The organism is Mycobacterium sp. IDUB_19, from assembly GCF_055419445.1.
Genome location: NZ_JBVAXR010000031.1, coordinates 1 through 57,671, shown reverse-complemented (window position 1 = coordinate 57,671; position 57,671 = coordinate 1). Strand labels below are relative to the sequence as shown.

The following is a 57,671-nucleotide window of genomic DNA, read 5'->3' as shown; positions in this document are numbered from 1 at the left end:
TCGGGTTCGACACCCAGTACCTGGCCGGCATGCAGATACACCGCCGGGTCGGGTTTGCTAGTCGGCACCGGAAGAGAATCCTCCGCGCTGAAGGTCACGGCCGCCGATATCAGCGAGTCGAGGCCGGTGGCAGCGAAGCAGGCATGCAGACGCTTGCTGGCGCTGGAGCTGACCGCCGCGAGTGCGTACTGCGTCGCGAGCTCTCGCAATGGTTCCAGCACTTGCGGATCGGGTGTCAGGCTGACTGCCAGATGAGCGGTGACCTGCTCGCGTTCCTGGAGCACCCATTTCTCAAGTTCGTCGGCGGACAACGCGTTGCCGCTCGCCACGTCACTGTCCGAAGCGACGCGAGCTTCGGCGCGGCCTTGGGCCAACGTCTCATCGAGCGGCACTGCGCACTGCACGGCCAGGTCGAGGGCCGTGGTACGGAAGTTTTTCCCGACGGCCCGCTTACGCAACTCCTCGGAGCTGAGCGGAGACCGCACGTCGAACCTGGCCAGGAAACGATTGGTCACCTCGGTCGATGCGTCGAACGCCGGCCTCTCCGACCCAAACAGGTTGTCATCGGCGTCACAGAGCAGGGTAGTGATCGGCGCCGGGTCGAAGGTGCGCACAAAGGTCAGCCCGCTGTTCATCGCGACACCAACTCTCGCTCGTCGTTGCGCATCGCATTACGCAGCGTGGGCACCACACCGCGCTCGTCGATATCGGCAATCATGTCGCCCAGGCGCTCCGCAAAACCGGGAACCGTGCGTACCTCGGCGAACATCTCATGCCCCAGCAGCGGATCGGGGTTGTCGCTTGCCATGTTGGCCAACCTAACCACCGGTATCGCCTGCGAGTCTTCAAGGCGGAGCTTGCGTCCCTTGAGGTCGTGGCCGCGCATATAACGGGCCCATCCGGCAACAGCCAACATCAGCAGCGTGTGCGGCCTACCCTGCGCGATCGCCTCCTGCAGGGAGGGCAGCACAAACTGCGATATTTTGCTCGTTCCCCGTCGAGCCAGCCGGGACAATTGGTCACTCATTCGGGGGTTGCTGAGGCGATCCAGCAAGGTTCCGCGGTACTCGGGTGTGTTCATCCCGGGGACTGCGGGCAGTAGTGGCTGAATCTCGTCGCGCAGGAGCTGCTCGACGTAGTCGAAGATGACGTGGTCCTGCATCGCTTCGTCGGTGCGCTGGTAGCCCGCCAGTGTGGCCAAACACGCGAGCGCGATGTGGGTTCCGTTGAGCAGACGGGTCTTGATCAGCTTGTGGGCGCTGACATCGGCGACGAATTCGGCACCGACCTCGTCGAGCGGCGGTCGCCCATTGCTGAAGGAATCCTCGATCACCCATTGGCAATACGGTTCGGTCACTACCGGCCATTTGTCGGCGACGCCGAATGTCTGCTCGACGAATTTTCGCTCCGACTTCGAGGTTTGCGGGGTGATGCGATCGACCATGGTCGACGGGAACGCGACGTGCGTGTTGATCCAGCGGGCGAGCCCGGGGTCCTTCAAGGCGGCGAACGACACCAGCGCGGTTCTCGCCGGGTGGGTGTCGCCGGGAATGTTGTCGCAGCAGAGCACGGTGAACGGCGCGATGCCAGCGCGGCGACGCTGGTCGAGCGCCTCGGCCAGATATCCCCAGGCGGTTGCATAGCCATCGGACGCGACGAGGTCGGCGCGTACGTCGGGGTGGTCGGCGTCGAACTCGTCGGTGACCGGATTCAGGAAGTATCCGTTGCCGGTGATGGTCAGGCTGACGATGCGGGTGTGGGGATCTGTCAGGGCGGCGCGCACTGCTGCGCCATCATTCGGTGCGTAGTGAACGGAGCCGATCGAGCCGACTACCCGTGCGGTTTGGCGGTCGTGGCCGCGCTGTACGACGGTGTACAGCCCATCCTGTGCTGACAACAATTCTTTGACGTCGCGGGAACGCAGACTGACGCCGGTAACCCCCCACCGATTGGAAATGCCCGAGCGGGCAAGGTCGTCGAAGTACACCGCCTGATGTGCGCGGTGGAAGTTGCCGGCGCCGATGTGAACGACACCTCGCGCAAGGGCCGACCTGTCGTAGGTAGGGACGTCGACTCGTTGCGAATGCAGTCGCAGTGTCGCGTCGCTCAGGGGGACGCCGCTTTTTGGACGCCAGGGGGAAGGGATTGCGTCAAACATCGTGTTCCTGTGCCCGAGGTGATCGCCGATCCAAACGCGTCGTGGTTGATGTCACATGTAAATCGACGACGCGGGCCGATAATCGGTGGTCAAAGCTGTTAACAGTGTCGAAACGCGTAAGTTGGCTCTCATGGCACCGCGGGTGAAGCTGACCAACCCCGACAAGGTGCTCTACCCTGTGACCGGCACCACCAAGTCCGACATCTTCGACTATTACACCGGTATCGCGGAGGTGATGGTGCCGCACATCGCGGGGCGTGCGGCGACCCGTAAGCGTTGGCCGAATGGCGTTGAGCAGTCTTCGTTTTTCGAAAAGCAGTTGGCCTCCTCGGCTCCCGATTGGTTGCCCCGGGCCAGCGTGACGCATCGCTCCGGAACCACGACGTACCCGATCATCGACAGCGTCGACGGGCTGGCCTGGATCGCGCAGCAGGCAGCGCTGGAGGTGCACGTGCCGCAGTGGCGGTTCGTCGCGCAGTGGACCCGCAGCAAAGCCGAAGAACTCAAGCCCGGCCCGGCAACACGATTGGTGTTCGACTTGGATCCGGGCGAGGGCGTCACGATGGCGCAGCTGGCCGAGGTGGCCCGCGCGGTGCGCGACCTGATCACCGATATCGGGCTGACCACCTTCCCGCTCACCAGCGGCAGCAAGGGCCTGCACCTCTACGCGCCGCTGGATGAGCCGGTGAGCAGTAACGGCGCGACCGTGCTAGCGAAACGGATTGCGCAGCAACTGGAAAAGTCGATGCCCACGTTGGTCACCTCGACGATGACCAAGAGCCTGCGGGCCGGCAAGGTGTTCGTGGACTGGAGCCAGAACAGCGGATCGAAGACCACGATCGCGCCCTACTCGCTGCGCGGGCGGGAACATCCGACCGTCGCGGCGCCACGCACATGGGAGGAGCTAGACGACAAAAAGCTCCGCCAGCTGCGCTACGACGAGGTGCTGGCCCGCGTCGCCCGGGACGGCGACCTGCTGGCGCCGCTGGACGCCGACGCGCCCGTTGCGGATCGGCTGACCAAGTACCGCAGCATGCGCGACGCGGCGAAAACTCCAGAGCCGGTGCCCCATGCTAAACCTACTGCGGGCCAAGGTAATACGTTCGTCATCCAGGAACACCACGCCAGCCGGCTGCATTACGACTTCCGGCTGGAAAAAGACGGCGTGCTGGTGTCGTGGGCGGTGCCGAAAAACCTGCCCGAGACGACGTCGGTGAATCATCTCGCGGTGCACACCGAAGATCATCCACTCGAATACGGCACGTTCGAGGGCAGCATCCCCAAAGGGGAATACGGTGCCGGCAAGGTGGTCATCTGGGATTCCGGCACTTATGACGCCGAGAAGTTCCGCGACGATGAGGTCATCGTGAATCTGCACGGCAGCCGAATTTCCGGGCGCTACGCGCTGATTCAAACCAACGGTAACCAATGGCTGGCGCACCGGATGAAAGACCAGAAGGTCTTCGAGTTCGACGAGGTCGCTCCGATGCTCGCCACGCATGGTTCGGTGGCGGGCCTCAAGGCCGGCCAGTGGGCGTTCGAGGGGAAGTGGGATGGCTATCGGCTGCTGATCGAGGCGGATCGGGGCAGCGTGCGGGTGCGGTCCAGAAGCGGCCGTGACGTCACCAAGGAATACCCGCAATTGCGTTCGCTGGCAGAAGATCTCGCCGAACATCATGTGGTGCTCGACGGCGAGATCGTGGCGTTGGACAAGTCCGGCGTGCCAAGTTTCAGCGAGATGCAGAACCGCAACCGCGCCACGCGCGTCGAGTTCTGGGCATTCGACCTGGTCTACCTGGACGGCCGCTCGTTGCTGCGGGCGAAATACTCCGATCGCCGCAAGCTGCTGGAAACCCTGGGCAGCGCAAGCAGTCTCATCGTTCCCGAGCTGGTGCCCGGCGAGGACGGCGCGCAGGCCCTCGAGCATTCCCGTCAGCACGGCTGGGAGGGCGTGGTTGCCAAGAAACGCGACTCTACCTATCAGCCGGGCCGACGTTCGGCGTCCTGGGTCAAGGACAAGCATTGGAGCACACAGGAAGTCGTCATCGGTGGCTGGAAAGCCGGAGAAGGAGGGCGCACCAGCGGCATCGGCTCGCTGATGGTCGGCATTCCCGGAGACGCCGGGCTGCACTTCGTCGGCAGGGTCGGCACCGGCTTCACCGAACGCGACCTGGCCAACCTCAAAAAGACCCTGGCGCCGCTGCACACCGACGAATCTCCCTTCGATGCCAGGCTGCCGACGCGTGACGCCAAGGGCGTGACGTTCGTCGAGCCGGTTCTGGTCGGCGAGGTGCGCTACAGCGAGTGGACGCCGGATAGTCGCTTGCGCCAACCGAGTTGGCGTGGGCTACGGCCGGACAAGAAGCCAAGTGAGGTGGTGCGCGAATGAAGTGGGTGACATTTCAAGGTGCTGACGGCGAGCGGACCGGGATGCTCTCCGACGACGTGATCCACCCGATGCCGCCGGGTGTGACGCTGCTCGGGCTGCTCGAGCGTGGCGCCGAGGGGCTGCGCCAGGCAGGCGAGGAGGCAATCCGTTCCGGCCCGGTACGTCTGGATGACGTGACACTGATGGCGCCGATCCCGCGGCCACCGTCGATCCGGGATTCCCTGTGCTTCCTGGACCACATGCGCAATTGCCAGGCCACCGTGGGTGCCGGACGGGTACTCAGCGATACCTGGTACCGCATCCCTGCCTTCTATTTCGCTTGTCCGGCAACGGTTCTGGGGCCTTATGACGATGCGCCGATGGCGCCCGGAAGCGCTTGGCAGGACTTCGAATTGGAGATCGCCGCCGTGATCGGGACCCGTGGTAAAGACCTGACGGTCGAGCAGGCCGAACAGGCCATCATCGGCTACACGATCTTCAACGACTGGTCGGCGCGAGACCTGCAGCAGCTGGAAACCCAGTTGGCGATCGGGCAGGGCAAGGGCAAAGACAGCGGAGTCACGCTGGGTCCCTACCTGGTTACGCCCGATGAGCTCGAGCCGTATCGCCACCCCTCCTTTCCTGGCAAACTCGACCTGCAGGTCGCCGCACTGGTCAACGACAGGGAGATCGGGTCGGGTTCGACCGCCCAAATGGATTGGAGCTTCGGCGAAGTCATCTCCTACGTCTCGCGCGGTGTGCAGCTCATACCCGGCGACGTCATCGGATCCGGCACGGTGCCCACCTGCACGCTGGTCGAACACCTCAGCCTCGCGCGGATGGAGTCGTTTCCCGGCTGGCTGCGCGACGGCGACGTCGTGACGCTGCGGGTACAGGGCCTGGGGGAGACCCGGCAAACCGTTCGCGCGAGCAATCCGCCGCACCGGCTCGCGCCCCGGTCCAACCCGGAGGCCGCGCCCGCGCCGGACCGCGTCAACCGCGCGCCCGCACGAGTGCCTTACACCCGTGGGCTGCACGAGGTCGGCGACCGGGTGTGGGCGTGGACGCTGCCGGACGGGGGCTATGGCTGGAGCAACGCCGGACTGGTCGGCGGCGACGGCGCCTCGCTATTGGTCGACACGCTGTTCGACCTCGCGCTGACCCGCGAAATGCTCACCGCGATGCAGCCGATCACCGAGCGCGCGCCGATCACCGACGCGCTGATCACCCACTCCAACGGCGACCACACCCACGGCAACCAACTGCTCGACGCGTCGGTGCGCATCATCGCCGCGCAGGGCACGGCCGACGAGATCGAACACGGGATGGCACCCGAGATGCTGGCCATGGTGCAGACCGCCAATCTCGGCCCGGTCGCGACGCCCTACACGCGAGACCGGTTCGGGCACTTCGACTTCAGCGGCATCCGGGTGCGCAACGCCGACCAGACGTTCGACCGTGACCTGTCCATCGACGTCGGTGGCCGGCGGGTCGAGCTGCTGAACCTGGGTCCCGCGCACACCGCCGCCGACTCCGTGGTGCACGTGCCCGACGCCGGGGTGTTGTTCGGCGGCGATCTGCTGTTCATCGGCTGCACCCCAATCGTGTGGGCGGGCCCGATCGCCAACTGGGTAGCTGCCTGCGATGCGATGATCACGCTGGACGCACCGACGGTCGTACCCGGGCACGGTCCGATTACCGACCCGGACGGGATCCGTGCCGTCCGTGGCTATCTCGCGCACGTTGCCGAGCAAGCCAAGGCCGCCTATGACAAGGGACTGTCGTGGGCCGAGGCCGCCGACACCATCGACCTCGGCGAGTACGCCAGCTGGCTGGACGCCGAGCGGGTGGTAGTCAACGTCTATCAGCGCTATCGCGAACTCGATCCGGACACACCGGAATTGGAGACGATGGCGTTGCTGGTGATGCAGGCCGAGTGGTTGGCCAAACGCGGCTGAGCGCACTCTCGGCGGCGTCGGATGTGCTTCCAGGGCGGGAATTCTGCGCTTTGTCCGCCCTAGACGCACACTCGACGCCCTAGACGCACACTCAGCTAGAGCACGGCAGTCACAAAGCCGATGGTGGCGGCCGGACCCCAGCGATCGGTCGCCTGCAGTTCCGGCAGCCCGGCGGCGGTGAAAAGATCAGCGAGCCGGAACCCGAGCACGTCCCACCCGCGACCGCGCAGATGCGCGCCGACGTCCGTGTGTTCGCCGGGGTAGGTCAAATCGGCGATATCCAAATCCAATCCGTGCCGTCGCCAGCCTTCGGTCATCTTCTGCGCCTGTTCCTGCGACTCCTCGGAGGTTCCGGCGACCATTCCAAAGTCGGCCGCCAGGCGGCTGCCCTTGGCGCTGAGCGAAATGACATTGTCCAGCAGCCGAACCTCGGCCTCCGGCGGCAGGAACCCGATGAGCACGCCCTCGGCGAGCCAGGCCGTGGGCTGCGCGGGGTCGAACCCGGCGACCTGCAGTGCCGCCGGCCAATCCTCGCGGAGGTCGATGCCGACCGTGCGGTGCTCGGCGGTGGGTTTGGCGCCGATCTTCGACAGCGTCGAGGTCTTGAACTCGATCACTTCCGGCTGGTCGATCTCATACACCGTCGTCCCGTCCGGCCAGGCAAGCCGGTAGGCGCGGCTGTCCAGCCCCGCGGCGACGATGACGACCTGCCGGATGCCCGCATCGGTGACTTGGGCGAAGTAATCGTCGAAAAACCGGGCGCGGGCGGCGAACACGTCGGTCATCCGCGGGATGCCCAGCTCGGCGTCGGCGTCGTCGTCGAGTTCGCCCGCGGCCACGCGACTGAACAGGTCGATCCCGACGGCACGCACCAGCGGCTCGGCGAATGGGTCGTTGATGACCGGCTGCGGACGTTTGGTCGCGGCAGCCCGCGCGGCGGCGACCATGGTGGCGGTGGCCCCGACGCTGTTGGCCGGGTCCCAGGTGTCGCCCTCGCTTCGTGCCATGGTTTCTCCTTCGATGTCGAGTCGAAACCACGGTATGCCCGCTCGGTAAATATCCACGTCGCATACGGTTTTCGTATGCCTGCAGTGGAATTGGAATCTCTCGAGGACAACATCGCCTGTATCACCCTGAACCGGCCGGAGCGTCTCAACGCGATCGACGGGTCGTTGATCGACGGCGTGGACGCCGCCCTGGACGTGCTCAGCGGCGGTCAATACCGGGTCGCGATCATCACCGGCGCCGGCCGCGGATTCTGCGCCGGCGCCGATCTGAGCGGCACCGGCCAGGCCTGGACACAGCCGGCCAGCCCGGACACCCCGCCGTTCAAAATCAACTATGACGCTCAGGTCCGGCTGGCCAATCTCTACACCCGGATCTACGAACTGGACATCCCGGTGATCGCCGCGGTCAACGGCGTCGCCGTCGGAGGTGGGCTGGCGTTCACGCTGGTCAGCGATATCCGGGTGGCGTCCGACCAGGCCCGCTTCGGATCGGTCTTCATCAAGGCCGGCTTCTCGTCGATGGACATGGGCACCAGCTACCTGCTGCCGAAAATCGTCGGCGCCGGCGTAGCGCGCGAGCTCATGCTGACCGGCCGCATCATCGCCGCGGACGAGGCCTATCGCATCAAGCTGGTGCACGAGGTGGTCGCACCGGACGACCTGATGCCGGCGGCGCTCAAGCTGGCCCGCTCGATCGCCGAGAACAACGCTTACGGCGTGTGGCAGACCAAGATTGGACTCAACGCGGCGCTGGACGCGCCCAGTTTGCGGCATGCCATCGAGATCGAGAACCGCACTCAGATCCTCAGCGGTTTCACCAACAACCCGGTCGAGGCGGCCAAAGCGCACATGGAAAAGCGGGCTCCCAAGTGGGATCCGCTGTGACCGCCGCTAGACCTTCGCGATGACGTTCTCGGCAAACATCTCGAGGTTGCGGATCTTGCTTTCCAGCGGCTCGGTGTCGTTGCCCTTGATGTAGGGAATGCGGAAGCCGACGATGGCATCGGTGACGCCCTTGTCCTCCAGCCGCTTGATGCCATCGGCGGTGTAGGCGTCGGCCGAGATCACGTGGATCTGGAACGGGCCGGTCTTGCCCGCTTCTTCGCGGTATTGCTTGAGCTTGGCGATGAGTCCGTCGAGTTCCTCCGGGTCGCCGCCACCGTGCATCCAGCCGTCCAGGCGAGCCGCGCGGCGCAGTGCCGCGTCGGCGTGCCCGCCGATCAGGACCGGGATCGGCTCGGTCGGAGCCGGCGTCATCTTCGTCTTGGGGATGTCGTAGAACTCGCCGTGGAACTCGAAGTACTCGCCGCTGGTGAGTCCCTGGATGATCTCGATGCATTCGTCCATGCGCTTGCCGCGCTTGGCGAATGGGACGCCCAGCAGCTCGTAGTCCTCCGGCCACGGGCTGGTGCCGACCCCGAAGCCCACCCGGTTGTTGGTCAACGCGGCCAACGATCCGATCTGCTTGGCCACCAGCGCCGGCGGGCGGATGGGCAGCTTGAGGACGAAGAAGTTGAAGTGCAGCTTCGTCGTCACCGCGCCCAAAGCCCCTGTCAGCACGAAGGTTTCGATGAATTCCTTGCCGTCCAGGAACTCGCGATTGCCGTCCGGGGTGTACGGGTACTTCGAGTCGGACTCGAAGGGGTAGGCGATGCTGTCGGCGATCGTCATCGCGTGGTACCCGGCCGCCTCGGCAGCCTGGGCCAGCGGGATGTAGTACCGGTGGTCGGTCATCGCCTCTGCGTAGGTGAACCGCACGTCATCCGCCTTCCTGTGGGGGCCGTCACACGACACTAGAACGTGTTCTAGTTTGGCTTGCGGGCGGGTCCCCTCACAACTCTCGCCAGGGGGTGAAGCGGCCCGGTTACAGCTGGTTCTCGGGGCCGATAACGGCCCAGACCGTCTTGCCCGACGCGGTCGGGGTGCTGTCCCACGCGCGGGAGAGCGCGTCGACGATCGCCAAGCCGGACACGTCGATACCCTTGTCCGGCGACGGCAGCCGCACGGCGGGCGAGGTGCTCTCATCGGAGACCGCGATGGTCGCCGTTTCGCCGTCGGATTCGATCCGCATCTTCGGGACACTTCCGGTGTGTTCGAGCACGTTTTCCACGAACACATTGACGACCACGAGCGCGACCGGAATGAGCCCGGGTTGCTTCCATTCAGTTAGCCACTCGCGAACCAGCCGGCGTGATTCGCGCAGGCTGGTCAGGTTCGCGGGCAGCTCGGCATCGGCGCGCTGGATGGTCTGACGGGTGAGCTTGCCGAGCGCTTTCAAGGCCCCTTTTTCGGTCGAATAGACCGGCATGAAACGCGTGACTTCGCTGCGGGTGATCGCCTCACGGGTGGTGCGATGCGCGCTGACCAGCACAATCGGAACCTTGGTCTGGGTGCCGAGCTGCAAGTGGGCGCTGATGAAGGCCGACCATGCCGACTCGGCGGGCACCTTGAGTTCGCTGATGTTGACGATGACGGCCGTCGGCTTTTGCAGGGTTGCCTTGGAGATGCTGTCGCGCAGCGCCCCGGAGTTGCTGGCGTCAAGCACGCCGCCGACGGTCAGGACGGCGACCGAATCGTCGGTCCGGGTCGCAACGGCCAGCGAGCTCGGCGACTCAGCTACCGCACTCACGCTAGGCACTCCTTTCCGTCTAGGACATTATCCCTGCTTATGGCGCCCGACGATGTAGCGGTTTATGAACGCGTGTCCTAATTGCGGTTAGGGCACACGAATCCTAGCGCGGTCGGAAAGCACCTGAACGTCTCGATGCGGCATTCCATCTCCTGCTCCTCGAATTCCCACTCGGCAAGCCAAATAAGGAACCGCCCCCCGGCGGCAGAGACTTCTCACGTTAGTTGAGTGACATCGATGCCACCAGATCAGAGACTTCAGGATTGCGTCATCGCGTAGGGCGGAGCGCCCACGCCGGCGACCGCATGAGTGCCCCACGGCGTTTGCTCGACGATGCGGGCCGCTGCACTGTGTTCGCCCACGGTCAGCGTCGCCGTTCGAATCTGATTGAGCACGTCGTCCGGCAGGGGCTGGGCTGGGGAGCTAAAAAGCGTTCCCTGCCAGTGGTAACGGCCGTCGATCGGGTCGAGGCGACCGGCCAGTCGCACCCGCACCGGATGCGACGTACCGGCGATGGTCAGCGTCGCCATGCCGTCGTAGATCTCATTGCTGGAGGGAGCGTTCGATGACAGGTCGAACGCCGATGCCACCCGGAATGGTTGAGCCGGTTGGAAATGGGCACGCTCGTTGAATACCGCCTGACTGCTGCGCAGTACTTCGATGCGGGTGCTGCCGCTGCGTGTCATCAGCCCGAGGCATTCGACGGCATAGCGCGTTTGGGCATCGGCATCGGGCCCGGTGATCAAGAAGTAGTTGGGGAACCCGTGAAGCGCGACGCCCAGGAACGGCTCCGTGCCGTCGACCCAGGCCTGTTTGATGGACAATCCGCCGGCGCCGATCAACTCGGCGGCCTGATCGGGGATCGTGAACCCGGTGCCGTAGATGATCGCGTCGGCTTGGTGGTCGACCCCGTCGCTGGTGCGGATGCCCGACGGGGTGATGGCGCTGATCGCCGATGTCAAGAGCGCCGGCCGAGAAAGTCGGCGGCCCAGCGCCGCTCGAGCATGGCGGCCTAGCCAGCGCTTGACCCGGGTTTCCGGAAACGGCAACTCGGCGACGATCCGGCGCGGTGGATGCGCGAATACCGTGACCGAGGCCGCTACCGAAATCAGCTGCCCGAGGTAATGACCCGCGGCGGAATCGGTTCCGATGACCGCGATGTGTTTGCCGGCCGGATCGAAATCGGCGTGCCACTGCGCCGCGTGAAACGACGTGCCGCGAAAGTCGTTGCGCCCGGCCAGCTCCGGCGTCCACGCAGCGAGCACTTGGTGGGCCGCGATGACCGCCCGGCCGTGGAACGTCTCGCCCGCTGCGGTGCGCAATTCCCAGGTTTCGGTGTCGTCGTCAAACCGCGAGCTGATCACGGGTGATTTATCGAGAACGACGACATCGGTGATGCCCGCCGCCAGCAGTTCGGTTGCGGTGCCCCGGGCACCCGCGCCGATGACGATGACCTGGGGCGGGCTCACAGAAAGTTGGTGCGCTTCCAGCCGCGACGCGCGATCGGGCCCAGCAGGCCTATCTCGGTCAAAAACGCTGCGAGCGGGGCAAAGCCGGCCGTCTGGGTTTCGCGGCGGTGCGGGCTGCTGCGTGCCGTCGCCCGCGCCAGTTTGGGATCCAGGCCCGTCCGCGCGTAGGGGATCGGATTGCTGAACAGGTAACGGAAGAAGTACCCGCCGAGGCCGTTGATGTTGGCCATGAAGAATCTGTTGAGGCGCGGCATCTTCTGGGCCCGCTTGCGGGCGCCGTCGCGCGCGAACTGGATATGGCGAGCCTCTTCGGTGACGTGAATTCGCATGAGCCGCTGGATAATCGGCTGCAGTTCCGGGTCGTCCATCATCTGTCGTTGCAGCGAATCGAAAATCTCTTCACCGATCAGGGCGGCGATCCACAGCATCGAGCCGCGCTGGAACGCCAGCGGCAGGGTGTTGATGATCATCCGGTGCAACAGCCGCGGCCGTACCGGCTTGGCGCCGATGCGCTCGATGGCTTTGCCGAACATCACCATGTGCCGGGTTTCGTCGCCCAGCTCGGTCAGCTTGTAGTGCGTCGAGGAGCTCGTCGGGTCCTCGTGCAGGATCGTGCGCAACAACGACTGGTTGAGCATGTTCTCAAACCAGATTCCGGCCGACAACGTGTTGACCAATTCCTGGCGGGACAGCTCGATTTGTTGCTCGCGGGTCATCGCGTCCCACATCGGGGTGCCGTACAGCGAGACCAGCCGAGGCGGCAGATAGAACTTGTCCGGGTCCAGCGGGGCATCCCAGTCGATGTCGACGATCGGTTCGTAGGACTTTTTGACCGAGCCCTTCAGTAACCGCTCCGAAAACTCTTCACGACTCGGCCCGCCTGGCCGCACCGCTGACGTCATAGCGCCGCTCTTCTTCATCGCTTCGCTCTGCATCGTCTCGGCGCGGGTCATCGCTGGCGTCCCTTCATTGGGTGCTTCAGACGGTACCCATGGTACCGGGTACTTATGGTCCCGACTAGGTGTTCGAGGTTGCGATTCGGCAATCTGACGGGGAACAAGCAGCAGGAGGTACAGCGTGAGTCGGCATATCCACGTGATCGGCATCGGCGCGGGAGACCCCGACCACGTGACCATTCAGGCGATCGAGGCTCTTAACGACACCCAGGTGTTCTTCGTGATGGACAAGGGCGACGCCAAGAGCGACCTGGTGGCGCTGCGACGGGAGATCTGCGCGCGGTTCATCCGCGAGCCGGGCTATCGATTCGTGGAGTTGACCGATCCAAAGCGGTCGAGCCCCGGCGACCAGCAAGGCGATTACCGCGAAGCGGTCTTCGACTGGCATGCGGCGCGGACGCGGATCTGGGCGCGGGCCATCGAGACCGAGCTGGGACCCGACGGCGTCGGCGCCTTCCTGGCCTGGGGCGACCCATCGCTGTACGACAGCACGCTGCGGATCCTCGACGCGGTCGCCGCCAAGGTCGACTTCACGTTCGACGTCGTTCCGGGCATCACCGCGATCCAGGCGCTGACGGCTCGACACCGCATCCCGCTCAACGACGTCGGTGAGCCCGTGCTGATCACCACCGGTCGGCAGCTGCGCACGCACGGGTTGTCGGGCTCGGCGGTGGTGATGCTCGATGCCGACTGCAGTTTTCAGGCCTGCCCCGCCGACACCCGGATCTGGTGGGGCGCCTACCTGGGCACCGACGACGAACTGCTGGTGGCGGGCACTGTCGGCGACGTGGGGCCGCGTATCGTGGCGCTGCGCTCCGAGGCCCGCACCCGGCACGGATGGATCATGGATACCTATTTATTACGGGCGCCGTGAGCCTCGATGGACACTTCACAGTTGTGATCGGCAAACTGAATGTGTGCCCGAACTGCCCGAGATCGAAGCGCTGGTCGCCCACTTGCGGCGCCATGCCGTGGGTTCGACCATCGGCCGCGTCGATGTCGGGGCGCTGTCCGTCCTGAAAACCTTCGATCCGCCGATCACCGCCCTGCATGGGCAGACCGTTACCGCGGCCAACCGCTGGGGCAAGTACCTGGGGCTGCAGGCCGGGAATCTGCTGCTGATCGCCCACCTGTCGCGGGCGGGCTGGTTGCGCTGGTCGGACAAACTCGCCCCGGCGCCGCTGCGGCCGGGCAAGGGGCCCATCGCGCTGCGCGTGCACCTGGGTGTTCCCGGTAGTGCACCGGGCTTCGACCTCACCGAGGCCGGCACCCAGAAGCGGCTGGCGGTCTGGCTGGTCGACGACCCCGAGCAGGTGCCGGGCATCGCGGCGCTGGGCCCGGACGCCCTGGATCTGAGCGTCGACGACCTGGCCGGCCTGCTGGCCGGCAATACCGGGCGGATCAAGACCGTCATCACCGACCAGAAGGTGATTGCCGGGATCGGCAATGCCTACAGCGACGAAATCCTGCACGTCGCCAAGGTCTCGCCGTTCGCCACGGCCGGGAAGCTGACCAGCGAACAGCTCGCCACCCTGCACGACGCCATGATCTCGGTGCTGACCGACGCGGTGAACCGCTCCGTCGGCCAGGGTGCCGCGATGCTCAAAGGGGAGAAGCGCTCCGGACTGCGGGTGCACGCGCGCACCGGGCTGCCCTGCCCGGTGTGCGGGGACACCGTCCGGGAAGTGTCGTTCGCGGACAAGTCTTTTCAGTACTGCCCGACATGCCAGACCGGCGGCAAGGTGCTGGCCGATCGGCGCATGTCACGGCTGCTCAAGTAGCCGATCGTCGCCGAACTTGACACCTGTCGATATGCTGCCCGGGTGACTCGCCAAAAGATCCTCATCACCGGCGCCAGTTCCGGCCTCGGCGCCGGCATGGCGCGTTCCTTTGCCGCGAAAGGTCGCGACCTGGCGCTGTGCGCCCGGCGCACCGACCGCCTCGATGAGCTGAAAGCCGAGCTCTCGCAGCAGTATCCCGCGATCAAGATCGCGGTCGCCGCGCTGGACGTCAGGGACCACGAGCAGGTGCCGAAGGTGTTCGCGGAGCTGAGCGATGAGCTCGGCGGCATCGACCGCGTCATCGTCAACGCCGGCATCGGCAGCGGAGCCCGGCTGGGATCGGGCAAGCTGTGGGCGAACAAGAAGACCATCGAGACCAATCTGTTGGCCGCGCTGGTGCAGATCGAGACGGCCCTGGAGATGTTCACCAAGAGCGGCTCGGGGCACCTGGTGCTGATCTCATCGGTGCTCGGGAACACCGGAGTCCCCGGCGTCAAAGCCGCTTACTGCGCAAGCAAGGCGGGGCTCAGCTCGCTGGGCGAGTCGCTACGCGCCGAGTACGCCAAAGGCCCGATCAAGGTCTCGGTGATCGAGCCGGGCTATATCGAGTCGGAGATGACCGCCAAATCGGCGAGCACAATGCTGATGGTGGACAACGAAACTGGCGTCAAGGCGCTGGTCGACGCCATCGAGCGCGAGCCCGGCCGGGCGGTGGTGCCGCGCTGGCCGTGGGCGCCACTGGCGCAGCTGATGCGGGTGCTGCCGCCGCCACTGACCAAGCGCTTCGCCTAATGTCAGTGCGGGACGGGTGTGTAATGCGCTGCGTCGCTGGTGAATTCGGGCTTGCCGTACGTCGCTAGCCGGAGCTTCAGCAACCCGATGACGTAGGCGTCGGTGATGTCCCGAAGCACGGGAATGCGGCTGGCGTGAGTCACGGCGGTGAAACGTCCGATGATGAACGGCGCGGTCAGCGCAATCCGCACGAGATCCGTCGGCGCCAGTGAGACACCCATCGCTTCGGCGATTTCACGATCGCCATTGCAGAAGGTGCGCACAAACGTGAACTTGCTGAAACTCTTCTCGACCGCGTCGGCGCAACGGTCGAACAACGTGGTGTCGGGACGCAGATAGGCCGCCATCGTCCCGCGGACGAGTTCTTGGCAGATGGTGTCGAATCCGTGCCGCAGCAATGCCGAGCGCGCGTGCATAACGTGGATGATGTCGGCGGGTTCCGACGGCAGCAGTTCTTCCGGCAGGCCCAGCAGAAAGCAGCGATACCTGGCGAATTCGACGACGGCGCGTTCTTCGGCGGTGAATTCGGTGCGGCCCTGCTGACTCGCCTTGCGGGCCAACAAGTACTGGCCGATCATTCCGGCGGGCATCTGGTCGACTTGCGGCACCGGCATGCCGTAGATGGCTGTATCCCATTTGCGGCCCAGCTTGTCCGGCTTCTTCAGCGCGTTGTAGCGGACCATCGAGTGCATCAGCCGGACCATGGCTGCGGCTTCAAAGCCCGGGCCGTGACGGTCCAGCGCGCCGGGCAAGGTGGTGACGGCGAAGAAACTGGCCGTTTCGTTGACGCGGCGGGCGGCCCGCTTGCCGGAGAGCGCGCCGGTCAGGGCCATCGGCAGCGCAGCGTAGGTGTTGGTGAAGGTCGCGACGAACGCTCCGCGTGTGATGAAGGGGGCCAGCAGCGCGGCGGGAATGCGTTCTTGGCGAGCGCCTTCGCGCACCAGGTCGAAGTCGATCCACTCCGGGGTGGCCTCCATGGCGGCGATGAACGACACCAGCTCGGGCGGTGCGTCGGGCACCGCCTCGAGTCCGTGCCGGCAGGCCGTCTTGAGCATGTCGATCAGGTGCGCGACGCTGTGCGTGGTCATCAGCGCCGCATAGGGATCGGCGACGACATCGCCGAGCAAGGTTGCCGTGCTCATCAACTCGACGACGCGGTCGTCTTCCAGGATTGGTGCCCGGTCGGCGATCCAGGGGGGCAGGGCCGTGTCGACGTCGGGCTCCGTGGCCAGGCGATCGGGCCGCTGGTCGAAGTCGAAGTTTCCATAGAGGTCGGGTTGCAAATCGCGTTGGCTACGGACTCGCTGCGCGAGCTCGGGGTAGTACGTGACCATCACAACCTCCGGCAAACTAACAGTTAGTGAGTAATACTCACAAGGTGTTAGTTATGCTGTCAAGCGTGACTGTGGTCAACCCGAAGCGGCGCATGACCGCCGAGGGGCGGCGCGAGCAGATCCTCGACGTCACGCACGCGATCGTCGACGCCGAAGGTTTCCACGCGGCCACGCCAAACCGCATCGCGGGGCAGGCTGGCATCAATCGGTCGTTGATCTATCAAAAGTTCGGTGACCTGGCGGGGTTGTTCGTCGAACTGATCGACCGCGAAGCGGCGCGGGCGGGCGCCCAATTCGCGGAGGCGATCTCCGGATTGGACGCTGCCGCCGAAGATCAGTCGTTTGTGCTCGCATTCGACGGTGTGCTAGCCGCCGTCGACGCCCACCCGGCAACCTGGCGGCTGTTCATGTTCCCGCCGCAGGGCGCTCCGCCGGAGTTGTATGCCCGGCTGGCCCAATCCGAGGCCGTCGTACTCGATTTCTTTGTCCGTGAACTGCTGCGCACCAATCCCGGAGTGCATGATCCCGAATACACCGCCCGGATCCTGCATGCCGCCGGTCGCGAACTGCTGCGGCTACACCTGTCCGACCCGCAGTCCGCGACCGTGGAACGCCTGCGCACCTTTGTGCGGCGACTCGGCTCCGACGTCATGAGCCGAGCCCACTGAGAGCGGGCTAGCTCACTCGTCCTCGTTCGGTCCGGTAACGACGGACCAGGGCATCGGTCGAGCTGTCCGACTGCGGCACCGGGGACGTGTCGCTGGTGAGCACCGGCAGCAGCGCCTTGGCCTGCGTTTTGCCCAGCTCGACACCCCACTGATCGAACGAGTCGATTCCCCAAACCACGCCCTCGGTGAAGACCTGATGCTCGTAGAGCGCGATCAGCTGTCCCACCGCCGAAGGCGTAAGTCGTTCGCCCAGAATCGAAGTGGACGGCCGGTTACCGGGCATTACCTTGTGCGGAACCACCTCGGCGGGGGTGCCTTCGGCGGCGATCTCCGCTGCGGTCTTGCCGAAGGCGAGCACCTGGGTCTGCGCAAAGAAATTGCTCATCAACAGGTCGTGCATGCTGCCGGTGCCTTCGACGGTCGGCAGGTCGTCGGTGGGCTGGCTGAAGCCGATGAAGTCGGCCGGTATCAGCCGAGTGCCCTGATGCAGCAGTTGGTAGAAGGCGTGCTGGCCGTTGGTTCCCGGCTCGCCCCAATAGATTTCACCGGTGTCGGTGGTAACCGGTGTGCCGTCGGCACGCGTCGACTTGCCGTTGGACTCCATGGTCAGCTGCTGCAGATACGCGGCAAAGCGCGCCAGGTCGTTGGAGTAGGGCAGCACGGCGCGCGACTGCGCGCCCATGAAGTTGGAGTACCAGAGACCGATAAGGCCAAGCAGGGCAGGCGCGTTGGACTCCAGCGGCGCGGTCTTGAAGTGCTCGTCGACGATGTGGAATCCGGACAGGAAATCAGCGAAGGCCTGCCGGCCGATCGTCGCCATCAGCGACAGCCCGATCGCCGAGTCGACCGAATAACGTCCGCCGACCCAATCCCAGAAGCCGAACATGTTGTCGGTGTTGATGCCGAACTCGTCGACCAGGCGTTTGTTCGTCGAGACGGCAACGAAATGCTTCGACACCGCGGCGTCGCCGAGCGCCTCGGTCAGCCAGCGGCGCGCGGCCGTCGCGTTGGTCAGCGTTTCCAGCGTCGAGAACGTCTTCGATGCGACGATGAAAAGTGTTGTGGCGGGGTCCAAATCGGCGAGTTTCGCGACCAGGTCTGCGGGGTCGACGTTGGAGACGAAGCGTGCCGAAATCCCCGCGTCCACATAGTGGCGCAGTGCCTGATAGACCATCACCGGGCCCAGGTCCGAACCGCCGATGCCGATGTTGACGACGGTGCGGATTCGCTCCCCGGTGGCCCCGGTCCATTCTCCGCTGCGCAGCCGATCGGTGAAGTCCCCCATCGCATCGAGCACGCTGTGTACATCCTCGACGACGTTTTGGCCATCGACGACCAGCTCGGTATCCCGGGGCAACCGAAGAGCGGTGTGCAGGACCGCGCGATTCTCCGAGGTGTTGATGTGCACGCCGGAGAACATTTGGTCGCGGCGCTCTTCGAGATTGGCCGCGCGGGCCAGGTCAATCAGCAGCCGCAGCGTCTCGCGGGTGACGCGGTGCTTGCTGTAGTCGACGTAAAGGTCGCCGACCGTCAACGTGAGATCGCGGCCGCGGTCCGGATCGTCGTCGAAGAATTCGCGGAGGTGGGTCTTGCCGATTTGGTCGTGATGCCTACGTAGGGCGTCCCACGCCGGGGTGGCGGTGATATCGGGGATGGTGAGCACGGAGGTCATGGTTCGACCCTAGTGCTGACTTACCGGGCACAGCCACCGCTAGCGGGCAGCACAATCTGCCCCCCAGCAATACAGGAAATTAGCGGTACCCGAACCTCGGTATCGAGGATGCTCAGTGGCCGAGCCGGCCCCGGCCCAAGCGCAGCAGCAGCATCGCCAGGTCTTTACCTTCCGGGCCGAGCTCGCTGTAACGCTGGATGACCTTCATCTCGCGGCTGTGCACCAGTCGGGTGCCACCGGAGGCCATCCGGGCCCGGCCGATTTCGCGCGAAACTTCAGCGCGCCTTCGGACGGCGGCGAGTATCTCGGCGTCCAGCCGGTCAATCTCTAGGCGCAACTCTTCGATGTTCGCCAACTGTTCAATGTCGATCATCTCGACGCTCATCCCTACACCCCCGTGTTGTTTTGCTGTTGTTCTTTTTGTCTTGTTCGCTATTGGGCTTCGAAACGTTAGCCGTCTGGAAAAAGTTCGAGCCCTGAATCCGAAGGCGGACCACAGGGCTCTAGCAATCACAGCTAGACCATGGGCACCGCTGGCCGGTACCCACAGTAAAATCGGCGACGCCACTCAAGGATCGAGAGGCGGCGATGAAGCTGCGGATTGTCCATGTACCGAGTGTGCCACACGCGCGGACACGCGGGAGCAAAACGAAAAGTTGATTGCAGTCGACCTTGCTATGCGGTCGTAGCCTGGGGACTTGCCGTCGGACGTCGGCGGTAAATTTAGGCGGACATGACTGCGCACGCAACCGATGCCAAGCTCGCCGCCGAGATCGATCAGCTGCTCGACGGACTCAATCCTCAACAGCGACAAGCGGTGGTCCACGAGGGCTCGCCCCTGCTGATCGTGGCCGGCGCGGGATCCGGGAAGACCGCGGTATTGACGCGTCGCGTCGCCTATCTGATCGCCGCGCGCGGTGTCGGGGTCGGGCAGATTCTGGCCATCACCTTCACCAACAAAGCCGCAGCTGAGATGCGCGAACGGGTGGTGCGGCTGGTCGGCAACCGGGCCCGCGCGATGTGGGTGTCCACGTTTCACTCGACCTGCGTGCGCATCCTGCGCAACCAGGCCTCCCTGATCAAAGGCCTCAATTCCAACTTTTCGATCTACGACGCCGACGATTCGCGGCGCCTGCTGCAGATGATCGGGCGCGACATGGGCCTGGACATCAAGCGGTACTCGCCGCGACTGCTCTCTGTCGCCATCTCCAACCTCAAGAACGAGCTGATCGATTCTGATCAGGCTGTGTCCAACCTCACGGACGATTCCGATGACTTGGCCCGCACCGTCGCCTCCGTCTACGGCGAATACCAGCGGCGGCTGCGGGCGGCCAACGCGCTGGACTTCGACGATCTGATCGGCGAAACCGTCGCGGTGCTGCAGACCTTCCCGCAGATCGCACAGTATTACCGGCGCCGCTTCCGGCACGTGCTGGTCGACGAGTACCAGGACACCAACCACGCCCAGTACGTGCTGGTGCGGGAATTGGTCGGACGCGACGACGAAGATTCGTCCGACGATGACGTGCCGCCCGCAGAGTTATGTGTGGTCGGCGATGCCGATCAGTCGATCTACGCGTTTCGGGGCGCCACCATTCGCAATATCGAGGAGTTTGAACGCGACTATCCCGAGGCGACCACCATTTTGCTTGAGCAGAATTACCGCTCAACGCAGAACATTCTTTCGGCCGCCAATTCGGTGATCGCGCGTAACTCCGGGCGCCGCGAGAAGCGACTCTGGACCGACGCCGGCGAGGGAGAGTTGATCGTCGGTTATGTCGCCGACAATGAGCACGACGAGGCCAGGTTCGTTGCCCAAGAAATTGACGCGCTCGTTGAACGCGGCGACATTACCTATAACGATGTAGCCGTCTTCTATCGCACCAACAACTCGTCGCGGTCATTGGAAGAGGTGTTCATCCGCGCCGGAATTCCGTACAAGGTCGTCGGGGGAGTGCGGTTCTACGAGCGCAAGGAGATCCGCGACATCGTCGCCTACTTGCGGGTGCTGGACAACCCCGGCGATGCGGTCAGCATGCGGCGCATCCTCAACACCCCGCGGCGTGGCATCGGCGACCGTGCCGAGGCGTGTGTGGCGGTCTACGCCGAGAACACCGGCGCCAGCTTCGCCGACGCGCTGGTCGCCGCGGCTGAAGGTAAAGTCCCGATGTTGAATTCCCGCGCGGAAAAGGCGATTTCGGGCTTTGTCGAGCTGCTCGACGAGCTAAGGGGCCGCCTCGATGACGACCTCGGGGATCTGGTCGAGTCGGTGCTGGAACGCACCGGATACCGTCGGGAGCTGGAGTCCTCGACCGATCCGCAGGAATTGGCCCGGCTGGACAACCTCAACGAACTCGTAAGTGTCGCACATGAATTCAGCATCGATCAGGCGAACGCCGCCGCGCTAGACGAATCCCTGCGCCCCCCCGAAGACGAAGACGTGCCCGAAACCGGGGTGCTGGCCTCATTTCTGGAACGGGTGTCGCTCGTCGCCGATACCGACGAGATTCCCGAGCACACCGCCGGCTTGGTGACGCTGATGACGTTGCACACCGCGAAGGGTCTGGAGTTCCCGGTGGTGTTTGTCACCGGCTGGGAGGACGGCATGTTCCCGCACATGCGGGCGCTCGACGATCCGGCCGAACTATCCGAGGAACGACGGCTGGCCTACGTGGGCATCACCCGTGCCCGGCAGCGGCTGTATGTGAGCCGTGCCATCATCCGGTCCTCCTGGGGGCAGCCGATGCTGAACCCGGAATCGCGCTTCCTGCAAGAGATTCCGCAAGAACTGATGGAGTGGCGGCGCACCGCACCGGCCCCGTCGTACAGCGCGCCGGTCAGCGGTGCCGGGCGTTTCGGGACGCCGCGTGCCGCGCCCACCCGCTCCGGAGCAAGTAAGCGTCCGCTGCTGGTGTTGGCCGCCGGCGATCGGGTGACGCACGACAAGTACGGGCTGGGCCGCGTCGAGGAAGTGTCCGGCGTCGGCGAGTCTGCGATGTCGCTGATCGACTTCGGCAGCGCCGGGCGGGTCAAGCTGATGCACAACCACGCCCCGGTCAGCAAGCTCTAAGCCGCGGCTACGCCCGCAGCCATTGTTTGGTCTGCGGGCGCATCGCCAACACCACAGTGGCGATCGGGAGCAGCGGGAAGGCGTGCACGATCCACGCAACTCGAGCGCCCGCGATGAAGACGCCGCCGTAGGTCAACACCGCGACGACCGCGCCCGTCATGATCAGGTACCGGCCCAGGGAGCGGCGCTGCAGCAGCATGATCACGCCGGCGACGGTGGTCGTCGCGAAAACCAGCGCGAGGAATGCGATCGCGATGCAGAACATGCGATCGGTCCGCCACCAGCCGGTGATCAAATCGGTGGCCACCACCGAGGTGGCCCATCCGCTGACGATGCTGACCGCGGCGGCGGCGATCACCGTCCGGGGGGTTGGTTCTTCGACGGGGCGGCTCGTCGAGCTGCTACGCGCGGCCGCGCGAGTGGATTCCTGCTCGGGTACGACCTGTCGCGGCACCTGCGTGGTCGGGGATTCCGGGATCGTGGGTATCGGTCCGGTCGGAGCACGCCGGATGATGCGTGTCCGTGATTCGGCGGGCGGCTCGGGTGGTGGGGGGTCGTTCGGCGCGGTCACCTCAACCAGCGTAATTGCCGACGAAAATTCCTCGCTTGGCCAGCCATGGCACCGGGTCGATTCGCTCGGTGCCGCCTTGTAGCACCTCGAAGTGCAGGTGTGGGCCGGTGGAATTGCCCCGGTTGCCCATCGTGGCGATCTGGTCGCCGGCCATCACGCGCTCACCGACGCTGACCAGTGCGGTGTTGATGTGGCCATAGAGGGTGACCGTGCCATCGGCATGGAGCAGCTTGACCCACATTCCGTAGCCGGCGGTCGGCCCGGCGTCGATGACGACTCCGTCGGACACCGCGACGATCGGCGTTCCGATCGAGTTGGCGAGGTCGATGCCGGCATGCAGCACACCCCAGCGATATCCGAAGTTCGACGTGAAAATCCCGTGCGTGGGCATGACGTACAGCGGCTGCTGCAGTCGTGCCTCGCGCTGGGCGCGGTCGTTGGCGAAGGCCACGCCCTTGGCGAGCTCCTCGTTGTGCAAAGCGCTCGCCGCGGGCTGGACCGCGATCACCTGGGCGCCGCGGGTGGTGTTGCCACTCGATCCGCCGATCAGCGCCGACGCGTTGGCGGTCAGCACGGTATCGGCCTGGGTGGTCTCGGCCTGGCTGGTCGCTGTGTGCGCCGCAGCGGCCGCCGCGCCGGCGGCCATCGCCGATATCAGCACGCGGCCGCGCGCCGCGCTGGTCGGCTGCTTGCGGTGCTGCCCGCCGCGGCGTGCGACACCGATGACGTCGGTGGCGTCCGAGCCGGCGATATTCGGGTCCAGCTCGAGGGCGAGCTGGGACAGTGCCTCGTTGGTGGCGGCGGGGGTGGGGGCCGCCAGCCGTCGAGGAGTCAGATCGTCGGTCTCATCCAGATCATCGAGCTCGGGCGAGAGCAGCACCTGAGCTTCGTAATCGAACGTCGAGTCGCCGCTGAGGTCCAGGTCGTCGAATTCGCCGGAGTCCGCGAAGTCCAGGTCATCGAGGTCAAAGCCGTCCAACGGCAGAATTTCGGTGACTTCGTTGCGGTGCGGTTGAGCCCAGTTCTCGCGGTGGAAGCGGCCAGCTCCTGACGAGGCAGGAGAGCGCGCAAGACGGTGTTGGGACAAGCTGAAATGTCCTCGTATCGTGACCATAACGTTATCTGGACTTTAGGACGTTATCCGTTTACCGATCCGGCTGGCAACCTCGGCGGCAGATTGTGAACTGGATCACGTTTAGCCCCGACTGGCGTGTCGTGAGCTGTGCCACATCGGTGGACGCGGCGGTAGCGGCCGTTTGGAGGGTGGATACAGTTCCACCGTGCGAGTTGCCGATTCGGCACCGCCGACCTGTAGACCTTGCAAATAAGTCGAGCGAAGACAGTGAGTTCATGGACCTTTTCGAGTATCAAGCGAAAGAACTGTTCGTTAAGCACAACGTACCTACTACGCCGGGTCGGGTAACCGACACCGCCGAGGGCGCGAAGGAAATCGCGACCGAAGTCGGCGCCCCGGTGATGGTCAAGGCGCAGGTGAAGGTCGGTGGACGCGGCAAGGCCGGCGGCGTCAAATTCGCCGCCACACCCGACGACGCCTACGAGCACGCCAAGAACATCCTCGGCCTGGACATCAAGGGCCACGTGGTGAAGAAGTTGTTGGTCGCCGAGGCCAGCGACATCGCCGAGGAGTACTACATCTCGTTCCTGCTCGACCGCGCCAACCGGACGTACCTGGCGATGTGCTCTGTCGAGGGCGGCGTGGAGATTGAGGAAGTGGCCGCCACCAAGCCCGAGCGGCTCGCCAAGGTGCCGGTGGACGCGGTGACCGGTGTCGACCTTGCGAAGGCCCGTTCCATCGCCGAGCAGGGCCACCTGCCGGCCGAGGTGCTCGACGCGGCGGCCAACACCATTTCCAAGCTGTGGGAGCTGTTCGTCGCCGAGGACGCCACGCTGGTTGAGGTCAACCCGTTGGTGCGCACGCCTTCCCGCGGGGAAGACGACCCAGGCCAGATCCTCGCGCTGGACGGCAAGGTCACCCTGGACGCCAACGCCGACTTCCGTCAGCCCGGCCACGCCGAGTTCGAGGACCGCGACGCCACCGACCCGCTGGAGCTCAAGGCCAAGGAACACGACCTCAACTACGTCAAGCTCGACGGCGCCGTCGGCATCATCGGTAACGGCGCGGGTCTGGTGATGTCGACCCTCGACGTCGTCGCGTACGCCGGCGAGAAGCACGGTGGGGTCAAGCCGGCCAACTTCCTCGACATCGGAGGTGGCGCGTCGGCCGAGGTGATGGCCGCGGGCCTCGACGTCATCCTGAACGACAAGCAGGTAAAGAGCGTGTTCGTGAACGTGTTCGGCGGCATCACCTCCTGCGACGCCGTCGCCAACGGAATCGTGACCGCGCTGAACATGCTCGGCGACGAGGCCAACAAGCCGCTCGTCGTCCGGCTCGACGGCAACAACGTCGACGAAGGCCGACGCATCCTGGCTGCGGCCAACCACCCGCTGGTGATCCAGGCAGAGACCATGGACGCCGGTGCCGACAAAGCCGCCGAGCTGGCGAACAAGTAAGGGAACCAAGCCATGTCGATCTTCCTGAACAAAGACTCAAAGGTAATCGTCCAGGGCATCACCGGCGGTGAGGGCACCAAGCACACCGCGCTCATGCTCAAGGCCGGCACCGCGGTGGTTGGCGGGGTCAACGCCCGCAAGGCGGGCACCACCGTGTCGCACGTCGACCCGGTCGGCAAGGACGTCGAGCTTCCGGTCTTCGGCACCGTTGCGGAAGCGATGAAGGAGACCGGCGCCAACGTGTCGGTCGTCTTCGTGCCGCCGAAATTCGCCAAGGACGCGATCATCGAGGCCATCGACGCCGAGATCCCGCTGTTGGTGGTCATCACCGAGGGAATTCCGGTGCAGGACAGCGCATATGCGTGGGCCTACAACGTCGACAAGGGGCAGAAGACGCGGATCATCGGGCCGAACTGTCCCGGCATCATCACCCCGGGTGAGGCGCTGGCCGGCATCACCCCCGCCAACATCAGTGGTCCCGGCCCCGTCGGCTTGGTGTCCAAGTCCGGCACCCTGACCTACCAAATGATGTACGAGCTGCGCGATTTCGGCTTCTCCACCTCGATCGGCATCGGTGGTGACCCGGTGATCGGCACCACCCACATCGACGCCATCGAGGCCTTCGAGAAGGACCCCGACACCAAGGTCATCGTGATGATCGGTGAGATCGGCGGCGACGCCGAGGAGCGGGCCGCCGACTACATCAAGGCCAACGTGTCCAAGCCGGTCGTCGGCTACGTCGCGGGATTCACTGCGCCGGAAGGCAAGACGATGGGCCACGCGGGCGCCATCGTGTCCGGCTCGTCGGGCACCGCGGCCGCCAAGAAAGAGGCATTGGAGGCCGCCGGGGTCAAAGTGGGCAAGACGCCGTCGGAGACCGCGGCCCTGGCCCGGGAGATCCTCAAGAGCCTGTAGTTCTTTGCCGAGACCGTCCCCGGCTTCGCGTGGGCCCAGTCAGATTCGCGATTTCACTGAAGAATCCGCGACTGGCCGCGGTTTCGTTTAGGTCCCAGCCATCGGTTAGCCTGACGAACTAACAGTTGCCAGGAGGTTTGTCATGCCGGTCGATCCGCGTACTCCGGTGCTCGTCGGTGTCGGCCAGTTCACCGAGCGCATCGACGATCCCGACTATCGGGGCATGTCGGCGGTCGACCTCGCGACGGCCGCCGCGCGGGCAGCTCTTGCCGACACCGGCGCCAAAAGCGTGGCGAAGGCTGTCGACACGGTCTTCGGGCTGCGGCAGTTCGAGATCTCTGGACCGATGCCGGCAAGGCTCGGCAAGTCGAACAACTACCCGCGTTCGGTGATGAACCGCCTCGGCGGCGACCCGGCCCGCGTGGTACTCGAACCAGTCGGTGGTCAGGGCCCGCAGAAGCTGGTCACCGAGGCGGGCAACGCAATCGCCGCGAGCGACGCCGACGTCGTACTGATCATGGGCTCGGAGCCGGGGTCGACGGCTCGCTATTTCGCCAATCGCGATGACAAGCCCGACTTCACCGAACACGTCGAGGGCCAACTGGAGGATCGCGGCCACCAGATCTTCAGCTACATCGACGAATACACGATCCAGCACGGCTTGACCGGGGCGCCCGTGCAGTACGGGCTCATGGAGAACGCCCGCCGCGCCCGCCTTGGGCGCAGCGTGGCCGACTATCGGCGCGAGATGGCCGAATTATTCGCCCCGATGTCCAAAATTGCTGCCAAGAACCCGTTTTCGTCATCGCCGGTCGAGCGGTCGGTCGACGAGATCATCACCATCACCGACGACAACCGGATGATCTGTGACCCGTACCCCCGTCTGCTCGTCGCCCGCGATCAGGTCAACCAGGGCGCGGCGGCGGTAATGATGTCGGTGGAGGCGGCCACCCGCCTTGGCGTGGCCGAGGAGAAGTGGATTTATCTGCACGGCCACGCGGACATGATCGAGCAGGCGATGCTCGATCGCCTCGACCTCGGTGCGAGCCCGGCGGCGGTCCGTGCGGCCCGAGAAGCGTTGCGGGTAGCCGGAATCGGCATCGACGACATCGCCACATTCGATCTGTACAGCTGCTTCCCATTCCCGGTGTTCGTCATCTGCGAGGCGCTGGGCATCGACGGCGACGACCCGCGCGGGTTGACCCTGACCGGCGGCTTGCCGTATTTCGGCGGTCCCGGGAACAGCTACTCGCTACACGGTATCGCCGAGACGGTCGCGCAGATGCGGGACAGGCCAGGGCAATTCGGCCTCGTCGGTGCAAACGGCGGCATTATGAGCAAGTACTCGGTCGGTATCTACTCGACTACGCCGGTGGACTGGCGCACCGATAACTGTGCGGAGCTGAAGAAGGAGATCGACGCGCTGCCGAAGGTCGACGTCACGAAGACGCCCGACGGAGCGGCAACCATCGAGACGTACTCCGTACGCTACGACTGGCCGGTCCGCACCGGCATCATCGTCGGCCGCCTCGCTGCGGACAACACGCGATTCATGGCCACGACCGACGACGAGGATCTCGTCGCGTTGATGTCCGACGACGATCCACTCGGCGCGGAGATCTCGGTGTGGTCGACTGACAACGGTAATCGGGCGTCGCTGGGGTAGACCCCGTCGTGCCGACGAGGCCTAGACCATCGACGAGAGCTTGCCCGCCAAACGCTGCACGTAGGCGGCGATCTCGTCTTCGGGACGGTCCGGCAGACCGAACAGCACCTCGGTCACCCCGAGTTCGGACCAGCGCGCCAGCTTCTCGGGCACCGGCTTGAAGTCCAGCGCCACGATCTGCGGGGCGCCGTCGCGGCCCGCGGCCGCCCAGGTTTCCTGCAACAGCTTCACCGGTTCGTCGATGTCGAAGTCGCGCGGCGTGGTGATCCAGCCGTCCGCGCTGCGGGCGATCCACTTGAAGTTCTTCTCGGTGCCCGCGGCGCCCACCAGCACCGGAATGTGCGACTGCACCGGCTTGGGCCACGCCCAGCTGGGGCCGAACTTGACGAACTCGCCGTCGTAGGCGGCTTCCTCCTCGGTCCACAACGCGCGCATCGCCTCGATGTACTCGCGCAGCATGGTGCGGCGGCGCCCCGGCGGCACGTTGTGGTCGGCGAGTTCATCGGTGTTCCAACCGAACCCGACGCCCAGGCTGACCCGGCCACCGGAGAGGTGGTCCAGGGTCGCGATGCTTTTGGCCAGCGTGATCGGGTCATGCTCGACGGGCAGCGCCACCGCGGTCGACAGCCGCACCCGTGATGTGACCGCACACGCCGCGCCCAGACTTACCCACGGGTCCAACGTGCGCATGTACCGGTCGTCCGGCAGCGATTCGTCACCCGTCGTCGGGTGCGCCGCCTCCCGCTTGACCGGAATGTGGGTGTGCTCAGGCACGTAGAACGTCTGAAAGCCGTGGTCGTCGGCGAGTTTGGCGGCGGCGGCCGGAGCGATGCCGCGGTCACTGGTGAAGAGCACAAGCCCGTAATCCATGAACAGAATTAGAACGTGTTCTACCTGTGCCGAGCAACCCGCCCCCCACGGACGGCTTCCCGAACGGGGTGCGGCGGCGATCGGCCCAGGTCGTGCGCCGGTGCCGGTCGCTCCGGCGCGGGTGCACGAACGTGCGCTAGCGTGGTTGATCGATCGCGCGTAACGCACCAGCGCGGGCACGTCTTGGCATTTGAGAACGCGGGGCCCTGGAAGCGCAGCGTCGCACTGCAACAGTGGGACGGCGCCGCACGAGGTCTTGAAGGCACTGGAAGCAACAGGAGGAGTCATGACCTACTCGCCCGGGAGTCCCGGATATCCGCAGTCACAGCCCGGCGGCTCCTACCCAGGCGCCACGCCGTCGTTCGCGAAGACCGACGACGGCGAGAGCAAGCTTCCGCTGTACGTCAACATCGCGGTGGTGGTCCTCGGCCTGGCGGTGTACCTGCTGAACTTCGGGCCGACCTTCGTGCTCAGCGCCGACCTCGGTCCGGCCTCCGGCGGACGCGCCGGTGACGCCGGCACCGCGGTCCTGGTGGCCGTGCTGGCGTCACTGCTCGCCGGGCTGAGCCTGCTGCCCAAGGCGAAGAACTATGCGGGCGTGGTGGCGGCCGTCGCCGTCCTGGGCGCACTGCTGTCGATCGCGGAGGTCATCAACACCCCGACCGGCTTCGCCGTCGGCTGGGCGATGTGGCCGCTGGTGGCGTGCAGCGTGCTCCAGGCGGTTGCCGCCGCCGTCGTGCTTCTGCTGGATGCCGGCGTTATCACCGCTCCGCCGCCGCGGCCCAAGTACGACCCCTACGCCCAGTACGGCCAATACGGGCAGTACGGGCAATACGGAGGTCAGCAGCACGGCGGGTACTACGGCCAGCAGGGCCAGCAGGGCCCTCAGCAGCACAACCCGCAGTCGGGATACGGATCGCAATACGGCGGCTACCCGTCGAGCCAGGCCCCGACGCAGAGCGCGATCCCGACCACCGGCGGCTTCGGTGCCCAGTCTCCGCAGTCCGGACCGCAGCCGACGGCGCAGCAGGGACCATCGACGCCGCCCACCGGATTCCCGAGCTTCAGCCCGCCACCCTCGGTCGGGGGTACGGGCGCGGCGTCCGAGCAACCCAGCGACCAGCCTTCATCGCCCTCTGGGCCGGCCCCGGCCTAACCGCGAGCTCTCGCGCCTCGTAGGGCACGTGCGCCAAGAGTGAAAAGGGTGTCAGAAAGCGAGGAAAACCGGGCAGCGGGCGCTCGCCAGGCGCGTGATCTCGTCCGGGTCGCGTTCGGCCCGGCGGTGCTGGCGCTGATCATCATCGCCGCGGTCACGCTGCTCGAGCTGCTGATCGCCAACAGCGACATGACCGGCGCCCTGGGAGCGATCGCCAGCATTTGGCTCGGCGTGCACGGGGTACCGATTTCTATCGGTGGCCGCGAGTTGGGTGTAATGCCGCTGCTGCCAATCCTGTTGATGGTGTGGGCGACCGCGCGCACCACGGCGCGCGCCACCACCAGATATTCGTCATGGCTGGTGGTCCGCTGGGTGGTCGCGTCGGCGCTGGGCGGCCCCCTGCTGATCGCTGCGATCGCGCTGGCCGTCATCCACGACGCGTCGACGGTGCTCACCGAGCTGCAGACACCCAGCGCCCTGCGCGCGTTCGCCGGCGTCCTGGTGGTGCATGCCATCGGCGCCGCGATCGGGGTGGGATCCCGGGTGGGCCGGAGGGTGTTGGCGGTGGCGTCACTGCCCTACTGGCTGGGTGATTCGCTGCGTGCCGCGGCGGCCGGCGTGCTGGCGCTGGTCGGGCTGTCCGGATTCGTGACGGCCGGGTCGCTGGTTGTGCACTGGGCGACGATGCAGGACCTCTACGCGATCACCGATTCCATATTCGGCGAGTTCAGCCTCACCGTGCTCTCGATGCTGTACGCGCCCAACGTCATCGTCGGCACTTCGGCGGTCGCGGTCGGGTCCAGTGCGCATATTGGTTTTGCGACGTTCAGTTCGTTCACCGTTTTCGGCGGCGACATTCCGGCGCTGCCCGTCCTTGCCGCGGCTCCGACGCCGCCGCTCGGGCCGGTGTGGGTCGCCCTGCTGATCGTCGGGGCGGCATCGGGCGTGGCCGTCGGTCAGCAGTGCGCCCGACATCCGCTCCCATTGGTTCCGGCGCTGACCAAGCTGCTCGTCGCCGCGGTGGGCGGGGCCCTGACGATGTCGCTGTTGGCATTCGGCAGCAGCGGCCGGCTGGGCAACTTCGGTGAGGTCGGGGTGGACCAGGGCGCCCTATGGGTCGGCACCTTGTTCTGGTTCGCGGTGATCGGCTGGGTCACGGTGGTGATGACCGGCGGGATCAGGCGCCGGCCCAGGCGGCCTAAATCCAAACGCGCGCCCGCGCCACCCGTCGAAGAGCCGAAGGACTTCGCGGACGTTTTCTCCGAGCCCGGACCTGCCGCCGAACACGACCTGCTGCTCGAAGACGAAGAAGAGTTCGCCGAACCGACGCTCGCCGAACCCATGCCCGGCGACCCCGCGTTCGACGAACCCCCGCCTGAGGGGCAAACATCCGACGAACACGCGGCCGAGCGCGACCCGGGGGACTAGCCGCGCTGCCCGCCTGGAAGCGACAACTCGGGTTCGGCCGGTCGTATCGTCAGCCCGGCATCGTCGTTAGTAGGCTCGCGATGTGGTCGAACCGCTCCGCGTGCCCCCGAGTGCACCGGCGCGACTGCTGGTGCTGGCATCGGGCACCGGATCGCTACTGAGTTCGTTATTGGCCGCCGCTGTCGATGACTACCCGGCGCGCGTGGTCGCCGTCGGCGTGGACCGCGACTGCCGGGCCACCGAAATCGCCGCGGCCGCGTCGGTGCCGACCTTCACCGTCCGGCTTGGCGATCACCCGAACCGCGACGCCTGGGACGCTGCGATCACCGAGGCCACCGCCGCACACTCGCCAGATCTCATCGTCTCCGCGGGATTCATGAAAATCCTTGGACCGCAATTTCTTTCGCGATTCTGCGGGCGCACCCTGAACACGCACCCGGCGCTACTGCCCGCATTCGCAGGGGCGCATGCGGTGCCCGATGCGTTGGCTTACGGTGTGAAGGTCACTGGCTGTACGGTGCACCTGGTAGATGCCGGCATGGACACCGGGCCGATCTTGGCGCAGGAGCCCATTCCGGTGCTCGACGGCGACAACGAAGAGACATTGCACGAACGCATCAAAGTCGTCGAACGGCGACTGCTGGTGGACGTGGTGGCCGCGATCGCGAACCGCGGCGTGACCTGGATCGGACGAAAGGCGACCATAGGATGAGCACCGACGAGTCAAGGAGAGCGATTCGCCGCGCGTTGATCAGCGTCTACGACAAGACCGGGCTGGTAGAACTCGCTCAGGGCCTGAGTGCGGCGGGCGTCGAGATCGTGTCGACCGGATCTACCGCGAAAACGATTGCAGATAACGGGATTCCGGTGACGCCCGTGGAGGAGCTGACCGGTTTCCCCGAGGTGCTCGACGGGCGGGTCAAGACACTGCACCCGCGCGTGCACGCCGGATTGCTGGCCGATCTGCGCAAGCCCGAGCACGCCGCGGCGCTCGAAGAGCTGGGCATCGCGGCCTTCGAGCTGGTCGTGGTCAACCTGTATCCGTTCAGCCAGACCGTCGACTCCGGCGCGGGCATCGACGAATGTGTCGAGCAGATCGACATCGGCGGGCCGTCGATGGTTCGGGCGGCCGCGAAGAACCATCCCAGCGTGGCGGTGGTCGTCGACCCGCTCGGCTACGACGGGGTGCTCGCCGCGACGCGCAGTGGCGGATTCACCCTGGCGGAGCGCAAGAAGTTGGCGTCGCTGGCCTTTCAACACACCGCCGAATACGACATCGCCGTGGCGAGCTGGATGGAGTCGACGCTGGCGCCCGAACATCCGGAGACGACGTTCCCGCAGTGGCTCGGCCACAACTGGCGCCGCTCGGCGATGCTGCGCTACGGCGAGAACCCGCACCAGCAGGCGGCACTCTACGTCGACCCGGGCGCCTGGCCGGGGCTGGCGCAAGCCGAGCAGTTGCACGGAAAAGAGATGTCCTACAACAACTTCACCGACGCAGACGCGGCCTGGCGGGCGGCCTTCGACCACGAGCAGACCTGTGTAGCAATCATCAAGCACGCCAATCCGTGTGGGATCGCCATCTCGTCGGTTTCGGTCGCCGACGCACATCGCAAGGCCCACGAGTGCGATCCGCTGAGCGCCTTCGGGGGAGTCATCGCCACGAATACCGAAGTCAGCGTGGAGATGGCGGAGTACGTCAGCACCATCTTCACCGAGGTGATCGTCGCCCCGGCCTACGCGCCGGACGCCCTCGATGTGCTGACGGGCAAGAAGAACATCCGGGTGCTGGTGGCTTCCGAGCCGCTGGCCGGGGGCTCCGAGCTGCGACCGGTCAGCGGGGGACTGCTGATGCAGCAGCGCGATCAACTCGACGCGCACGGCGACAACCCGGCGAACTGGACGCTGGCGACCGGATCACCGGCCGACCCGGCTACGTTGAGCGACCTGGTCTTTGCGTGGCGTACCTGTCGCGCGGTCAAGTCGAACGCGATCGTGATCGCCTCCGGAGGCGCCACCATCGGCGTCGGCATGGGTCAGGTCAACCGGGTCGACGCGGCCCGGCTGGCCGTCGAACGCGGCGGCGACCGCGTCGCGGGCGCGGTGGCGGCGTCCGACGCGTTCTTCCCGTTCCCCGACGGGCTGGAAACGCTGGCTCGCGGCGGAGTCAAGGCAATCGTGCACCCCGGAGGCTCCGTGCGCGACGACGAAGTGACCGCGGCGGCGTCCGCCGCCGGCGTCACCGTCTACCTCACCGGTGCTCGCCACTTCGCGCATTAAAGCCGGTGCGCATGACGCACATGTGCGGCGCGACGTAACTTGGAGTGGTGACAGCACCGAGCAATCTGCCCCGAACCGTCGGCGAACTGCGTGCGGCGGGCCATGGTGAACGGGGAGTCAAGCAGGAAATCCGCGAGAATCTGCTGACCGCGTTGGCCGAAGGTGAAGACATTTGGCCGGGCATCTTGGGCTTCGAGGACACCGTATTGCCTCAGCTGGAGCGGGCGCTAATCGCGGGTCACGACTTCGTTCTGCTCGGCGAACGCGGCCAGGGTAAAACTCGGCTGCTGCGCGCGCTGGTCGGGCTGCTCGACGAATGGACGCCGGTGATCGCCGGCGCCGAATTGGGTGAGCACCCGTACACGCCGATCACGCCGGAATCGATCCGCAAGGCCGCCACCCTCGGCGACGACCTCCCGATCGAGTGGCGGCATCGCAGCGAGCGCTACACCGAGAAGCTGGCCACGCCCGACACCAGCGTCGCCGACCTGGTCGGTGACATCGACCCGATCAAGGTGGCCGAGGGCCGCAGCCTCGGCGACCCGGAGACCATTGCCTACGGACTGATCCCGCGTGCGCACCGCGGCGTGGTGGCCGTCAACGAACTGCCCGACCTCGCCGAGCGCATTCAGGTGTCGATGCTCAACGTGATGGAGGAACGCGACATCCAGGTCCGCGGTTACACGCTGCGACTGCCGCTGGACGTGTTGGTGGTCGCCAGCGCCAACCCCGAGGACTACACCAACCGAGGTCGCATCATCACTCCGCTCAAAGACCGGTTCGGCGCCGAGATCCGCACCCACTACCCACTGGAGCTGGAGGCGGAGGTGGGCGTCATCGTTCAGGAGGCACACCTGAGCGCACAGGTACCCGATTACCTCATGCAGGTGATCGCGCGGTTCGCGCGTTACCTGCGGGAGTCGAACTCGGTCGACCAGCGATCCGGGGTATCGGCGCGGTTTGCCATCGCCGCCACCGAGACCGTCGCCGCCTCTGCCCGCCACCGCGGCGCGGTGCTCGGCGAGACCGACCCGGTCGCGCGAGTTGTCGACCTGGGCACCGTGATCGACGTGCTGCGCGGCAAGCTGGAATTCGAATCAGGTGAGGAGGGCCGCGAACAGGCGGTGCTCGAACACCTGTTGCGCCGCGCGACCGCCGACACCGCATCACGAGCGCTCGGCGGCATCGACGTGGGTTCGTTGGTCGCGGCCGTGGAGGGCGGGTCCGCGGTGACCACGGGCGAGCGGATTTCGGCCAAGGACGTGTTGGCCGCCGTTCCGGGATTGCCAGTCGTGGAGGAGATCGCCGACCGGTTGCACGCGGAATCCGAGGGAGAACGCGCCGCGGCACTGGAGCTGGCGCTGGAAGCGCTGTATCTGGCCAAGCGAATCGACAAGGTATCCGGGGAGGGCCAAACCGTCTATGGCTAAGCCTTTTTCGAAGGGGCACTCCTCGCGTTATTCGGCGTATACCGGCGGGCCTGACCCGCTGGCTCCGCCGGTTGACCTGCGCGAGGCGCTCGAGCAGATCGGGCAGGACGTCATGGGCGGGACCTCCCCGCGCCGGGCGCTGTCCGAGCTGCTTCGTCGCGGTACCAAGAACATGCCGGGCGCCGACCGGCTGGCCGCAGAAGCGAACCGCCGCCGACGGGACTTGTTGCGCCGCAATAATTTAGACGGAACTCTGCAAGACATCAAGAAGCTGCTCGACGAGGCTGTGCTGGCCGAGCGCAAGGAGCTGGCCCGCGCGCTCGACGACGACGCCCGCTTCGGCGAACTGCAGCTCGACGCGCTGCCGTCGTCGCCCGCCAAAGCCGTCCAAGAACTGTCCGAGTACAACTGGCGCAGCCCGGAGGCTCGCGAAAAGTACGACCAGATCAAGGATTTACTCGGCCGCGAGATGCTGGATCAGCGCTTTTCCGGCATGAAAGAAGCGCTGGAGGGCGCCACCGACGAGGATCGCCAACGCGTCACCGACATGGTCAACGACCTCAACGACCTGCTGGACAAGCATGCTCGCGGCGAGGACACCGAGCAGGACTTCGACGATTTCATGGACAAGCACGGCGAGTTCTTCCCGGAGAATCCGCGCAATGTCGATGAGCTACTGGACTCGTTGGCCAAGCGCGCCGCCGCCGCGCAGCGCTTCCGCAACAGCCTGAGCCCAGACCAGCGTGCCGAGCTTGATGCGCTGGCGCAGCAGGCATTTGGATCTCCGTCGCTGATGCAGGCGTTGAATCGGCTCGACTCGCACCTGCAAGCCGCGCGGCCGGGCGAGGACTGGATGGGCTCCGAACAGTTCTCCGGCGACAACCCGTTCGGGATGGGCGAAGGCGCGCAGGCCCTGGCGGACGTCGCCGAACTCGAGCAGCTGGCCGACCAGCTTTCGCAAAGCTATCCCGGCGCCACCATGGACGACGTCGACCTCGACGCGCTGGCCCGCCAGCTCGGCGATCAGGCCGCCGTCGACGCGCGGACACTTTCCGAACTGGAACGGGCACTGGTCAATCAGGGCTTTTTGGATCGTGGTTCCGACGGCCAGTGGCGACTGTCGCCGAAGGCCATGCGCCGACTCGGTGAGACGGCGTTGCGCGATGTGGCACAACAGCTTTCCAGCCGCCGCGGCGACCGGGAGCTGCGTCGCGCCGGGGCGGCCGGCGAGCTGACCGGCGCGACCCGGCCCTGGCAGTTCGGTGATACCGAGCCGTGGAACATCCCCCGCACGCTGACCAACGCGGTACTGCGGCAGGCGGGAACCGCGACCCTCGACGGTCCGGCCGGCCCGATCCGCATCTCCGTCGACGACGTCGAGATTTCCGAAACCGAAACCCGCACCCAGGCCGCGGTGGCGCTGCTGGTCGATACCTCGTTCTCCATGGTGATGGAGAATCGCTGGCTGCCGATGAAACAGACGGCGCTCGCGCTCAACCATCTGATCGCCACCCGGTTTCGCTCGGATGCCTTGCAGATCATCGCCTTTGGCCGCTATGCCCGGACCGTGACCGCCGCTGAGCTCACCGGCCTGGAAGGGGTCTACGAGCAGGGCACCAACCTGCATCACGCGCTGGCACTTGCGGGCCGTCATCTGCGCCGGCACCCCAACGCGCAACCCGTCGTGCTGGTGGTGACCGACGGTGAACCGACCGCGCACCTCGAGGACGTCGACGGGGAGGGCTCGTCGGTGTTCTTCGACTACCCGCCGCATCCGCGGACCATCGCCCACACCGTGCGCGGGTTCGACGACATGGCGCGGCTGGGCGCACAGATCACCATCTTCCGGCTGGGCAGCGACCCCGGCCTCGCGCGGTTTATCGACCAGGTCGCCCGACGGGTCGAGGGACGTGTCGTGGTGCCCGACCTCGACGGCCTGGGAGCCGCGGTGGTCGGCGACTACCTGCGCTCCCGGCGCCGCCGCTAGCGCGTTACCCGGCTGCGCCAGCCCGTTGTGGCGGTCAGCGAGAATTCGCTCCATGCCCGTGAGCATCGGGGGCACCGACTGAATGAGCTTTCCGTACCGCAGTCGCGGGCAAGGTGGCTGACCGGGCGAATGCGCGTCGGGTTACTGGTGGGGTCGGCGGGCTTTGCGTTTGATGCCCACACCGCCCCACAGCGAGAAGCCGTGGATGTTCACTCGCGGCGCGCCCGGCGTGCCTTGGCCCACGATATTGCGGTCGAAGCCGCCCATCACGCCGCGGCCGCGGATCTCGACGTTGACCTCCGGCGGCAGCAGGATGTGCTGGGCACCCATGATCGACACCACGTGGATGTCAACCTCGGTCGACGTGAAATCGGCGTAGCGCAGATCCACCACCCCGCTGCCCCACAGCGTGAACGTGGTCAGCTTCCTCGGCACGTTCCATCGCCCGCGCCGCTCGAATCCGCTCAACAGGGCAAGCAGCAGGGTCGACGGCGCCGGATTCTGTTTTCCGCCCCGGCGTGGACTTAACGGTGCACCCGGCAAGTCGGCCCGCAACCGATCCAGCTCTTCGTATGTTGTCGCCGCATAGGCCCTGGTCAAACGATCTTCGTAGTCTTTGAGCTGCAGGCGGCCCTGCTCAGCCGCATAGGCCAGCAATTGCGCGATTTGGATGCGATCGGTATCGGCCGCCCGAGACAAATCGCCGCGGGCTTCCTTCGCATTGTGCTGCGCCGAATCGCTCATCACCCACGAGCGTACGACGTCCCACTCTTGCTGCAAGAGGGTTGGCTAAATCGCAACCATCCTCCTACGCGCGGGTTAATTGTGGCCGGTGTCGTCGGCGGCGGGCGGCGCCCAACTGGGTGGACGTTTTTGCAGGAACGCCAGCATGCCTTCGCGCGCTTCGTCGGAGACGAACAGCCGGGCAGATTCCTCGGTAAGCCGTTCGGCGTCGCGGTCGAATCGTTCGAGCACGGCCGACGTCGTCAGTGCCTTTGATGCCGCCAGACCCTGGGGTGACCCGCGGCCCATGTCGGCGACCAGTTTCGCCACCGCGGCGTCCACATCGTCGGCTGCCATCGTCACCAATCCGATCTCGGCGGCCACGCCGGCGTCGAACGTCTCGCCGGTGAGATAGTAGCGGGCGGCCGCCCGCGGCGACAGTTTGGGTAGCAGCGTCAGCGAGATGATCGACGGGGCGACACCGATACGCGCCTCGGTCAGCGCGAAGGTGCTGCGCGGCCCCGCCACCGCGATGTCACAGGCGCCGACCAAGCCGAATCCGCCCGCGCGAACATGGCCGTTGACGGCGGCGATGACCGGCAGCGGCGCGGAGACGATGGCGCGCAGCAATGCGGTCATCTCCTTGGCCCGCGCCGCGGCCATGTCGAAAGGGTTGCCGCCACCGGCCTCGCTGAGATCGGCGCCGGCGCAGAACGTGCCGCTGGCGTGGCCGAGCACCACCACCCGCACACCCGGGTCCGCCGCCGCATCGCGCAGGCCCTGGTGCAATTGGCTGACCAGAGTGGTCGACAGCGCGTTGCGGTTGTGCGGCGAGTTCAGCGTGAGCCGGGCGAATGGACCCGCGACGGCGTCCGGTCCGGCGTATTCGACAAGCGTGTCCATCAGCAGGGCTTCAGTAGCTTCGGGGCAGGCCCAGGGATGTCTGCGCGACGAAGTTCAACACCATCTCGCGGCTGACCGGAGCGATCCGGCCCAGCCGGGCCGAAGTCAGCATGGCCGCAACGCCGTACTCCTTGGTCAGCCCGTTGCCGCCCATCGACTGCACGGCCTGATCCACCGAGCGGGTAGCCGCCTCGGCCGCAGCGTATTTGGCCATATTGGCGGCCTCGGCCGCGCCCGCGTCGTCACCGCTGTCGTAGAGCGTGGCGGCCTTCTGCAACATCAGCTTGGCCAGTTCGACCTCAATGTGGCACTGCGCCAACGGATGTGACAGCCCTTGGTGCGCGCCGATCGGCGTCCCCCACACCTGTCGGGTCTTGACATAGTCGGCGGCCTTCTCGAGGGCGAACCGGCCCATGCCCACCGAGCTGGCCGCACCCATGATCCGCTCCGGGTTCAGACCCGCGAAAAGCTGTGCGATCGCGGCATCTTCGGCGCCGACGAGCGCATCGGCGGGCAGCCGGACGTCGTCCAGGAAAACCTGGAACTGGCGTTCGGGGCTGATCAGCTCCATCTCGATGGGGGTGTAGGTGAACCCGGGGGAATCGGTGGGCACCACGAACAGCGCCGGGCGCAGCTTTCCGGTCTTGGCCTCCTCGGAGCGGGCGACGACCAGTACCGCCTGCGCCTGGTCGATACCGGAGATGTAGACCTTCTGCCCCTTCAGGATCCAGTCGCTGCCGTCGCGGCGCGCGGTGGTGGTGATCTTGTGCGAATTGGATCCGGCGTCGGGTTCGGTGATCGCGAATGCCATGGTGATCGTTCCGTCGGCGATACCAGGAATCCAGCGCTTCTTCTGCTCTTCGGTGCCGAACTTGCTGATGATCGTGCCGTTGATCGCCGGCGAGACCACCATCAGCAGCAGCGCGCTGCCGGCGGCGGCCATTTCCTCCATGACCAGCGACAGCTCATACATTCCGGCACCACCGCCACCGTATTCCTCCGGCAGGTTCACGCCGAGGAAGCCGAGCTTGCCTGCCTCGGAACACAATTCATCGGTGTGCTCGTGTGCGCGTGCCTTCGCCAGGTAGTACTCGCTGCCATAGTTGGACGCCCACGCGGCCACCGACTTGCGCAGCGCCCGGCGCTCCTCGCTTTCGATGAAGCTGGTATCGGTCATTTAAGCATCTCCTTTTGCTTGGCCATTTTCTGAGAGGGTGTCGCCGGGCGCCTCGACTATTGCCAGGACGGCGCCGACTTCGACTTGCTGACCGGTCGTGACGTGCAGTGAGCTGAGCACGCCATCGGACGGCGCGGTGATGGTGTGCTCCATCTTCATCGCCTCCAGCCAGATCAGCGGCTGACCGGTCGTGACGCTGTCACCCACCTGCGCGCCGAGCCGGATGACGTTGCCGGGCATGGGCGCCACCAGCGACCCCTTGGCTACGGAGGAACCCGGCTCGGGGAACCGGGGCACCGCGTCCAAATGAACCGGCCCACGCGCCGAGTCGACGTAGACGTCCCGGCCATAACGGGCAACCGCGAATCTGCACGCCACCCCGTTGGCGTCGGCGAGGACGACCTCGTCGGGTGCCGACGAGACCAGTTGCACCGGCTCATCGCCGGCCAGCACCAATCCTGTTCTGGTGAACCGGTATTCGACGCAGTGCTCGTTGTCCTCGTCGTCGGAGTACGTCTCGACCTGATACCCCGAGGTCAGGTTTCGCCAGCCGCTGGGCATCGAGCCGAACGCGGCAGCGGTCGCGCGATTGTGCGCGGCCTCGGCGAGCGCAGCGGCGATCGCCGACAAACGCACCACGCCTTCGTCGCCCAGCGGCGCCGACAGCTGCGCCAGGCCGTGGGTGTCGAAAAACGCGGTGTCGGTGGCACCGTCGAGGAATGCCGGATGCCGCAGCACGGTGACCAATAGCTCGCGGTTGGTGCGCAGCCCGTGCAGTCGCGTGCGGGCCAACGCGTCGGCGAGCACCAGCGCGGCAAGACGGCGCGTCGGCGCGTACGAGATGACCTTGGCCAGCATCGGGTCGTAATGAATCGACACGGTCGATCCGCCGACAATGCCGGAGTCCAACCGGATTCCGGTGCGCTGCGCAAGCGAGTCGAACCGTGCCCGGGTGCCCGGCACGTCGAAGGCGTGCACCAGGCCGGCTTGCGGCTGCCAGCCGCGTGCCGGATCTTCGGCATAGAGCCGGGCCTCAATCGAATGGCCTTGGGCAGCGGGAGGTTCGGTATCCAGACGGTCGCCGTCGGCGACCGCGAGCTGCAGTTCGACGAGGTCGAGCCCGGTAGTTTCTTCGGTGACCGGGTGCTCGACCTGCAGCCGGGTGTTCATTTCCAGGAAGAAGAACTCACCGTCGTCGTCGGCGAGGAACTCCACCGTGCCGGCGCCGGCGTAGCCGATCGCACTGGCGGCCAGCCGGGCGGCATCGAACAGCTTGGCCCGCATGCCCGGAATGCGTTCCACCAACGGCGAGGGCGCCTCTTCGATGATCTTCTGGTGGCGCCGCTGAATCGAGCATTCCCGCTCCCCGACGGCCCAGACGGTGCCGTGAGAGTCGGCGAGCACCTGAACCTCAACATGGTGGCCGGTCGGCAGGTAGCGCTCGCAGAACACGGTCGGATCGCCGAAGGCGGACTGCGCTTCGCGCTGGGCCGCGGCGACTTCGCCTGCCAGAGAAGACAACTCGCGGACCACGCGCATCCCGCGGCCACCACCGCCCGCCGACGCCTTGACCAGCACCGGCAGCTGCGCCTGCGTGACCGAGTCGGGGTCGAGTTCGTCGAGCACCGGCACCCCGGCCGAGGCCATCAGTTTCTTGGATTCGATCTTGGAGCCCATCGCCCGCACCGCGTCCACCGGCGGCCCGACCCAGGTCAGGCCCGCGTCTGTGACGGCGGCCGCGAAGTCGGCGTTCTCCGAAAGGAATCCGTAGCCGGGGTGCACGGCGTCGGCGCCCGCGGCACGGGCGGCAGCGATGATGGCCTCGGCGTTGAGATAGTCGTTGGTCTTCTCCAGCCGCACGTGCAAGTCGGCCTCGGCGACGTGCGCGGCCGCGGCGTCCGGGTCGGTGTAGACCGCGACGGTGCTCAGGCCGAGTCGCCGGCAGGTGGCGAAGACCCGGCGGGCGATCTCGCCGCGGTTGGCAACCAGCACTCGAGTGATTCCCATGGGGCTCACATCCGGAAGACGCCGAAGTTCGACGTCCCCTTGATCGGGCCATTCGCGATGGCGGACAGACACATTCCCAATACCGTGCGGGTATCGCGGGGGTCGATCACCCCGTCGTCGTAGAGCATGCCGGATAAGACCATGGGCAGCGACTCGGCTTCGATCTGTCCCTCGACAGCGGCCCGCATCGCGGCGTCGGCGTCTTCGTCGACCTGCTGCCCGCGTGCTTCGGCAGCAGCGCGGCTCACGATCGACAGCACGCCGGCCAGCTGGACACCGCCCATGACGGCGGATTTGGCGCTGGGCCAGGCGAACAGGAAGCGCGGGTCATACGCCCGCCCGCACATGCCGTAGTGGCCCGCGCCGTAGGACGCGCCGATCAGCAGCGAGATGTGCGGGACCGTCGAATTGGAGACGGCGTTGATCATCATCGACCCGTGCTTGATCATGCCGCCCTCTTCATAGTCCTTGCCGACCATGTATCCGGTGGTGTTGTGCAAGAACAACAGTGGCGTGTCGTAGCGGTTGGCCAGCTGGATGAATTGGGTGGCCTTCTGCGATTCCTCGCTGAACAGCACACCGCGATGGTTGGCCAGGATGCCGATCGGATAGCCGCACAGCGTCGCCCAGCCGGTCACCAGCGACGAGCCGTACATCGGCTTGAACTCGTCGAATTCGGAGCCGTCGACGATGCGCGCGATGACATCCCGCGGATCGAACGGGATGCGCAGATCCGACGACACGATGCCGATCAGCTCCTCGGCGTCGAACAGCGGCTCGGTCACCGGCCGCGGCTCCGGCCCGAGCTTGCGCCAGTTCAGCCGGGCGACGACCCGGCGCCCGATGCGGATCGCGTCCAGCTCGTCGACGGCGAAGTAGTCGGCCAGACCCGAGGTGCGAGCGTGCATTTCGGCGCCGCCGAGCGATTCGTCGTCGGATTCCTCGCCGGTGGCCATCTTCACCAGTGGGGGACCGGCCAGGAACACCTTCGATCGTTCCTTGATCATCACCACGTGGTCGGACATGCCGGGGATGTAGGCGCCGCCGGCAGTGGAGTTGCCGAAGACGAGCGCGATGGTCGGAATGCCCGCGGCCGACAGCCGGGTCAGGTCGCGGAACATCTGCCCGCCGGGGACGAAGATCTCTTTCTGGGTGGGCAGGTCGGCGCCGCCGGACTCCACCAGCGACACGACGGGCAGCCGGTTCTGTAAAGCGATCTGGTTGGCCCGCAGGATCTTTTTCAGCGTCCAGGGGTTGCTGGTGCCGCCCTTGACGGTCGGGTCGTTGGCGACGATCAGGCACTCGACGCCCTCGACCGCGCCGATGCCGACCACCACGCTCGCCCCCAGGGTGAAGGAGCTGCCGTAGGCGGCCAACGGGCTCAACTCCAGGAACGGCGAATCGGGGTCCACCAGCAGTTCGATGCGCTCCCGCGCGGTGAGCTTGCCGCGCGAGTGGTGGCGCTCCACGTATTTCGCTCCGCCGCCCGCGAGTGCCTTGTCGTGCTCGATGTCGATCTCGGCGAGCTTGGCGACCATGGTTTCGGCCGCGGCGGAGTAGGTGTCGGCTTTCGGGTCGAGAGTGGACTGCAGCACGGTCATGATTGGAATCCCAAGAGTTTGGCGGACAGTGCGGTGAGGATTTCGGTGGTTCCGCCGCCAATGCCGAGGATCCGCATGTCCCGGTATTGGCGTTCGACTTCGGATTCGGCCATGTAGCCCATGCCGCCGAAGAGCTGAACGGCCTGGTTGGCCACCCATTCGCCGGCCTCGACGGCCGTGTTCTTGGCGAAGCAGACCTCAGGGATCAGATTCGACTCGCCGGCGAGCTGGCGCTCCACCACATGGCGTGAATAAACGCGGGCAACGTCGATGCGGCGGGCCATCTCGGCCAAGGTGTTCTGCACCGACTGTCGCGAAATCAGCGGGCGCCCGAACGTCTCGCGGTCGCGACACCATTGCACGGTGATGTCCAGGCAACGCTGTGCACTCGAATACGCTTGTGCGGCAAGGCCGATGCGTTCGGACACGAAAGCCTGCGCGATCTGGGCGAATCCGCTGTTCTCGGCGCCCACCAGGTTGGCCACCGGCACACGGACGTCGGTGTAGGACAGCTCGGCGGTGTCCGACGACCGCCAGCCCATCTTGTCCAGCTTGCGGCTGACCTCGAAGCCGGGTGTGCCCTTCTCGACCACCAGCAGCGAAACCCCAGCTGCGCCGGGGCCGCCGGTGCGCACCGCGGTCACGACGTAATCGGCGCGCACCCCGGAGGTGATGTAGGTCTTGGCGCCGTTGACCACATAGTGGTCGCCGTCGCGCACCGCGTTGGTGCGCAAATGCCCGACATCCGAACCGCCGCCGGGTTCGGTGATGGCCAGCGATCCGATCTTGTCGCCGGTCAACGTCGGGCGTACGAACTCCTCGATCAGCCGCTGATCGCCCGAGGCGATCATGTGCGGCACCGCGATGCCACAGGTGAACAGCGATGCGAAGACGCCGCCGGGGGCACCGGCCTGGTGGAACTCCTCGCAGATGAGCACCGCGTCGGCGCCGTCGCCGCCACCACCGCCGACCGCTTCGGGCAGCCCGGCGCCCAACAGCCCGGCTGCCCCGGCGCGACGGTGTAGGTCGCGCGGCAGGTCGCCGGTGCGCTCCCACTCGTCGACGTGGGGCAGGATCTCGCGTTCGGTGAACGAGCGCACCGTCTTTCGCAGCTGTTCGCGCTCAGGCGTGTTCCAAAGATTCACAAAAGCCCTTCCGGGATGTCGACGTGGCGGCTGCGCAACCATTCGCCCAGCCCCTTGGCCTGGGGGTCGAACCGCGCTTGGTAGGCGACGCCCTGACCGAGGATGCCCTCGATCACGAAGTTCACCGCGCGCAGGTTGGGCAGCACGTAACGGGTGACGTCGAAGTCCGCCGCTTCGGGCAGCAACTCCTTGAGCAGGTCGACGGTCAATGTGTTGGCCAGCCAACGCCATTGGTCCTCGGTACGCACCCACACCCCGACGTTGGCCGAGCCGCCCTTGTCGCCGCTGCGGGCGCCGGCGATGCGGCCCAACGGTACCCGCCGCACCGGCCCAGCCGGCAGTGGTTCGGGCAGCGGCGGGACAGCGGCGGGGGATAACTCCAAAGTGTCAGTGGCGCAGGGGATATCGATGCGGGTGCCGTCGGCGTGCACCGCAACGTGCGGCACCGCGGTGGCTTCGACGAAGCCCGCGGTGAAGACCCCGTAGACCTGGCCATCGGCTGGCGGGGCGGTCACGTGGAAGCCCGGATAACTCGCGAGCGCCAATTCCACTGCTGCCGAGGAGAATTGGCGCCCGACATTGGCGGGGTCCGGGTCGCGGACCACGCAGCTCAGCAGCGCGCTGGCGGCTTGCTCGCTGTCGGCATCGGGGTGATCGGTGCGGGCCAGCGTCCACTGAAGCTCGGCGGGCTTGACGGTGAGCCCGGCCTCGAGTTGCCGGCGTACCAGCTCGGCCTTGGCCTCGATGTCCAGACCGGTCAACACGAAGGTCATCGCGTTGCGGAATCCGCCAATGCTGTTGAGCGACACCTTGAGTGTGGGTGGCGGCGGCTCACCGGCCACACCGCTGATGCGCACCCGGTCCGGGCCGTCCGCGGACAGCTCGACGGTGTCCATCCGGGCCGTGACGTCCGGGTTGGCGTAGCGGGCGCCGGTGATCTCGTAGAGCAGCTGCGCGGTGACGGTGTCGACGCTGACCAGACCGCCGGTGCCGGCGTGCTTGGTGATCACCGACGACCCGTCGGCGTTGACCTCGGCCAGCGGGAAACCGGCGTAGGACAGGTCGGGCACCTCGGTGAAGAACGCGTAGTTGCCGCCGGTGGCCTGCACGCCGCATTCGATGACGTGGCCGGCGACCACCGCGCCGGCGAGCTCGTTGTAGTCGGTGCGGCCCCAACCGAAATGCGCGGCCGCCGCCCCGACGATCACCGACGCGTCGGTGACCCGGCCGGTGACGACGACGTCGGCTCCGTCGCCCAGGCAGTCCACGATGCCCCACGCGCCCAGGTAGGCGTTGGCCGTCAGCGGTGTGCCCAGCCCGAGTTCCGCCGCGCGCGGCGCTAGGTCGTCGCCCTCGACGTGGGCGATGCGGGCGGCGATGCCCAGGCGCTCGGCCAGGGCGCGGATAGCCTCGGCCAGCCCGGCGGGGTTCAGGCCGCCGGCGTTGGCCACGATGCGCACCCCGCGGTCGCGGGCCTCGCCCAGGCAGTCCTCGAGCTGGGTCAGGAAGGTCTTGGCGTAGCCGCGCTCGGGGTGTTTCATCCGGTCGCGGCCCAGGATGAGCATGGTGAGCTCGGCCAGATAGTCGCCGGTGACGTAGTCCACGTCGCCGCCGGTCAGCATCTCGCGCATCGCCGACAGCCGGTCGCCGTAAAACCCCGAGCAGTTCGCGATCCGGACAGCACCGGTCCTGCCAGAAGCAGAGGCCATTGGCGTCCTCCATTCACGAATTACCGGTGCTCGACCAACCAACCACCCGGTAGGTTAGCGGGTACCGCCGGTGTCACGTCAAGGATGCCCGCCTCGGCGCTGGTGTCATAGCCGCGCAGGCCGGACGGCCCGTTTTGGCGACCAGCAGGTCACCGACTATTCTTGAGGGCAATCGTCGCCGCCGGCCGCACAGGTCATGCCGCGCGACGCACACGACCCGAAACCCCACACCGAGGAGAAGGCCCGAACCATGGCCGTACCCAAGCGCAGGATGTCGCGCTCGAATACCCGTAGCCGCCGCTCGCAGTGGAAGGCCGAAAAGACCGAGCTCGTCGGCGTGACGGTGGCCGGCCAGAAGCACAAGGTGCCGCGTCGACTGCTCAAGGCGGCTCGCCTGGGCCTGATCGATCTCGACCGACGCTAATCTCGGCAAATAACCGGCGCGCCTCTCAGGTCGCTCTCAGGCCCTAGGACGAAACTGGTGGCCGTGCGCATTCTTGTCGTCGATGACGATCGCGCGGTCCGCGAATCGCTGCGCAGGTCGCTTTCCTTCAACGGCTACTCCGTCGAGTTGGCTCATGACGGGGTGGAGGCGCTGGAGATCATCTCCAGCGACCGGCCCGACGCGCTCGTCTTGGATGTGATGATGCCGCGGCTGGACGGTCTCGAGGTCTGCCGTCACCTGCGCAGCACCGGCGACGACCTGCCCATCCTGGTGCTTACCGCCCGCGATTCGGTGTCCGAGCGGGTCGCCGGCCTGGACGCCGGTGCGGACGACTACCTGCCCAAGCCCTTCGCCCTCGAGGAGCTGCTGGCCCGGGTGCGGGCGCTGCTACGCCGCACCAAACCCGATGACGACGCCGAGTCGGTGGCGATGACGTTCTCCGACCTGGCCCTGGACCCGGTGACCCGTGAAGTGACCCGTGGACATCGCCGGATCAGCCTGACCCGCACGGAGTTCGCGCTGCTGGAGATGCTGATCGCCAATCCGCGCCGCGTGCTCACCCGCAGCCGCATCCTCGAAGAGGTGTGGGGATTCGACTTTCCCACCTCGGGCAATGCGCTGGAGGTCTACGTCGGGTACCTGCGCCGCAAAACCGAAGCCGACGGTGAGCCGCGACTGATCCACACCGTGCGGGGTGTGGGCTATGTCCTTCGGGAGACGCCGCCCTGATGATTCGGTCCCAACGACGTCGGCACGCACCGCTGCGAGCTTCCAGTTCGTTGTCGCTGCGGTGGCGGGTGATGTTGCTGGCGATGTCGATGGTGGCCATGGTTGTCGTGCTGATGGCATTCGCCGTCTACGCGGTCGTCGCGGCGGCGCTCTATAGCGACATCGACAACCAGCTGGACAGCCGGGCACAGCTGCTGATCGCCAGTGGTTCGCTGGCCGCCGACCCGGCAAAGGCCATCGAGGGCACCGCGTATTCGGACGTCAACGCGATGCTGGTGAATCCCGGCCACTCGATCTACACCGCGCAACAGCCCGGGCAGACCCTGCCGGTCGATTCGCCGGAGAAGGCGGTCATCCGCGGCGACTTGTTCATGTCTCGTCGCACCGCTTACGACCAGCGAATCCTGGCCATCCACCTGCCCAACGGCAGTTCGCTGCTGATCTCGAAGAGCCTCAAGCCCACCGAAGCGGTGATGACCAAACTGCGCTGGGTGCTGCTGATCGTCGGCGGCATCGGGGTGGCCGTTGCCGCCGTGGCCGGCGGGATGGTCACCCGGGCTGGGCTGCGGCCGGTCGCTCGCCTGACCGAAGCGGCCGAGCGGGTGGCCCGCACCGACGACCTGCGGCCCATCCCGGTCTTCGGCAGTGACGAATTGGCAAGGCTCACTGAGGCATTCAACTTGATGCTGCGGGCGCTGGCCGAGTCCCGGGAACGGCAGGCCCGGCTGGTCACCGATGCCGGGCACGAATTACGCACTCCGCTGACGTCGCTGCGGACCAACGTCGAACTGCTGATGGCGTCCATGGAACCGGGCGCCCCGCGGCTGCCCGAACAGGAGATGGTCGACCTGCGTTCCGATGTGCTGGCGCAGATCGAGGAATTGTCCACTCTGGTAGGCGATTTGGTGGACCTCACCCGAGACGACGCCGGGCAGGTGGTGCACGAGCCGGTCGACATGTCCGAGGTCATCGACCGGAGTCTGGAACGAGTCAGGCGGCGGCGCAACGACATCCACTTCGACGTCGACGTGATGCCGTGGCAGGTCTACGGCGACGCGGCCGGGCTCTCGCGCGCGGCGCTGAACCTGATGGACAACGCCGCCAAGTGGAGCCCACCGGGCGCCCGCGTCGGTGTCCGGATGCGCCAGCTCGACCCGTCGCACGCCGAGCTGGTGGTCTCCGACCACGGCCCGGGGATCCCACCGCACGAGCGGCGCCTGGTGTTCGAACGCTTCTACCGGTCGACGACGGCGCGGGCCCTGCCGGGTTCGGGACTGGGGCTGGCCATCGTCAAGCAGGTGGTGCTCAACCACGGCGGATTGCTGCGCGTCGAAGACACCGTTTCGGGAAGCCATCCCCCGGGAACATCGATTTACGTGCTGCTACCCGGCCGGCCATTGCCGGTTTCGACGTATTCGACGGCCGGGACCGACACAGAGGGTGACGCGAACAGCGCCAAGACCGACCCCGCCGTACCCACGGATGGCGATGCAGCGAACTCTCGGGATACGACGAACGTTATCTCAGTGGACTCTCAGTCCGCGCGCGCAAGATAGTTGCAGTTAGTGTTGGAAATCGAGCCAAGTCGAGCTCGATAGCACCCCGAATTAGAGGAAGAGCGACTTAGCGACATGACGAATGACCCGAGGTATTCGCCACCGCCGCAGCAACCGGGATACCGTAGCGCGCCTAGCCAGCCGGTAGCGCCCGCGTATGCCCAAGGGCAGCAGCAACCGTACAACCAGCCGTACGACTGGCGGTACCAACAGGGGCAGCAGTCGCAACCGTCGCAGACGACGCAATACCGCCGGCCCTACGAGCCGTTCGGCGACACCGGGTCGGGTGCGATTCCCGGCGGTACCGGGCCGGGGCGGATCCCCGGTGGTACGGGCGCGGGTCCGATTCCCGGAGGGACCGGGACGGGTCCGATGCCCGGCATGCTGCCGCCGATGCTCCCCCCGCGCGGGCCGGAGAAGCGTTCCCGCGCCGGTCTGTTGACGGTAGGCGCGCTGGCGATCGCGGTGGTGTCGGCCGGAATCGGTGGCGCCGCGGCAACGGTCGTGGAACTCGGTACGCACTCCACAATCGCCAGCGGTGGCAGCGGACCCTCGGGGGCCACGCCTGGCGTTCCGGCGGCCAACATGGCGCCCGGCACCGTCGAGCAGGTTGCCGCAAAGGTGGTGCCCAGCGTCGTCATGCTGGAGACCGATATCGGTCGCGCGTCAGAAGAGGGCTCCGGCGTCATCTTGTCGTCCGACGGGCTGATTCTGACCAACAACCACGTCATCGCGGCCGCCGCCGCCCCTCCGAAAGGACCGGGTGGACCGGGTGGACCGGGTGGACCAAGTGGACCGACGCCCGGCGCGCCGACGCCCGGTGCGCCGACGCCCGGCGGGCCGGGTGGTCCGACACCGAAAACGACCGTGACGTTCTCCGACGGCCGCACCGCACCGTTCACGGTGGTGGGTGCCGATCCCACGAGTGACATCGCGGTCATCCGCGTGTCGGGTGTGTCCGGACTGACCCCCATCGCGATGGGCTCCTCGTCGGATGTGCGGGTCGGCCAGCCGGTTATGGCGATCGGCTCCCCGCTGGGCTTGTCCGGCACCGTGACCACCGGGATCATCAGCGCCTTGAACCGACCGGTCTCGACGACCGGTGAGTCCGGTAACCAGAACACGGTTCTGGACGCGATTCAGACCGATGCGGCCATCAACCCGGGCAACTCCGGTGGTGCGCTGGTCAACCTGAACGGCCAGCTGGTCGGCGTCAATTCCGCGATTGCCACCCTGGGTTCCGATTCACCCGACGCCCAGAGCGGTTCGATCGGGCTGGGCTTCGCGATTCCGGTCGACCAGGCCAAGCGGATCGCGGACGAGTTGATCAGCACCGGCAAGGCCTCACATGCGTCGCTGGGCGTACAGGTGACCAGCGACAAGAGCACACCGGGCGCCAAGGTCGTCGACGTCGTGCAGGGCGGTGCGGCCGCGAACGCGGGAGTGCCCAAGAACGTGGTCGTCACCAAGGTCGACGACCGTCCGATCAACAGTGCCGACGCCCTGGTTGCCGCGGTGCGGTCCAAGGCGCCGGGCGACAAGGTATCGCTGACCTTCTCCGATCCCGGCGGTGGCAGCCGGACCGTGCAGGTCACCCTGGGCAAGGCGGATCAGTGATGAGAGTCGATGAGCCGATCTCCGAGCTCGCATATACGGTTGCACCCATGGAAACGGGTGCGGAATTGGTAGTCGGCCGGGCTCTGGTTGTGGTCGTCGACGATCGCACCGCCCACGGGGACGAAGAAGATCACAGTGGGCCGCTGGTCACTGAGCTGCTGACCGAGGCGGGATTCGTCGTCGACGGAGTTGTCGCGGTCTCGGCCGACGAGGTCGAGATCCGCAACGCGCTGAACACCGCGGTGATCGGCGGGGTGGATCTGGTCGTCTCCGTCGGTGGGACCGGAGTGACCCCGCGGGATGTCACCCCGGAGGCGACCGTCGAGATTCTGGACCGGGAAATACTCGGCATTGCCGAGGCCGTGCGCGCGTCCGGATTGTCCGCGGGCATCATCGACGCCGGCTTGTCCCGTGGTCTGGCCGGCGTGTCCGGAAGCACGTTGGTGGTCAACCTCGCGGGTTCGCGTTACGCGGTGCGCGACGGTATGGCGACGCTGAATCCGCTCGCTGCTCAGATCATCGGGCAGTTATCCAGCCTCGAGATCTAAAGTCGCTCGGCGCGGTTTCCGCTCCGCTTCAGCCGCGGAATTTCACTGCGATTCGGCGTCCGCGCGCGGCCCGTGCTCGGGCGGCGGTGTTGTGCTGACCCCGCCGTGCTTGCCCGCCGGGACCTCTCCATTGGTCTGCCCGAGCAAGTCGCGGATCTCCGTCAGCAAGACGATCTGGGCGTCGTCGGCCTGCTCGACCTCGCCGCGCTTGCGCAATGTGTTGTAGGGCAGCACGACCAGGAAGTACACCACCGAGGCGACCAGGACGAAGTTGATCGCGGCCGACAGCAGGACGTTCAGGTCGATGGTCTGTCCGCCGCCGATGCTGATCTTCAGGGCGCCGACGTCGGACTTCTGGTTGACGCCGATCCGATTGATCAACGGCGTGATGATGCTGTCGGTGAACTTGGTGACCAACGCGGTGAACGCCGTACCGATGACCACCGCGACGGCAAGGTCGACGATATTGCCCCGCGCGAGAAACTCTTTGAACCCCTTGAGCATTCCGACGTCCTTTCTGGGCTGGACATAGTTTGCTGCGGGTTGTGTGGCGAGCGGCAGCCAGGTCCTCAGTGCAGGGTGAGGGTCACGGCCTGCCCCAGGACCGAGCCTGCCACGGTGTTCGCCACGCGAGCCGGCAGCGCAACCAACACTACGCGGTCGCCGTCTGCGGCCTGGACTTTCTGCTTGGGCGATACGAGCACGACGACGGCGTCGGTTGCCACCACCTTGCTGACCGGCTGGGTGCCCGGCTGCGAATCCGTGGGCGGTGCGGCCAGCACGTCGACGACGTCGCCGGCGCGAACGAGATCGATCAGTGCGCCGTCGGCCAGGTGCAGCGGCACGATGCGGGCGCCGGGCCCGGCGGTCGACTCGGCCAGGCGGCTGCCCAGCAATCGGACATCGGTAAGCACCTCGCCCCGACGCGTCGGACCGGCCAGCATCGAACCGACCACGACGCCCGGATCGGTTTGTGATCCGTCGGGAAGTGTTGTCGCTAAACGCTTTTCGACTCGAACGTCGTCGGCCGTCAGGGCCGCGCCGGGAGTGAGGTCGCGGGTGGCCACCACTACGTCGACGCGATCACCGTCGGGATTCGAGCGCAGTGCCGCGACGCCGGCGAGCACGACGAGCCCGCCCGCCGCCACTCGGCGCGCCAGCACGGTCCGGGTCCAGTCCGGGCGCAGTGACGTCGATACCCGGCGCAACAGCGCTGGATTCAGCGACGGTTCCCCCACGCCGCCACGGTAAGCGCACTGCGCTTCCGAAAGTTCCCGTCAGGGATACGCGCTGTGGATAACCCGCTAGCTGGAAGAGGCCGCGGCCGACGATGCCGAACTCGTCGACTTCTCGCTGGAGGTGGACTTGTCGCTCGAGCTGGATTTCTCGCTGGAGGCGGACTTGTCGCTCGACCCGGAGCTTTCGCTCGATCCCGAGCCGTTGGTCGACGAGCCGTTGCTCGAAGCCGCCGCTTTCTTGCCCGACTCGCGGCTGTCGGTGCGGTAGAAGCCGCTGCCCTTGAACACCACGCCGACGGAGTTGAACAGCTTGCGCAGCCGGCCCGAGCATTTCTCGCAGGTGGTCAACGTGTCGTCAGTGAAGGCCTGCACAACGTCAAAGCGGTCGCCGCACTCGGTGCACGCGTAGCTGTAGGTCGGCACTGGGAAAACCTCCGTCAAATAAACTTCGTTAGCACTCTACAGTGCTTGAGTGCTAAAACAGCCGTGAAACCGGTCTCATTCCCGGGCCCGATCGTGGGCCCGCAGCGTCAAAACCCCGCGCTCCGGGGTGATCACGTGAGTCATCGGCACGTCGTGCGGATCGGCCGGTAATTCGTCGACGAACTCTATGTCGCGCACCATCGCGATCAGGCGTGCTTGCGGGTTCCTGTCGTCCAGCGAGCGGTCGTAGAAGCCGCCGCCCCGGCCCAGCCGCGCGCCCCGATGATCGACGGCCAGCGCCGGGACCACCACCATTTCGGCCTCGGCCAAAACCGACTCCGGCAGCCACGGCTCGGGCGGCTCGAGCAGGCCCCAGCGGCTTACCACGAGTTCGCCGGGCCGGTACTCGGCCCATCGCAGCCGCATCGGAGTGCCGTCGGCGGTAGTGCGCGCAACCGGCAACAGCACCCGCCGCGAGCGTCCCTGCAACATGTCCAGCAATTCGACGGATCCCGGCTCGGTGCCCACCGGCACATACGCGCAGACGGTGCTGCCGCTGCTCACCGCGAGCACCAGCTGCTCGTTGAGCATTCGCGCCTCAGCGGCACGAACGTCCTCGGCAACACAACGCCGAGCCGCCAGCACCTGCTCGCGCAATGCGGCCTTGCTCGACGGGGTCATGCATCAACGATGACAGCACGGGTATTCGGCCTGCCATGCAGCGGCGGCAAACCCTATGAGCGCTATGGTGTGAACGATGTCACGGCCAGATGAAGTGCGGATCCCGTACACGGCGATCGTCCCCGCGGCCGGTCTGGGCACCCGTTTTCTGCCGGCGACCAAGACGGTGCCCAAAGAGCTGCTGCCCGTGGTCGATACGCCCGGTATCGAGCTGGTCGCCGAAGAAGCGGCCGCCGCCGGCGCCGAGCGGCTGATCATCATCACCTCCGAGGGCAAGGACGGTGTCGTCGCGCACTTCGTCGAGGACCTGGTGCTCGAGGGCACGCTGGAAGCCCGAGGCAAGAAAGCCATGCTGGCCAAGGTGCGTCGCGCGCCGGCGCTGATCAAGGTCGAGTCGGTGGTGCAGGCCGAGCCGCTCGGCTTGGGTCACGCGATCAGTTGCGTGGAGCCAACGCTGGCGCCCGACGAGGACGCCGTCATGGTGCTGCTGCCCGACGACTTGGTGCTGCCGACCGGCGTGCTGGAGACGATGTGCAAGGTGCGCGCCCAGTACGGCGGCTCCGTGTTGTGCGCAATCGAGGTCACGCCCGAAGAGATCAGTGCCTACGGTGTTTTCGATGTCGAGCCCATCGCCGGCGACGGCAACTCCGACGTGCTGAAAGTCAATGGCATGGTCGAAAAGCCCAAGGCCGCCGACGCCCCGTCGATGTATGCGGCGGCGGGCCGCTACGTGCTCGACCGTGCCGTTTTCGACGCGTTGCGGCGCATCGACCGCGGGGCCGGCGGCGAAGTACAGCTCACCGACGCGATCGCGCTGCTGATCAAAGAAGGCCACCCGGTTCATGTCGTCGTGCACCGCGGATCTCGACACGACTTGGGAAATCCCGGCGGCTACCTCAAGGCTGCGGTTGACTTTGCATTGGATCGTGACGACTACGGCCCGGAATTACGGCGGTGGTTGGTGGCGCGATTGGGCCTGAACGAGCAGTAGCCGGCCGACCTGCCGGGCCCGGCTAACAACCGGGCGATCGGGCTTCGGCCCGATACGGCGCCCGTCAGGGTTGACGGCAGAGAGGCGCGGCTAGTGCGTTCGGTGGAGGAGCAGCAGGCCCGGATTACGGCGGCCGCGGTAGCCCCGCGCCCGATACGTGTCGCCATCGCGGAGGCGCAGGGATTGATGTGCGCCGAAGAAGTGGTGACCGAACGGCCGCTGCCGGGTTTCGACCAGGCCGCGATCGACGGCTACGCGGTGCGCAGCGTCGACGTTCTCGGTGTCGGCGAAGTGGGCGGCGACCTTTCCCTCGATGAAACCGGCGAGCCGATGGCCGACATCGACAACCCGGGCGGTCTGGTCCTGCCGGTGATGGGGACCATCGAGGCGGGTGCGCGCACACCCAGCCGGCTGCAGCCGCGGCAGGCCGTCCGGGTGCACACCGGGGCGCCGCTGCCCACGCTGGCCGACGCGGTTTTGCCGTTGCGCTGGACCGACGGCGGCACGTCGAAGGTGCGGATTCTGCGCGGGGCGCCCTCGGGCGCCTACGTGCGGCGCGCCGGCGACGACGTCCAACCCGGGGATGTCGCGGTGCGTTCCGGGACGATCATCGGCGCGGCTCAGGTAGGCCTGCTCGCGGCCGTCGGCCGGGAACGTGTGCTGGTGCACCCGCGTCCCAGGGTGTCGATCATGGCGGTGGGCGGCGAACTGGTCGACATCTCGCGGACCCCGAGCAACGGGCAGGTCTACGACGTCAACTCGTATGCATTGGCGGCCGCGGCACGGGATGCCGGCGCGGAGGTCAACCGGATCGGCATCGTCTCCAACAACCCGGCAGAGCTCGGCGAAATCGTCCAGGGCCAGATCAATCGCGCCGAGGTCGTGGTGATCGCCGGCGGGGTCGGGGGAGCGGCGGCCGAAGCGGTGCGCCAGGTGTTGTCCGAGCTCGGCGAGATGGAGGTCGTCCGGGTCGCGATGCATCCCGGATCGGTGCAGGGCTTCGGGCAGCTGGGGCGCGAGGGCGTGCCGGTTTTCCTACTGCCGGCCAACCCCGTCAGCGCGTTGGTGGTCTTCGAGGTGATGGTCCGGCCGCTGATCCGGCTGTCGCTGGGCAAGCGCCAGCCGATGCGCCGGATCGTGCAGGCCCGCACGCTGTCGCCGATCACATCGGTGGCCGGGCGCAAGGGCTACCTGCGCGGCCAGCTGATGCGCGACCAGGACAGCGGCGAGTATCTGGTGCAGGCGCTGGGCGGAGCCCCGGGCGCGTCATCGCATCTGCTCGCGACGCTGGCCGAGGCGAACTGTCTCGTTGTGGTTCCCAGCGGGGCCGAGCAGATTCGCACCGGCGAGATCGTCGACGTCGCGTTCCTGGCCCAGCGCGGCTGACCCAAACGACTGCGCTCCCGTGAACCTGTTGCGTTCCAACGCTCGCCATCCGGGTTGGCCCTCGGACGTCGGGCCGCTGCGGGTCGCGGCCGGCGTGATCCGGTTGCGGGCGGTGCGGATGCGCGACGGTGCTCAGTGGAGTCGTTTCCGGTTGGCCGATCGGACGCATCTCGAGCCGTGGGAGCCGACCGCGGACGGCGACTGGAACGTCCGGCACACCGTCGCGGCGTGGCCGGCGTTGTGTTCCGGCCTGCGTGCCGAAGCCCGCAATGGCCGGATGCTGCCGTATGTGATCGAGCTCGACGGCCGGTTCTGCGGGCAGCTGACCATCGGCAACGTCACGCACGGGGCGTTGCGGTCGGCGTGGATCGGCTATTGGGTGCCGAGCTCGGCGACCGGCGGCGGGGTGGCCACCGGAGCGTTGGCGCTGGGTCTCGATCATTGCTTCGGGCCGGTCATGCTGCACCGGGTGGAGGCCACCGTGCGTCCGGAGAACGTCGCGAGCCGAGCCGTCTTGGCCAAGGTCGGCTTCCGCGAAGAAGGCCTGCTGCGCCGCTACCTTGAGGTCGACCGGGCGTGGCGCGACCATCTCCTGATGGCCATCACGGCCGAAGAGGTCTACGGGTCGGTGGCATCGAAGCTGGTCCGCGCCGGATACGCGCGCTGGGCGTAACCGGAAGTCTGTTTTCGTCGAGATTGCCGTCATGGCTGTGGTCGCCGCCGCGATCACGACCAAGGCGGCAATTTCGGTGCGCCACAACCCGCCGCTGTAGAGAAATCGAAATAAATCTGTGGCTAACGTGACATATGTGGCGTGTGATGCTTGATTGAGGCAAATTACAGGTGTGTAATTGCGCTGGTCAGGTCCCGGCCACGCAGGTCATCGATCGGCCTCGTGGGGGATCCCGCCAGAAGGAGCAGGTCATCATGCCAAGCATCCCGCAGTCGTTGTTGTGGATCTCGCTCGTGGTGCTCTGGCTGTTCGTGCTGGTGCCGATGCTGATAAGCAAACGCGACGCCGTGCGACGCACCAGTGACGTAGCGCTGGCCACCCGGGTGCTCAACGGCGGCGTCGGTTCCCGGCTGCTCAAGCGCACCGGTCCCGCCGCAGGTCATCGCAGCGATCCGGACTGGAAGCCAGAGGAAGCCTCGGCCGACGACGAGTTCGACGACGCTGACCACGAGCGCGACGACCTCGGCGAGGCCGACGATCACGATGCGGAGACCGAGGAGCTGCGCCCGGCGCGCCCGGTTGTCATGCGGATGACGGTCGCCGAGCCGGCCGAGCCCGACTACCTGGACGTCGACGTCGTCGAGGACTCAGGTGCCCTGCCGGTCGGAGCCAGCGCCGAGGCCATCGAACCCGAACTTGCCCCGGTCGACGAGGATGAGCACGACGAGGCCGAGGCCGTGGCCGACGACGATCACCTCGACGACGAGTACGAATACGTCGAGGACTCGTCCGGTTTGGAGCCCGAGGCAGACGACGAGGACCCCGGTTTACGGGAGAGCGCGATGCCGGCGAGCGCACGGCGCCGGCGCCGCTTCGACACCAAGACCGCCGCTGCGGTCACCGCCCGCAAGTACGCCTTCCGCCGGAAGGTGCTGATGGTGATGGCGGTCGTCCTGGTCGGTTCGGCGACGGCCGCGTTCGAGATCAGCCAGACCGCGTGGTGGGTATGCGGAATCGCCACCGCGATCACTCTGCTCTACCTGGGCTATCTGCGCCGGCAGACCAGGATCGAGGAGAAGGTCCGTCGCCGCCGCACGCAGCGGATGGCACGCGCGCGCTTTGGCGTGGAGAACACCCGCGACCGCGACTACGACGTGGTCCCGTCGCGGCTGCGCCGTCCCGGCGCGGTGGTCCTGGAGATCGACGACGAGGACCCGATCTTCGAGCACCTCGACTACGCGATGCCGTACCAGAACTACGGCTGGCCCCGGGACCTGCCCCGCGCCGTCGGCCAGTAGTGCCGGACGGTGCTGGCGCTTTCGCAGAACTGGTAGCCTGCTAGCGGTCAGGGGCTATAGCGCAGTTGGTAGCGCGTCTCGTTCGCATCGAGAAGGTCAGGGGTTCGATTCCCCTTAGCTCCAC

General features: G+C 66.4%; 50 protein-coding genes, 1 tRNA gene and 1 pseudogene (1 of these 52 running past the window's edge). 28 read left to right on the top strand and 24 right to left on the bottom strand.

The window, feature by feature from the left end; translation table 11 throughout:
* Positions 1-635: the 5' portion of an HAD-IA family hydrolase gene (locus ACZY0B_RS21005; RefSeq protein WP_463766139.1), read on the bottom strand. The gene continues 223 nt to the left of window position 1, outside the view; the window shows 635 of its 858 coding nt (coding positions 1-635); it begins with the start codon at positions 633-635; its stop codon lies beyond the left edge, outside the window.
* Positions 632-2,158 carry a mannitol dehydrogenase family protein gene (locus ACZY0B_RS21000; protein ID WP_463766138.1) on the bottom strand — a complete coding sequence of 509 codons (1,527 nt, stop codon included), beginning with the start codon at positions 2,156-2,158 and terminating at the stop codon, positions 632-634. Before ACZY0B_RS21000 ends, ACZY0B_RS21005 begins: the two co-directional genes overlap by 4 nt.
* A gap of 130 nt (positions 2,159-2,288) precedes the next feature.
* Here ACZY0B_RS21000 and ACZY0B_RS20995 point away from each other — a divergent pair, with 130 nt between their 5' ends.
* The gene (locus tag ACZY0B_RS20995; protein WP_463766137.1) at positions 2,289-4,547 is read left to right on the top strand and encodes an ATP-dependent DNA ligase; all 2,259 of its coding nucleotides are present in this window, start codon (positions 2,289-2,291) and stop codon (positions 4,545-4,547) included.
* Entirely contained in the window at positions 4,544-6,484 is a 1,941-nt protein-coding gene (locus tag ACZY0B_RS20990) for a fumarylacetoacetate hydrolase family protein (RefSeq protein WP_463766135.1), read from the top strand. The genes ACZY0B_RS20995 and ACZY0B_RS20990 overlap by 4 nt, the downstream gene beginning before the upstream one ends.
* Before the next feature lie 95 nt (positions 6,485-6,579).
* On the opposite strand, the gene ACZY0B_RS20985 is transcribed toward ACZY0B_RS20990, so the two are convergent.
* Positions 6,580-7,491 (bottom strand): SAM-dependent methyltransferase, encoded by a 912-nt coding sequence (locus tag ACZY0B_RS20985; RefSeq protein WP_463766134.1) that lies wholly within the window; start codon positions 7,489-7,491, stop codon positions 6,580-6,582.
* A gap of 75 nt (positions 7,492-7,566) precedes the next feature.
* Here ACZY0B_RS20985 and ACZY0B_RS20980 point away from each other — a divergent pair, with 75 nt between their 5' ends.
* Entirely contained in the window at positions 7,567-8,376 is an 810-nt protein-coding gene (locus ACZY0B_RS20980; RefSeq protein ID WP_463766133.1) for an enoyl-CoA hydratase/isomerase family protein, read from the top strand.
* Positions 8,377-8,382: 6 nt separating this feature from the next.
* On the opposite strand, the gene ACZY0B_RS20975 is transcribed toward ACZY0B_RS20980, so the two are convergent.
* From ACZY0B_RS20975 to ACZY0B_RS20960, 4 genes are all read right to left on the bottom strand, one after another.
* Positions 8,383-9,249, bottom strand: coding sequence for an LLM class flavin-dependent oxidoreductase (locus tag ACZY0B_RS20975; RefSeq protein WP_463766132.1), 867 nt, complete (start codon positions 9,247-9,249; stop codon positions 8,383-8,385).
* Between the two features lie 106 nt (positions 9,250-9,355).
* Positions 9,356-10,120 (bottom strand): STAS domain-containing protein, encoded by a 765-nt coding sequence (locus ACZY0B_RS20970; RefSeq protein ID WP_463766131.1) that lies wholly within the window; start codon positions 10,118-10,120, stop codon positions 9,356-9,358.
* 257 nt (positions 10,121-10,377) lie between these two features.
* Positions 10,378-11,361, bottom strand: a complete 984-nt coding sequence (locus ACZY0B_RS20965; RefSeq protein WP_463766148.1) for a DUF4873 domain-containing protein — start codon at positions 11,359-11,361, stop codon at positions 10,378-10,380.
* A gap of 224 nt (positions 11,362-11,585) precedes the next feature.
* A complete protein-coding gene (locus ACZY0B_RS20960) occupies positions 11,586-12,491 on the bottom strand; it encodes an AurF N-oxygenase family protein (protein WP_463766147.1) in 906 nt (301 codons plus the stop codon).
* Positions 12,492-12,666: 175 nt separating this feature from the next.
* Here ACZY0B_RS20960 and cobF point away from each other — a divergent pair, with 175 nt between their 5' ends.
* From cobF to ACZY0B_RS20940, 4 genes and pseudogenes are all read left to right on the top strand, one after another.
* On the top strand, positions 12,667-13,419 hold the full coding sequence (gene cobF, locus ACZY0B_RS20955) for a precorrin-6A synthase (deacetylating) (protein ID WP_463766129.1): 753 nt from the start codon (positions 12,667-12,669) through the stop codon (positions 13,417-13,419).
* Positions 13,420-13,462: 43 nt separating this feature from the next.
* Positions 13,463-13,708: pseudogene (locus tag ACZY0B_RS20950) on the top strand (DNA-formamidopyrimidine glycosylase family protein); the annotation flags it as partial.
* Positions 13,709-13,858: 150 nt separating this feature from the next.
* Entirely contained in the window at positions 13,859-14,326 is a 468-nt protein-coding gene (locus tag ACZY0B_RS20945) for a zinc finger domain-containing protein (RefSeq protein WP_463766146.1), read from the top strand.
* Between the two features lie 42 nt (positions 14,327-14,368).
* Positions 14,369-15,118 carry an SDR family oxidoreductase gene (locus ACZY0B_RS20940; RefSeq protein WP_463766128.1) on the top strand — a complete coding sequence of 250 codons (750 nt, stop codon included), beginning with the start codon at positions 14,369-14,371 and terminating at the stop codon, positions 15,116-15,118.
* 2 nt (positions 15,119-15,120) lie between these two features.
* On the opposite strand, the gene ACZY0B_RS20935 is transcribed toward ACZY0B_RS20940, so the two are convergent.
* Entirely contained in the window at positions 15,121-16,452 is a 1,332-nt protein-coding gene (locus ACZY0B_RS20935; protein WP_463766127.1) for an oxygenase MpaB family protein, read from the bottom strand.
* 92 nt (positions 16,453-16,544) lie between these two features.
* Here ACZY0B_RS20935 and ACZY0B_RS20930 point away from each other — a divergent pair, with 92 nt between their 5' ends.
* A complete protein-coding gene (locus tag ACZY0B_RS20930; RefSeq protein ID WP_463766145.1) occupies positions 16,545-17,120 on the top strand; it encodes a TetR/AcrR family transcriptional regulator in 576 nt (191 codons plus the stop codon).
* A 7-nt stretch (positions 17,121-17,127) separates the two neighbouring features.
* Here the strand turns inward: ACZY0B_RS20930 and pgi are convergent, their stop codons facing one another.
* Together pgi and ACZY0B_RS20920 are read right to left on the bottom strand one after the other, a co-directional pair.
* Positions 17,128-18,792 (bottom strand): glucose-6-phosphate isomerase, encoded by a 1,665-nt coding sequence (gene pgi, locus ACZY0B_RS20925; RefSeq protein WP_463766125.1) that lies wholly within the window; start codon positions 18,790-18,792, stop codon positions 17,128-17,130.
* 112 nt (positions 18,793-18,904) lie between these two features.
* Positions 18,905-19,228 carry a chorismate mutase gene (locus ACZY0B_RS20920; protein ID WP_463766144.1) on the bottom strand — a complete coding sequence of 108 codons (324 nt, stop codon included), beginning with the start codon at positions 19,226-19,228 and terminating at the stop codon, positions 18,905-18,907.
* Between the two features lie 297 nt (positions 19,229-19,525).
* Between ACZY0B_RS20920 and pcrA the strand changes: the two genes are divergently transcribed.
* The gene (gene pcrA, locus ACZY0B_RS20915; RefSeq protein WP_463766124.1) at positions 19,526-21,862 is read left to right on the top strand and encodes a DNA helicase PcrA; all 2,337 of its coding nucleotides are present in this window, start codon (positions 19,526-19,528) and stop codon (positions 21,860-21,862) included.
* Between the two features lie 7 nt (positions 21,863-21,869).
* On the opposite strand, the gene ACZY0B_RS20910 is transcribed toward pcrA, so the two are convergent.
* Together ACZY0B_RS20910 and ACZY0B_RS20905 are read right to left on the bottom strand one after the other, a co-directional pair.
* Positions 21,870-22,433, bottom strand: coding sequence for a hypothetical protein (locus tag ACZY0B_RS20910; RefSeq protein WP_463766123.1), 564 nt, complete (start codon positions 22,431-22,433; stop codon positions 21,870-21,872).
* Between the two features lies 1 nt (position 22,434).
* Positions 22,435-23,520, bottom strand: a complete 1,086-nt coding sequence (locus ACZY0B_RS20905) for a M23 family metallopeptidase (protein WP_463766122.1) — start codon at positions 23,518-23,520, stop codon at positions 22,435-22,437.
* Between the two features lie 263 nt (positions 23,521-23,783).
* On the opposite strand from ACZY0B_RS20905, the gene sucC reads away from it, so the two are divergent.
* From sucC to ACZY0B_RS20890, 3 genes are all read left to right on the top strand, one after another.
* Positions 23,784-24,965 (top strand): ADP-forming succinate--CoA ligase subunit beta, encoded by a 1,182-nt coding sequence (gene sucC, locus ACZY0B_RS20900; protein WP_463766121.1) that lies wholly within the window; start codon positions 23,784-23,786, stop codon positions 24,963-24,965.
* A gap of 12 nt (positions 24,966-24,977) precedes the next feature.
* Positions 24,978-25,880 (top strand): succinate--CoA ligase subunit alpha, encoded by a 903-nt coding sequence (gene sucD, locus ACZY0B_RS20895; RefSeq protein ID WP_463766120.1) that lies wholly within the window; start codon positions 24,978-24,980, stop codon positions 25,878-25,880.
* A gap of 142 nt (positions 25,881-26,022) precedes the next feature.
* Positions 26,023-27,546: an acetyl-CoA acetyltransferase gene (locus ACZY0B_RS20890; RefSeq protein ID WP_463766119.1), complete on the top strand. Its 1,524-nt coding sequence runs from the start codon at positions 26,023-26,025 to the stop codon at positions 27,544-27,546.
* A gap of 21 nt (positions 27,547-27,567) precedes the next feature.
* Here ACZY0B_RS20890 and ACZY0B_RS20885 read toward each other — a convergent pair whose 3' ends face one another.
* Positions 27,568-28,416: an LLM class F420-dependent oxidoreductase gene (locus ACZY0B_RS20885; RefSeq protein WP_463766118.1), complete on the bottom strand. Its 849-nt coding sequence runs from the start codon at positions 28,414-28,416 to the stop codon at positions 27,568-27,570.
* 286 nt (positions 28,417-28,702) lie between these two features.
* Here ACZY0B_RS20885 and ACZY0B_RS20880 point away from each other — a divergent pair, with 286 nt between their 5' ends.
* From ACZY0B_RS20880 to ACZY0B_RS20855, 6 genes are all read left to right on the top strand, one after another.
* Positions 28,703-29,572 (top strand): DUF5336 domain-containing protein, encoded by an 870-nt coding sequence (locus ACZY0B_RS20880; RefSeq protein WP_463766117.1) that lies wholly within the window; start codon positions 28,703-28,705, stop codon positions 29,570-29,572.
* Positions 29,573-29,611: 39 nt separating this feature from the next.
* On the top strand, positions 29,612-31,000 hold the full coding sequence (locus tag ACZY0B_RS20875; protein WP_463766116.1) for a cell division protein PerM: 1,389 nt from the start codon (positions 29,612-29,614) through the stop codon (positions 30,998-31,000).
* 82 nt (positions 31,001-31,082) lie between these two features.
* Positions 31,083-31,712 carry a phosphoribosylglycinamide formyltransferase gene (gene purN, locus ACZY0B_RS20870; protein ID WP_463766115.1) on the top strand — a complete coding sequence of 210 codons (630 nt, stop codon included), beginning with the start codon at positions 31,083-31,085 and terminating at the stop codon, positions 31,710-31,712.
* The gene (purH, locus tag ACZY0B_RS20865; protein WP_463766114.1) at positions 31,709-33,280 is read left to right on the top strand and encodes a bifunctional phosphoribosylaminoimidazolecarboxamide formyltransferase/IMP cyclohydrolase; all 1,572 of its coding nucleotides are present in this window, start codon (positions 31,709-31,711) and stop codon (positions 33,278-33,280) included. Before purN ends, purH begins: the two co-directional genes overlap by 4 nt.
* A 44-nt stretch (positions 33,281-33,324) precedes the next feature.
* Positions 33,325-34,710: a sigma 54-interacting transcriptional regulator gene (locus tag ACZY0B_RS20860; RefSeq protein WP_463766113.1), complete on the top strand. Its 1,386-nt coding sequence runs from the start codon at positions 33,325-33,327 to the stop codon at positions 34,708-34,710.
* Positions 34,703-36,697 carry a vWA domain-containing protein gene (locus ACZY0B_RS20855; protein ID WP_463766112.1) on the top strand — a complete coding sequence of 665 codons (1,995 nt, stop codon included), beginning with the start codon at positions 34,703-34,705 and terminating at the stop codon, positions 36,695-36,697. The genes ACZY0B_RS20860 and ACZY0B_RS20855 overlap by 8 nt, the downstream gene beginning before the upstream one ends.
* Before the next feature lie 141 nt (positions 36,698-36,838).
* On the opposite strand, the gene ACZY0B_RS20850 is transcribed toward ACZY0B_RS20855, so the two are convergent.
* The 7 genes from ACZY0B_RS20850 to ACZY0B_RS20820 form a co-directional block, all read right to left on the bottom strand.
* On the bottom strand, positions 36,839-37,441 hold the full coding sequence (locus ACZY0B_RS20850; RefSeq protein WP_463766111.1) for a DUF1707 SHOCT-like domain-containing protein: 603 nt from the start codon (positions 37,439-37,441) through the stop codon (positions 36,839-36,841).
* A 75-nt stretch (positions 37,442-37,516) separates the two neighbouring features.
* Positions 37,517-38,323 carry an enoyl-CoA hydratase family protein gene (locus tag ACZY0B_RS20845; protein WP_463766110.1) on the bottom strand — a complete coding sequence of 269 codons (807 nt, stop codon included), beginning with the start codon at positions 38,321-38,323 and terminating at the stop codon, positions 37,517-37,519.
* Between the two features lie 10 nt (positions 38,324-38,333).
* Entirely contained in the window at positions 38,334-39,500 is a 1,167-nt protein-coding gene (locus ACZY0B_RS20840; RefSeq protein WP_463766109.1) for an acyl-CoA dehydrogenase family protein, read from the bottom strand.
* Positions 39,501-41,507, bottom strand: a complete 2,007-nt coding sequence (locus ACZY0B_RS20835; protein ID WP_463766108.1) for an acetyl/propionyl/methylcrotonyl-CoA carboxylase subunit alpha — start codon at positions 41,505-41,507, stop codon at positions 39,501-39,503. It lies immediately after the preceding gene.
* Between the two features lie 5 nt (positions 41,508-41,512).
* Positions 41,513-43,102 carry an acyl-CoA carboxylase subunit beta gene (locus ACZY0B_RS20830; protein ID WP_463766143.1) on the bottom strand — a complete coding sequence of 530 codons (1,590 nt, stop codon included), beginning with the start codon at positions 43,100-43,102 and terminating at the stop codon, positions 41,513-41,515.
* Between the two features lie 2 nt (positions 43,103-43,104).
* Entirely contained in the window at positions 43,105-44,253 is a 1,149-nt protein-coding gene (locus ACZY0B_RS20825) for an acyl-CoA dehydrogenase family protein (RefSeq protein ID WP_463766107.1), read from the bottom strand.
* Complete coding sequence (locus ACZY0B_RS20820) at positions 44,250-45,962, bottom strand: acyclic terpene utilization AtuA family protein (protein ID WP_463766106.1); 1,713 nt, start codon at positions 45,960-45,962, stop codon at positions 44,250-44,252. Before ACZY0B_RS20820 ends, ACZY0B_RS20825 begins: the two co-directional genes overlap by 4 nt.
* A gap of 250 nt (positions 45,963-46,212) precedes the next feature.
* Between ACZY0B_RS20820 and rpmF the strand changes: the two genes are divergently transcribed.
* The 5 genes from rpmF to ACZY0B_RS20795 all read left to right on the top strand — a co-directional run bounded on the left by rpmF (position 46,213) and on the right by ACZY0B_RS20795 (position 50,857).
* On the top strand, positions 46,213-46,386 hold the full coding sequence (rpmF, locus tag ACZY0B_RS20815) for a 50S ribosomal protein L32 (protein ID WP_066821168.1): 174 nt from the start codon (positions 46,213-46,215) through the stop codon (positions 46,384-46,386).
* Between the two features lie 63 nt (positions 46,387-46,449).
* A complete protein-coding gene (locus ACZY0B_RS20810) occupies positions 46,450-47,136 on the top strand; it encodes a response regulator transcription factor (RefSeq protein WP_463766105.1) in 687 nt (228 codons plus the stop codon).
* A complete protein-coding gene (locus ACZY0B_RS20805; protein ID WP_463766104.1) occupies positions 47,136-48,692 on the top strand; it encodes a HAMP domain-containing sensor histidine kinase in 1,557 nt (518 codons plus the stop codon). The genes ACZY0B_RS20810 and ACZY0B_RS20805 overlap by 1 nt, the downstream gene beginning before the upstream one ends.
* A gap of 75 nt (positions 48,693-48,767) precedes the next feature.
* Entirely contained in the window at positions 48,768-50,309 is a 1,542-nt protein-coding gene (locus ACZY0B_RS20800) for a S1C family serine protease (RefSeq protein ID WP_463766103.1), read from the top strand.
* A complete protein-coding gene (locus tag ACZY0B_RS20795; RefSeq protein ID WP_463766142.1) occupies positions 50,309-50,857 on the top strand; it encodes a MogA/MoaB family molybdenum cofactor biosynthesis protein in 549 nt (182 codons plus the stop codon). Before ACZY0B_RS20800 ends, ACZY0B_RS20795 begins: the two co-directional genes overlap by 1 nt.
* 42 nt (positions 50,858-50,899) lie before the next feature.
* Here the strand turns inward: ACZY0B_RS20795 and mscL are convergent, their stop codons facing one another.
* The 4 genes from mscL to ACZY0B_RS20775 all read right to left on the bottom strand — a co-directional run bounded on the left by mscL (position 50,900) and on the right by ACZY0B_RS20775 (position 53,199).
* Positions 50,900-51,361, bottom strand: a complete 462-nt coding sequence (mscL, locus tag ACZY0B_RS20790; RefSeq protein WP_463766101.1) for a large-conductance mechanosensitive channel protein MscL — start codon at positions 51,359-51,361, stop codon at positions 50,900-50,902.
* 65 nt (positions 51,362-51,426) lie between these two features.
* Positions 51,427-52,095 carry an SAF domain-containing protein gene (locus tag ACZY0B_RS20785; protein WP_463766100.1) on the bottom strand — a complete coding sequence of 223 codons (669 nt, stop codon included), beginning with the start codon at positions 52,093-52,095 and terminating at the stop codon, positions 51,427-51,429.
* A 66-nt stretch (positions 52,096-52,161) separates the two neighbouring features.
* Entirely contained in the window at positions 52,162-52,518 is a 357-nt protein-coding gene (locus ACZY0B_RS20780; RefSeq protein WP_463766099.1) for an FmdB family zinc ribbon protein, read from the bottom strand.
* A 75-nt stretch (positions 52,519-52,593) separates the two neighbouring features.
* Complete coding sequence (locus tag ACZY0B_RS20775; protein WP_463766098.1) at positions 52,594-53,199, bottom strand: 5-formyltetrahydrofolate cyclo-ligase; 606 nt, start codon at positions 53,197-53,199, stop codon at positions 52,594-52,596.
* A 76-nt stretch (positions 53,200-53,275) separates the two neighbouring features.
* Between ACZY0B_RS20775 and ACZY0B_RS20770 the strand changes: the two genes are divergently transcribed.
* From ACZY0B_RS20770 to ACZY0B_RS20750, 5 genes are all read left to right on the top strand, one after another.
* Entirely contained in the window at positions 53,276-54,190 is a 915-nt protein-coding gene (locus ACZY0B_RS20770) for a UTP--glucose-1-phosphate uridylyltransferase (RefSeq protein ID WP_463766097.1), read from the top strand.
* 93 nt (positions 54,191-54,283) lie between these two features.
* A complete protein-coding gene (gene glp, locus ACZY0B_RS20765; RefSeq protein ID WP_463766096.1) occupies positions 54,284-55,576 on the top strand; it encodes a molybdotransferase-like divisome protein Glp in 1,293 nt (430 codons plus the stop codon).
* Between the two features lie 19 nt (positions 55,577-55,595).
* A complete protein-coding gene (locus ACZY0B_RS20760; RefSeq protein ID WP_463766095.1) occupies positions 55,596-56,249 on the top strand; it encodes a GNAT family N-acetyltransferase in 654 nt (217 codons plus the stop codon).
* 254 nt (positions 56,250-56,503) lie between these two features.
* Positions 56,504-57,547 (top strand): divisome protein SepX/GlpR, encoded by a 1,044-nt coding sequence (sepX, locus tag ACZY0B_RS20755; protein WP_463766094.1) that lies wholly within the window; start codon positions 56,504-56,506, stop codon positions 57,545-57,547.
* 50 nt (positions 57,548-57,597) lie between these two features.
* Positions 57,598-57,670 (top strand) — tRNA-Ala (locus ACZY0B_RS20750).
* The last annotated feature ends 1 nt before the right edge of the window (position 57,671 follow it).

Coding starts and splice junctions, on each gene's coding strand:
- ACZY0B_RS21000 (WP_463766138.1), bottom strand. CDS start 2,158: ATGTTTGACGCAATCCCTTCCCCCTGGCGTCCAAAAAGCGGCGTCCCC.
- ACZY0B_RS20995 (WP_463766137.1), top strand. CDS start 2,289: ATGGCACCGCGGGTGAAGCTGACCAACCCCGACAAGGTGCTCTACCCT.
- ACZY0B_RS20990 (WP_463766135.1), top strand. CDS start 4,544: ATGAAGTGGGTGACATTTCAAGGTGCTGACGGCGAGCGGACCGGGATG.
- ACZY0B_RS20985 (WP_463766134.1), bottom strand. CDS start 7,491: ATGGCACGAAGCGAGGGCGACACCTGGGACCCGGCCAACAGCGTCGGG.
- ACZY0B_RS20980 (WP_463766133.1), top strand. CDS start 7,567: ATGCCTGCAGTGGAATTGGAATCTCTCGAGGACAACATCGCCTGTATC.
- ACZY0B_RS20960 (WP_463766147.1), bottom strand. CDS start 12,491: ATGACGTCAGCGGTGCGGCCAGGCGGGCCGAGTCGTGAAGAGTTTTCG.
- ACZY0B_RS20935 (WP_463766127.1), bottom strand. CDS start 16,452: ATGGTCACGTACTACCCCGAGCTCGCGCAGCGAGTCCGTAGCCAACGC.
- ACZY0B_RS20930 (WP_463766145.1), top strand. CDS start 16,545: ATGACCGCCGAGGGGCGGCGCGAGCAGATCCTCGACGTCACGCACGCG.
- pgi (WP_463766125.1), bottom strand. CDS start 18,792: ATGACCTCCGTGCTCACCATCCCCGATATCACCGCCACCCCGGCGTGG.
- pcrA (WP_463766124.1), top strand. CDS start 19,526: ATGACTGCGCACGCAACCGATGCCAAGCTCGCCGCCGAGATCGATCAG.
- sucC (WP_463766121.1), top strand. CDS start 23,784: ATGGACCTTTTCGAGTATCAAGCGAAAGAACTGTTCGTTAAGCACAAC.
- sucD (WP_463766120.1), top strand. CDS start 24,978: ATGTCGATCTTCCTGAACAAAGACTCAAAGGTAATCGTCCAGGGCATC.
- ACZY0B_RS20890 (WP_463766119.1), top strand. CDS start 26,023: ATGCCGGTCGATCCGCGTACTCCGGTGCTCGTCGGTGTCGGCCAGTTC.
- ACZY0B_RS20885 (WP_463766118.1), bottom strand. CDS start 28,416: ATGGATTACGGGCTTGTGCTCTTCACCAGTGACCGCGGCATCGCTCCG.
- ACZY0B_RS20880 (WP_463766117.1), top strand. CDS start 28,703: ATGACCTACTCGCCCGGGAGTCCCGGATATCCGCAGTCACAGCCCGGC.
- purH (WP_463766114.1), top strand. CDS start 31,709: ATGAGCACCGACGAGTCAAGGAGAGCGATTCGCCGCGCGTTGATCAGC.
- ACZY0B_RS20855 (WP_463766112.1), top strand. CDS start 34,703: ATGGCTAAGCCTTTTTCGAAGGGGCACTCCTCGCGTTATTCGGCGTAT.
- ACZY0B_RS20850 (WP_463766111.1), bottom strand. CDS start 37,441: ATGAGCGATTCGGCGCAGCACAATGCGAAGGAAGCCCGCGGCGATTTG.
- ACZY0B_RS20845 (WP_463766110.1), bottom strand. CDS start 38,323: ATGGACACGCTTGTCGAATACGCCGGACCGGACGCCGTCGCGGGTCCA.
- ACZY0B_RS20840 (WP_463766109.1), bottom strand. CDS start 39,500: ATGACCGATACCAGCTTCATCGAAAGCGAGGAGCGCCGGGCGCTGCGC.
- ACZY0B_RS20835 (WP_463766108.1), bottom strand. CDS start 41,507: ATGGGAATCACTCGAGTGCTGGTTGCCAACCGCGGCGAGATCGCCCGC.
- ACZY0B_RS20820 (WP_463766106.1), bottom strand. CDS start 45,962: ATGGCCTCTGCTTCTGGCAGGACCGGTGCTGTCCGGATCGCGAACTGC.
- rpmF (WP_066821168.1), top strand. CDS start 46,213: ATGGCCGTACCCAAGCGCAGGATGTCGCGCTCGAATACCCGTAGCCGC.
- ACZY0B_RS20805 (WP_463766104.1), top strand. CDS start 47,136: ATGATTCGGTCCCAACGACGTCGGCACGCACCGCTGCGAGCTTCCAGT.
- ACZY0B_RS20800 (WP_463766103.1), top strand. CDS start 48,768: ATGACGAATGACCCGAGGTATTCGCCACCGCCGCAGCAACCGGGATAC.
- ACZY0B_RS20795 (WP_463766142.1), top strand. CDS start 50,309: ATGAGAGTCGATGAGCCGATCTCCGAGCTCGCATATACGGTTGCACCC.
- mscL (WP_463766101.1), bottom strand. CDS start 51,361: ATGCTCAAGGGGTTCAAAGAGTTTCTCGCGCGGGGCAATATCGTCGAC.
- ACZY0B_RS20775 (WP_463766098.1), bottom strand. CDS start 53,199: ATGACCCCGTCGAGCAAGGCCGCATTGCGCGAGCAGGTGCTGGCGGCT.
- ACZY0B_RS20770 (WP_463766097.1), top strand. CDS start 53,276: ATGTCACGGCCAGATGAAGTGCGGATCCCGTACACGGCGATCGTCCCC.
- sepX (WP_463766094.1), top strand. CDS start 56,504: ATGCCAAGCATCCCGCAGTCGTTGTTGTGGATCTCGCTCGTGGTGCTC.